General features: G+C 73.2%; 49 protein-coding genes and 1 tRNA gene (1 of these 50 cut by a window edge). 31 read left to right on the top strand and 19 right to left on the bottom strand.

What is annotated here, in order from left to right; translation table 11 throughout:
• The 4 genes from nadD to FJQ56_RS18055 form a co-directional block, all read left to right on the top strand.
• A protein-coding gene (gene nadD, locus FJQ56_RS18070; RefSeq protein ID WP_246084246.1) for a nicotinate-nucleotide adenylyltransferase crosses the window boundary here: on the top strand, nucleotides 1-398 show its 3' portion. The gene continues 193 nt to the left of window position 1, outside the view; only the last 398 of its 591 coding nucleotides appear in the window; its start codon lies beyond the left edge, outside the window; it ends in the stop codon at nucleotides 396-398.
• Nucleotides 395-772: a ribosome silencing factor gene (gene rsfS / locus FJQ56_RS18065; RefSeq protein ID WP_140010973.1), complete on the top strand. Its 378-nt coding sequence runs from the start codon at nucleotides 395-397 to the stop codon at nucleotides 770-772. The genes nadD and rsfS overlap by 4 nt, the downstream gene beginning before the upstream one ends.
• Entirely contained in the window at nucleotides 769-1386 is a 618-nt protein-coding gene (locus FJQ56_RS18060) for a histidine phosphatase family protein (RefSeq protein WP_170215459.1), read from the top strand. Before rsfS ends, FJQ56_RS18060 begins: the two co-directional genes overlap by 4 nt.
• A gap of 73 nt (nucleotides 1387-1459) precedes the next feature.
• Nucleotides 1460-1532, top strand: a tRNA-Ala gene (locus FJQ56_RS18055).
• A gap of 69 nt (nucleotides 1533-1601) precedes the next feature.
• On the opposite strand, the gene FJQ56_RS18050 is transcribed toward FJQ56_RS18055, so the two are convergent.
• Both FJQ56_RS18050 and FJQ56_RS18045 read right to left on the bottom strand, forming a co-directional pair.
• Nucleotides 1602-1934: an antibiotic biosynthesis monooxygenase family protein gene (locus tag FJQ56_RS18050; protein ID WP_140010972.1), complete on the bottom strand. Its 333-nt coding sequence runs from the start codon at nucleotides 1932-1934 to the stop codon at nucleotides 1602-1604.
• A gap of 189 nt (nucleotides 1935-2123) precedes the next feature.
• Nucleotides 2124-3587, bottom strand: coding sequence for a flavin-containing monooxygenase (locus tag FJQ56_RS18045; RefSeq protein WP_140010971.1), 1464 nt, complete (start codon nucleotides 3585-3587; stop codon nucleotides 2124-2126).
• 70 nt (nucleotides 3588-3657) lie between these two features.
• Here FJQ56_RS18045 and FJQ56_RS18040 point away from each other — a divergent pair, with 70 nt between their 5' ends.
• Nucleotides 3658-4584 carry an AraC family transcriptional regulator ligand-binding domain-containing protein gene (locus FJQ56_RS18040; RefSeq protein ID WP_170215458.1) on the top strand — a complete coding sequence of 309 codons (927 nt, stop codon included), beginning with the start codon at nucleotides 3658-3660 and terminating at the stop codon, nucleotides 4582-4584.
• Nucleotides 4585-4659: 75 nt separating this feature from the next.
• Here the strand turns inward: FJQ56_RS18040 and FJQ56_RS18035 are convergent, their stop codons facing one another.
• Nucleotides 4660-6336 (bottom strand): alkaline phosphatase, encoded by a 1677-nt coding sequence (locus tag FJQ56_RS18035; protein ID WP_211351152.1) that lies wholly within the window; start codon nucleotides 6334-6336, stop codon nucleotides 4660-4662.
• 223 nt (nucleotides 6337-6559) lie between these two features.
• Here FJQ56_RS18035 and FJQ56_RS18030 point away from each other — a divergent pair, with 223 nt between their 5' ends.
• On the top strand, nucleotides 6560-8701 hold the full coding sequence (locus tag FJQ56_RS18030; RefSeq protein ID WP_140010969.1) for a PhoX family protein: 2142 nt from the start codon (nucleotides 6560-6562) through the stop codon (nucleotides 8699-8701).
• Nucleotides 8702-8729: 28 nt separating this feature from the next.
• Here FJQ56_RS18030 and FJQ56_RS18025 read toward each other — a convergent pair whose 3' ends face one another.
• From FJQ56_RS18025 to FJQ56_RS18010, 4 genes are read right to left on the bottom strand one after another with little or no spacing between them, the layout of a single operon-like run.
• A complete protein-coding gene (locus tag FJQ56_RS18025) occupies nucleotides 8730-9503 on the bottom strand; it encodes an SDR family NAD(P)-dependent oxidoreductase (RefSeq protein WP_140010968.1) in 774 nt (257 codons plus the stop codon).
• A gap of 25 nt (nucleotides 9504-9528) precedes the next feature.
• On the bottom strand, nucleotides 9529-11058 hold the full coding sequence (locus FJQ56_RS18020) for an AMP-binding protein (RefSeq protein ID WP_140011096.1): 1530 nt from the start codon (nucleotides 11056-11058) through the stop codon (nucleotides 9529-9531).
• Between the two features lie 13 nt (nucleotides 11059-11071).
• Nucleotides 11072-12214 (bottom strand): DUF5938 domain-containing protein, encoded by a 1143-nt coding sequence (locus tag FJQ56_RS18015; protein WP_140010967.1) that lies wholly within the window; start codon nucleotides 12212-12214, stop codon nucleotides 11072-11074.
• A 2-nt stretch (nucleotides 12215-12216) separates the two neighbouring features.
• A complete protein-coding gene (locus FJQ56_RS18010) occupies nucleotides 12217-13011 on the bottom strand; it encodes an SDR family NAD(P)-dependent oxidoreductase (protein ID WP_140010966.1) in 795 nt (264 codons plus the stop codon).
• Between the two features lie 143 nt (nucleotides 13012-13154).
• On the opposite strand from FJQ56_RS18010, the gene FJQ56_RS18005 reads away from it, so the two are divergent.
• Complete coding sequence (locus tag FJQ56_RS18005; protein WP_140010965.1) at nucleotides 13155-13784, top strand: TetR/AcrR family transcriptional regulator; 630 nt, start codon at nucleotides 13155-13157, stop codon at nucleotides 13782-13784.
• A gap of 29 nt (nucleotides 13785-13813) precedes the next feature.
• On the opposite strand, the gene FJQ56_RS18000 is transcribed toward FJQ56_RS18005, so the two are convergent.
• Entirely contained in the window at nucleotides 13814-14287 is a 474-nt protein-coding gene (locus FJQ56_RS18000; protein ID WP_140010964.1) for a VOC family protein, read from the bottom strand.
• Nucleotides 14288-14454: 167 nt separating this feature from the next.
• Here FJQ56_RS18000 and leuS point away from each other — a divergent pair, with 167 nt between their 5' ends.
• The 5 genes from leuS (at nucleotide 14455) to holA (ending at nucleotide 22390) form a co-directional block, all read left to right on the top strand.
• Nucleotides 14455-16941 (top strand): leucine--tRNA ligase, encoded by a 2487-nt coding sequence (gene leuS, locus FJQ56_RS17995; RefSeq protein WP_140010963.1) that lies wholly within the window; start codon nucleotides 14455-14457, stop codon nucleotides 16939-16941.
• A 37-nt stretch (nucleotides 16942-16978) separates the two neighbouring features.
• Nucleotides 16979-17836 (top strand): DegV family protein, encoded by an 858-nt coding sequence (locus FJQ56_RS17990; protein WP_140010962.1) that lies wholly within the window; start codon nucleotides 16979-16981, stop codon nucleotides 17834-17836.
• 127 nt (nucleotides 17837-17963) lie between these two features.
• Nucleotides 17964-19007: a ComEA family DNA-binding protein gene (locus FJQ56_RS17985; RefSeq protein ID WP_140010961.1), complete on the top strand. Its 1044-nt coding sequence runs from the start codon at nucleotides 17964-17966 to the stop codon at nucleotides 19005-19007.
• A 10-nt stretch (nucleotides 19008-19017) separates the two neighbouring features.
• Complete coding sequence (locus FJQ56_RS17980; RefSeq protein ID WP_246084233.1) at nucleotides 19018-21387, top strand: ComEC/Rec2 family competence protein; 2370 nt, start codon at nucleotides 19018-19020, stop codon at nucleotides 21385-21387.
• A 34-nt stretch (nucleotides 21388-21421) separates the two neighbouring features.
• Nucleotides 21422-22390 carry a DNA polymerase III subunit delta gene (gene holA / locus FJQ56_RS17975; RefSeq protein ID WP_140010960.1) on the top strand — a complete coding sequence of 323 codons (969 nt, stop codon included), beginning with the start codon at nucleotides 21422-21424 and terminating at the stop codon, nucleotides 22388-22390.
• Between the two features lie 134 nt (nucleotides 22391-22524).
• Here holA and rpsT read toward each other — a convergent pair whose 3' ends face one another.
• The 3 genes from rpsT to FJQ56_RS17960 form a co-directional block, all read right to left on the bottom strand.
• Nucleotides 22525-22785 carry a 30S ribosomal protein S20 gene (gene rpsT / locus FJQ56_RS17970; RefSeq protein WP_140010959.1) on the bottom strand — a complete coding sequence of 87 codons (261 nt, stop codon included), beginning with the start codon at nucleotides 22783-22785 and terminating at the stop codon, nucleotides 22525-22527.
• Nucleotides 22786-22890: 105 nt separating this feature from the next.
• Nucleotides 22891-23889: a phosphotransferase gene (locus FJQ56_RS17965; protein WP_140010958.1), complete on the bottom strand. Its 999-nt coding sequence runs from the start codon at nucleotides 23887-23889 to the stop codon at nucleotides 22891-22893.
• Nucleotides 23886-24851: a phosphotransferase family protein gene (locus tag FJQ56_RS17960; RefSeq protein ID WP_246084232.1), complete on the bottom strand. Its 966-nt coding sequence runs from the start codon at nucleotides 24849-24851 to the stop codon at nucleotides 23886-23888. Before FJQ56_RS17960 ends, FJQ56_RS17965 begins: the two co-directional genes overlap by 4 nt.
• Nucleotides 24852-24889: 38 nt before the next feature.
• Between FJQ56_RS17960 and FJQ56_RS17955 the strand changes: the two genes are divergently transcribed.
• The 3 genes from FJQ56_RS17955 to FJQ56_RS17945 all read left to right on the top strand — a co-directional run bounded on the left by FJQ56_RS17955 (nucleotide 24890) and on the right by FJQ56_RS17945 (nucleotide 29368).
• A complete protein-coding gene (locus tag FJQ56_RS17955) occupies nucleotides 24890-26470 on the top strand; it encodes an FMN-binding glutamate synthase family protein (protein WP_140010956.1) in 1581 nt (526 codons plus the stop codon).
• Nucleotides 26471-26590: 120 nt separating this feature from the next.
• A complete protein-coding gene (gene lepA / locus FJQ56_RS17950) occupies nucleotides 26591-28477 on the top strand; it encodes a translation elongation factor 4 (RefSeq protein ID WP_140010955.1) in 1887 nt (628 codons plus the stop codon).
• A gap of 3 nt (nucleotides 28478-28480) precedes the next feature.
• A complete protein-coding gene (locus tag FJQ56_RS17945; protein WP_140010954.1) occupies nucleotides 28481-29368 on the top strand; it encodes an aminoglycoside phosphotransferase family protein in 888 nt (295 codons plus the stop codon).
• A gap of 41 nt (nucleotides 29369-29409) precedes the next feature.
• Here FJQ56_RS17945 and FJQ56_RS17940 read toward each other — a convergent pair whose 3' ends face one another.
• Complete coding sequence (locus tag FJQ56_RS17940) at nucleotides 29410-30279, bottom strand: hypothetical protein (RefSeq protein WP_140010953.1); 870 nt, start codon at nucleotides 30277-30279, stop codon at nucleotides 29410-29412.
• A 38-nt stretch (nucleotides 30280-30317) separates the two neighbouring features.
• On the opposite strand from FJQ56_RS17940, the gene FJQ56_RS17935 reads away from it, so the two are divergent.
• The 4 genes from FJQ56_RS17935 (at nucleotide 30318) to FJQ56_RS17920 (ending at nucleotide 34745) form a co-directional block, all read left to right on the top strand.
• Nucleotides 30318-30905 (top strand): MOSC domain-containing protein, encoded by a 588-nt coding sequence (locus tag FJQ56_RS17935; RefSeq protein WP_211351150.1) that lies wholly within the window; start codon nucleotides 30318-30320, stop codon nucleotides 30903-30905.
• Nucleotides 30906-31040: 135 nt separating this feature from the next.
• A complete protein-coding gene (locus tag FJQ56_RS17930) occupies nucleotides 31041-32864 on the top strand; it encodes an AMP-dependent synthetase/ligase (protein WP_140010952.1) in 1824 nt (607 codons plus the stop codon).
• Nucleotides 32865-32929: 65 nt separating this feature from the next.
• Nucleotides 32930-33820, top strand: coding sequence for a dioxygenase family protein (locus FJQ56_RS17925; RefSeq protein WP_140010951.1), 891 nt, complete (start codon nucleotides 32930-32932; stop codon nucleotides 33818-33820).
• A 70-nt stretch (nucleotides 33821-33890) separates the two neighbouring features.
• On the top strand, nucleotides 33891-34745 hold the full coding sequence (locus FJQ56_RS17920; protein ID WP_170215456.1) for a cupin domain-containing protein: 855 nt from the start codon (nucleotides 33891-33893) through the stop codon (nucleotides 34743-34745).
• A 1-nt stretch (nucleotide 34746) separates the two neighbouring features.
• Here FJQ56_RS17920 and FJQ56_RS17915 read toward each other — a convergent pair whose 3' ends face one another.
• Nucleotides 34747-35781: a GNAT family N-acetyltransferase gene (locus tag FJQ56_RS17915; RefSeq protein ID WP_140010949.1), complete on the bottom strand. Its 1035-nt coding sequence runs from the start codon at nucleotides 35779-35781 to the stop codon at nucleotides 34747-34749.
• Nucleotides 35782-35931: 150 nt separating this feature from the next.
• Between FJQ56_RS17915 and FJQ56_RS17910 the strand changes: the two genes are divergently transcribed.
• Nucleotides 35932-36966 (top strand): ATP synthase subunit B family protein, encoded by a 1035-nt coding sequence (locus FJQ56_RS17910; RefSeq protein ID WP_140010948.1) that lies wholly within the window; start codon nucleotides 35932-35934, stop codon nucleotides 36964-36966.
• Between the two features lie 45 nt (nucleotides 36967-37011).
• On the opposite strand, the gene FJQ56_RS17905 is transcribed toward FJQ56_RS17910, so the two are convergent.
• A complete protein-coding gene (locus tag FJQ56_RS17905; RefSeq protein ID WP_140010947.1) occupies nucleotides 37012-37821 on the bottom strand; it encodes a hypothetical protein in 810 nt (269 codons plus the stop codon).
• 289 nt (nucleotides 37822-38110) lie between these two features.
• Here FJQ56_RS17905 and FJQ56_RS17900 point away from each other — a divergent pair, with 289 nt between their 5' ends.
• From FJQ56_RS17900 to FJQ56_RS17870, 7 genes are all read left to right on the top strand, one after another.
• Nucleotides 38111-40861 carry an oligosaccharide flippase family protein gene (locus FJQ56_RS17900; RefSeq protein WP_170215455.1) on the top strand — a complete coding sequence of 917 codons (2751 nt, stop codon included), beginning with the start codon at nucleotides 38111-38113 and terminating at the stop codon, nucleotides 40859-40861.
• The gene (locus tag FJQ56_RS17895; protein ID WP_140010945.1) at nucleotides 40858-41694 is read left to right on the top strand and encodes a polysaccharide deacetylase family protein; all 837 of its coding nucleotides are present in this window, start codon (nucleotides 40858-40860) and stop codon (nucleotides 41692-41694) included. The genes FJQ56_RS17900 and FJQ56_RS17895 overlap by 4 nt, the downstream gene beginning before the upstream one ends.
• Nucleotides 41691-43073: an O-antigen ligase family protein gene (locus FJQ56_RS17890; RefSeq protein ID WP_140010944.1), complete on the top strand. Its 1383-nt coding sequence runs from the start codon at nucleotides 41691-41693 to the stop codon at nucleotides 43071-43073. Before FJQ56_RS17895 ends, FJQ56_RS17890 begins: the two co-directional genes overlap by 4 nt.
• A 9-nt stretch (nucleotides 43074-43082) precedes the next feature.
• Nucleotides 43083-44189, top strand: a complete 1107-nt coding sequence (locus FJQ56_RS17885; protein WP_140010943.1) for a glycosyltransferase family 4 protein — start codon at nucleotides 43083-43085, stop codon at nucleotides 44187-44189.
• Nucleotides 44176-45345: a glycosyltransferase gene (locus FJQ56_RS22495; RefSeq protein ID WP_211351148.1), complete on the top strand. Its 1170-nt coding sequence runs from the start codon at nucleotides 44176-44178 to the stop codon at nucleotides 45343-45345. The genes FJQ56_RS17885 and FJQ56_RS22495 overlap by 14 nt, the downstream gene beginning before the upstream one ends.
• Nucleotides 45346-45458: 113 nt before the next feature.
• Entirely contained in the window at nucleotides 45459-46721 is a 1263-nt protein-coding gene (locus tag FJQ56_RS17875) for a Wzz/FepE/Etk N-terminal domain-containing protein (protein WP_170215454.1), read from the top strand.
• Between the two features lie 98 nt (nucleotides 46722-46819).
• The gene (locus FJQ56_RS17870; RefSeq protein WP_140010941.1) at nucleotides 46820-47950 is read left to right on the top strand and encodes a glycosyltransferase; all 1131 of its coding nucleotides are present in this window, start codon (nucleotides 46820-46822) and stop codon (nucleotides 47948-47950) included.
• Here FJQ56_RS17870 and FJQ56_RS17865 read toward each other — a convergent pair.
• Complete coding sequence (locus FJQ56_RS17865) at nucleotides 47880-49238, bottom strand: exopolysaccharide biosynthesis polyprenyl glycosylphosphotransferase (RefSeq protein ID WP_246084245.1); 1359 nt, start codon at nucleotides 49236-49238, stop codon at nucleotides 47880-47882. The two genes, FJQ56_RS17870 and FJQ56_RS17865, sit on opposite strands and share 71 nt — an antisense overlap.
• Nucleotides 49239-49636: 398 nt before the next feature.
• On the opposite strand from FJQ56_RS17865, the gene hemW reads away from it, so the two are divergent.
• Nucleotides 49637-50833 carry a radical SAM family heme chaperone HemW gene (hemW, locus tag FJQ56_RS17860; RefSeq protein WP_140010939.1) on the top strand — a complete coding sequence of 399 codons (1197 nt, stop codon included), beginning with the start codon at nucleotides 49637-49639 and terminating at the stop codon, nucleotides 50831-50833.
• Between the two features lie 72 nt (nucleotides 50834-50905).
• Here the strand turns inward: hemW and FJQ56_RS17855 are convergent, their stop codons facing one another.
• The 4 genes from FJQ56_RS17855 to FJQ56_RS17840 all read right to left on the bottom strand — a co-directional run bounded on the left by FJQ56_RS17855 (nucleotide 50906) and on the right by FJQ56_RS17840 (nucleotide 53676).
• Nucleotides 50906-51742 (bottom strand): DUF3097 domain-containing protein, encoded by an 837-nt coding sequence (locus FJQ56_RS17855; protein WP_140010938.1) that lies wholly within the window; start codon nucleotides 51740-51742, stop codon nucleotides 50906-50908.
• A 63-nt stretch (nucleotides 51743-51805) separates the two neighbouring features.
• Nucleotides 51806-51988 (bottom strand): hypothetical protein, encoded by a 183-nt coding sequence (locus FJQ56_RS17850; protein WP_140010937.1) that lies wholly within the window; start codon nucleotides 51986-51988, stop codon nucleotides 51806-51808.
• 46 nt (nucleotides 51989-52034) lie between these two features.
• A complete protein-coding gene (locus FJQ56_RS17845) occupies nucleotides 52035-52892 on the bottom strand; it encodes an MBL fold metallo-hydrolase (RefSeq protein WP_140010936.1) in 858 nt (285 codons plus the stop codon).
• Between the two features lie 31 nt (nucleotides 52893-52923).
• Nucleotides 52924-53676: a hypothetical protein gene (locus FJQ56_RS17840; protein ID WP_140010935.1), complete on the bottom strand. Its 753-nt coding sequence runs from the start codon at nucleotides 53674-53676 to the stop codon at nucleotides 52924-52926.
• A 168-nt stretch (nucleotides 53677-53844) separates the two neighbouring features.
• Between FJQ56_RS17840 and hrcA the strand changes: the two genes are divergently transcribed.
• The 3 genes from hrcA to FJQ56_RS17825 are packed head-to-tail and all read left to right on the top strand — an operon-like array spanning nucleotide 53845 to nucleotide 56881.
• Entirely contained in the window at nucleotides 53845-54891 is a 1047-nt protein-coding gene (gene hrcA, locus FJQ56_RS17835) for a heat-inducible transcriptional repressor HrcA (protein WP_140010934.1), read from the top strand.
• A 59-nt stretch (nucleotides 54892-54950) separates the two neighbouring features.
• Nucleotides 54951-56108 (top strand): molecular chaperone DnaJ, encoded by a 1158-nt coding sequence (gene dnaJ, locus FJQ56_RS17830; protein ID WP_140010933.1) that lies wholly within the window; start codon nucleotides 54951-54953, stop codon nucleotides 56106-56108.
• Between the two features lie 32 nt (nucleotides 56109-56140).
• Nucleotides 56141-56881 (top strand): 16S rRNA (uracil(1498)-N(3))-methyltransferase, encoded by a 741-nt coding sequence (locus tag FJQ56_RS17825; RefSeq protein WP_140010932.1) that lies wholly within the window; start codon nucleotides 56141-56143, stop codon nucleotides 56879-56881.
• Nucleotides 56882-56893: the final 12 nt, after the last annotated feature.

The following is a 56893-nucleotide window of genomic DNA, read 5'->3' as shown; positions in this document are numbered from 1 at the left end:
CCCGCTTCCAGGTCTCGCGCGTCGACATCGACCGCGAGGGGCCGACGTACACGATCGACACGCTGCAGGACCTCGCGGCGCAGCACCCCGACGCCGACCTGTTCTTCATCACCGGCGCCGACGCCCTCGCCGAGATCTTCAGCTGGCGCGACGCCGGCCGGCTCTTCGAGCTCGCCCACTTCGTCGGCTGCACCCGCCCGGGGGCCGACCTGCCCGCGACGACCGTCGAGGCCATCCCGCACGACCGGGTCACCCTCCTCGAGGTGCCGGCCCTGGCCATCAGCTCGACCGACTGCCGCGAGCGGCAGCGCACCGGACGTCCCGTCTGGTACCTCGTCCCCGACGGTGTGGTCCAGTACATCCACAAGCACCGCCTCTACACGGAAGCCCCCTCATGACAGCCACCGACCACGCCATCGAGCTCGTCCACGCCGCCGCCCGCGCGGCCAGCGACAAGCTCGCCACGCAGATCATCGCCTTCGACGTCAGCGAGCAGCTCGCCATCACCGATGCCTTCGTGCTGGCCTCGGCCAGCAACGACCGCCAGGTGAAGGCGATCGTCGACGAGGTCGAGGACAAGCTGCGCGAGATCGGCTCCAAGCCCATCCGCCGCGAGGGCGAGCGCGACGGCCGCTGGGTGCTCATCGACTACGGCGAGATCGTCGTCCACGTGCAGCACGAGGAGGAGCGCCAGTTCTACGCCCTCGAGCGGCTCTGGCGCGACTGCCCCGCCATCGCGCTGCCCGCCGACGTCACCTCCGACGAGCGGTGAGCGAGGGCCGCACCCTCGTCCTGCTGCGCCACGGTCGCACCCCCTGGAACCACTCCGGTCGGATCCAGGGCCACGCGGACGTCGAGCTCGACGACCACGGCGTCGCGCAGGCCGCCCGTACGGCGCCCGTCCTCGCCGCCCTGCAGCCGGCGCTGATCTGGTCCTCCGACCTGCTGCGGGCCCGGCTGACCGCCGCCCCGCTCGCCGAGGCGTGCGGCCTGCCGGTGACCACCGACGCCCGGCTGCGCGAGTTCGGCTTCGGCCCCTACGAGGGGCTGACCCACGCCGCACTCGGGGCCAGCGACCCCGCCAGCCACGCCGCGATGCGCCGCGGCGACTACGACCAGGTCACCCACGCCGAGCCGACCGACGTCGTCCGCGCCCGGATGCTCGCCGTGCTCACCGACCTGCGCGACGCGCTGTCGCCGGGGGAGACCGGGATCGCCGTCAGCCACGGTGCCGCCGTACGGCTGGCGACGGCCGCGGTCCTCGGCTGGCCCGACGAGCAGTTCCGCACCCTGCGCGGCCTCGACAACTGCGGCTGGGTGGTCCTGCACGAGCACCCGGCCGACGGCGTGCTCCGGCTCGCGGCCTACAACCGCACCGTCTCCTGAGGAGCCGGTGGCATCGGGTGGGGACCCGATTTCACATCGCCGGGAGGCGTTGGCTAAAGTACGACGAGTTCGCGGGGGTGTGGCGCAGCTGGTAGCGCACCTGCATGGCATGCAGGGGGTCAGGGGTTCGAGTCCCCTCACCTCCACCCGAACGCGAGGCCCGGTCCGAGAGGACCGGGCCTTCGTCGTTGGTGGGGTTGCTGGGCCGGGGCCGGTCAGGCGCCGGGCGTCGAGCCGCCGGCGATCTCGTAGTTCCACACCTCGCTGTGGGTCGAGACCGGGCGCGGCGCGTCGCCACCGGCACGCTCGGCGGCCGAGCGGTGCCCCTCGGCGAAGCCGGGGGAGCTCACCCAGGCCTGGAACGACGCCTCGTCGCGCCAGCGAGTGATCACCAGCCACTGCTCGCGGTCGTCGGTGGGCTTGAGCAGCTCGAAGCCCTCGAAGCCGTCGGCGCCGTCGACGGCGCCCGCGCGGGCGGCGAAGCGGTGGGCGAGCTCGTCGCCGGAGCCGGCAGGGACGGTGATGGCGTTGATCTTGATCGTGGTCACGGGCCCAGCCTGCCAGGCCGGGGCGAGACCGGGGATGGTCGACCGACTCGTTCAATTGAACGGGTTGGGTCGGTGGGAGGGGTCCTGGTGGTCTCCGACTCGTTCAATTGAACGGGTTGGGTCGGTGGGACGGGCCGTGTGGCCCCCAACTCGTTCGATTGCGCCGGTCGATCCACGCAACCGGGCGCGTTACCGCGCCGCCAGCTCGTCCCAGTCGACGTTGGCGGTGCGCCGCTGGTACTCCGAGACCCGGCCCGGCCAGTTGGTGGTGATGCGGGAGCCGTCGACGTACCAGCTGTCGCAGCCGTTCCAGGCCGAGGCCCGCAGCCGGGTCTGCATCTCGCGGTCGTAGGCCTCGGCCACCTCGGGCAGCACCTCGATGGTGCGCGTGCCGTCGCCGAGCTGCGAGACCGCCTCGGCGACGTAGCCCGCCTGGGCCTCCATCATGGAGATGATCGAGCTGCCGCCGAGGTTGGTGTTGGGGCCGTAGATGCAGAAGAAGTTGGGAAAGCCCGGCACGGTCACACCGAGGTGGGCGTGGGCGCCGTCGGCCCAGTGCTGGTGCAGGTCGGCGCCGTCGACGCCGGTCACGGCGACGCCGGCGAGGAAACCGGTCGCGGCGAAGCCGGTGCCCCAGACGATCACGTCGGCCTCGTGCAGCGTGCCGTCCTCGGTGCGTACGCCGGAGGGCTCGACGCCGGTCACCGCGCCGGTCACGACGTCGACGTGCTCGCGGGACAGGGCGGGGTACCAGTCGTTGGAGAACAGGATCCGCTTGCAGCCGATCTCGTAGTCGGGCACGAGCCTGGCGCGCAGGGCGGCGTCGGGCACCTGGCGCCGCAGGTGCAGCCTCCACGCCACGCGGATCGTCGCCAGGAACGCCTTCGACCAGCGGACCTGGCCGCCGAGGGCGGCGTTGAGCTTCTCGCTGGCCCAGAAGACGGTCCGGCGCTCGGCCTGCAGCAGGGCCGGCCAGCGGGCGAAGGCCCGGTGGTGGTGGGGCTTGTACTGCTGGTCGGGCTTCGGGACGACGTACGGCGCGGAGCGCTGGAACACCGTCAGCGCCCCCACCCGGTCGACGATGCCGGGCACGAGCTGGATCGCGCTGGCGCCGGTGCCGATGACCGCCACCCGCCGGCCGGTGAGGTCGACGTCGTGGCGCCACTGCGCGGAGTGGAACGCCGGGCCCGCGAAGTCGTCGATGCCGGGGATGCGCGGGACGACCGGGTTGGAGAGCTGGCCGAGCGCCGAGACGACCACCTCCGCGTCGTACGTCGTCTCGTCGGCGCACCCGACGTGCCAGACCGCGGCGTCGTCGTCCCAGGTGCACGAGACGACCTCGGCGCCGGTGACGACGAGGCCGGTGAGTCCCTCGCGCTCGGCCGCGTCGCGCAGGTAGGCCAGGATCTCGGGCTGCTTGGCGTAGCGGCGGTCCCACCTCGGGTTGACCGCCCACGACCACGAGTAGAGCGGTGAGGGCACGTCGCACGCCGCGTCGGGATAGGTGTTGTCGCGCCACACCCCGCCGATCGCGTCGGCCCGCTCGAGCACCGTGATGTCGGTGACGCCGCGCTCGCGCAGCGCCCGCGCCGCGCCGAGGCCGCCGAACCCGGCTCCGATGACGACGACCCGAGGGCTGTTGTTGTCTGCCATGGGCCGAACCTAGGCGCCGCGGCGCGGCCCGGGACAGGGTCATGGGATCGAGCGGATGATAATTCCGGACATGCGTCTCGAGCCGGCCGCCGCGGACTGGACGTTCACGCGCACCGTCGCGGGGGTCGCCGTGCTGTGCCGGTACGCCGCCGCGCACGGTCTCGACGCACGACGGTGCCTCAGCGGCACCGGCCTGGACCCCGAGCAGCTGGCCGACCCCGACCGCGAGGTGACCGCCGCCCAGGAGCTGCGGGTGGTCCGCACCCTGCGCCGCGAGCTGGGCGAGGTCGGGCTCGCGGTGGGGGCGACGTACTCGGCGAGCACCTTCGGTGCCTTCGGGTACGCCGTGCAGTCCTCGCGCACGGTGCTCGACGCGATGGCGACCGCGGCGCACTTCATCGACCTGTCGTTCGCCTTCGCGCTCCCGCGGGCCGAGGTCGCGGGGGAGCGGGTGGTGGTCGAGCACGACGGTACGGGCCTGCCCCGCGACGTACGCCGGTTCCTGCTGGAGCGCGACGCCGAGGCCGTGCGTCGGGTGCTGGACGGCCTGGTGCCCGGCGGGGTGGGCGCGGTCCTGGAGGTCTCGGGTGACCGGGCGTCGGTCGTCTTCGAGGCCGACCAGCTCGACCGTCCGCTGCCCGACCGGAGCGCCGAGGGACTGCGTACCGCCGAGGCGGTGTGCCGCGACGTGGTCGACCGTCGCCGGGCCCGCACCGGGTTGGCTGCCGACGTCCGGGTCCTGGTGACGCAACGGCTGCGCGACGGCGCCCCGATGCCCGACGTCGCGGCCGCGCTCGGCTGGACCGAGCGGACCCTGCGCCGTCGCCTGGCCCAGGAAGGCGTCGGCTACCGCGAGCTCGTCGACGAGGTGCGCTCCTCGATGGCGGCCGCGCTCACCGCCCGGCGGGCCACGCTGCCCGTGGCCGACCTGGCGGCCCGGCTCGGCTACGCGAGTGCGCCGGCCTACCTGCACGCGCGCGCGAGGTGGGACCGGTGACGACAGACGCAGACCGGGCCGGCGACCACGCGAGGTGCGTGGGCGCCGGCCCGGCCGGAGGGGTGAGTCAGAGCGTCAGCTCGTGGTGCGCACGTTCCGCGTGTCGGTCGCCGAGCCGCCGTCGCCGGTGGCGACGACCTTGACGACCAGCGTGCCGCTGACCTTCTGGGCCGTCTTCAGCAGGGCGTCGCCGCCGTTGCTGTAGAGCGCCCGGGTGACCAGGACCCGGCCGTGGTTGGACAGCGTGACCGTGACCTTCTTGGCGCCCGAGGCCGCCACGGAGACCGCGAGGCCGTTGCGCAGCGAGGACGCCTTGACCGACGTCGCCGCGGCGACCTGGACGGCCGGCTTGAGCGGCGTCGAGGGGGCGGGCTCACCGGGCGGCAGCTCGCTCGGCGTACGGCCGAGCAGGGTGGCGAACAGGTCGGTCTGGTCGATGACGCCGGTGACGTTGGCGCCCTGCGGGCCGGACGCGGCCACGCGGACCTGGGTGCCGGTGTGGCTCTGCGACTGACCGGCCTCGGCGGTCGAGTAGCCGACCGTCATCGGGTCGCCGTCGGCCGTCATCAGCGTCGTGCTCAGCTTGGCGTTGGCCGCGGCGGGGATGATCTGCGTCGAGTGGCCGTGGTCGGCGGTGACGAGGATGAGGGTGTCCGGGTTGTCGGCCTGGAAGTTCAGGGCCTCCTGGACGGCCTCGTCGAGCTCGACGACGTCACCGATCGCGCCGCAGATGTCGGCGGAGTGCTCCTGCTTGTCGACCATGGCGCTCTCGGCCTGCAGGAAGAAGCCCTTGTCGTTGTCGAGCAGCTCGATCGCCTTGCGGGTCATCCGCGAGAAGTCGGGCTGGTCGCCGCGGTCGGCGTTGGCGCACGACGCGTAGGGGCCGCCCGCACCGGTGGCCGTGGCCACCATCGGAGCGAAGCGCGTGGTCATGTTGGCGGGTGCGAAGAGACCGAGCACCGGTCCGCCCTCGAGCGAGGTGACGGCGTTCATCTGGCTGGAGTCCTCGACCAGGCGGTAGCCCTTGGTCGCGGCGCTGTCGAGCACGGTCGGCCCGGCGTCGGTCGCCTGCACGAAGCGGTTCTTGCCGCCGCCCATGAGGACGTCGATCTTGTGGTCGACGAGCTGCTCGGCGATGGAGCCGAGGCCCGCGGGCGTGGCCGACTTCTTCTCCACGGCGCAGGCCGTCATGTCGGTCGGGCCCTGGCACGCGCGCTGGCTGATGTGCGAGGCGGCTGCTGCCGGCGTCGCGTCGGTGATCTCCGCGGTCGAGATGTTGCCGACGAGCTTGCCCTGCGTCTGGTACTTCTCGAGGACCGTCTCGTAGTTCTCGCCGGGGATGTTGGACGCGGCGCTGGGACCCTGCGACAGCCGGCTGTCGACGGTCTTCTTGCCGGTCGACCAGCCGCTGGCGGTGGGGGCCGAGTCGGAGACGTAGGCGATCGGGTAGTCGGGTCCGGCGCCGACCTTGAGGCCGTACGTCGTCATCGCCCCCGTGAAGGGAAGCGAGTCGAGGGCCGGGAAGCGGCCGCCCGCGCCGTAGGTGTAGTTGCGCGCCGCGGTGATGATCGAGTCGTCCATCCCGTCGCCGATGATGAGGATGACGTTCTTCGGCTTGGCCGGGTCGATGGCCTTGGCGAGGTCGGCGGAGCGGTCCTCGGTGAAGCCGCTGTCGGCCCGGAGTGCCGGGCCGCCGGTGCCGGCGGTCGCCGCGGTCACGCCGAGGGTGGCGGTGGCGGCAAGCGCGGCCACGATGGTGATGGTACGTGTGCGTCGCACAGGTGGTTCCTCTCGTTGGATGTCCCACCGCGCAACCTCTCGGTAGCGGCGGGCGCAAGGGCGTCCGTCGGGGGTGTCCCGCATGGCCATCCGGTGGCCGCTCGGCGTCGTCGTACGCGGTGCGGTCGGCCGATGGTCGCCGGGCGTTCACCTCGCGGTGGAGGAGTGGGCGCCTGCCTCATCTACCTTGCCGATCATGACTCTCAGTACCGGCCCCTCGGTAGGCCGCCGACTGCTCCCGATCACCCCCCGCCACGACGCCGTCGGGGCTCACAGCCGCTCCTCACGTGACCCGATGACCTGCCTGTTCCGCTGCGGCAACGCCTGCGACCACCCCGAGCCCAACCGCAGCGACCACGGCCACGTCCAGGACGAGATCGCCAAGGTCGTGGGTCGTCGCGGGCTGCTGCAGAGTGCGCTGCTCGGTGGTGGCGCCCTGGTGATCGGCGGGTCCGTCGCCGGGGCCGGGCGCGCGGCGGCGGCCACGTCCGCCGTCGCGCCGAGCGGGACCGCGACCGCGGGTGCCGCCCGGGCCGCGGCGAAGGGGGGCGACCTGACCCGGTCGTTCACCGCCGTACGCCCCAACAAGCGCGACGCCGTCACGACGGCGGCCGGTCACACCAGCTCCGTGGTCGTGCGGTGGGGCGACCCGGTGGTGCCGGGGGCCGTGGCCTTCGACGCCGCGGCGCAGACCCCGGCCGCCGCGCGCACCCAGTTCGGCTACAACTGCGACTACGTCGGCGTGCTGCCGCTCGTGCCCGGCAAGCCTCTCGGCGACGACGCCCTGCTGGTGGTGAACCACGAGTACACCGACGAGAACCTGATGTTCCCGGCCGAGACCTACACCGACGACGAGATCAAGGCCGTCGCGATCGCCAACCACGGCATGTCGGTCCTGCAGATCCGCCGTGGTGCCGCCCCGGGGTCGTGGAAGCGCATCACCCCGTCGAGCAAGACGCCCAAGAACCGTCGCATCCACGCCGGCACCGGGTTCCGCCTCGACGGGCCGGCCGCCGGCGACGAGCGCCTACGGACCGCCGCGGACCCCACCGGCACCCTGGTGCGCGGCACCTTCGGCAACTGCGCCGGCGGGATGACGCCGTGGGGGACCGTGCTGTCGGGGGAGGAGAACTTCAACGGCTACTTCGACAAGTCCGGTGAGCTCGACCCGCGCTACACCGCCGAGTACGCGCGCTACGGCATCGCCGGGAGCGGCAAGGGCTGGCGCTCGGTCGACCCGCGCTTCGACCTGACCGTCGAGCCGCACGAGCCCCACCGCTTCGGCTGGATCGTCGAGGTCGATCCGCACGCGCCCAAGATGGGGCCGCGCAAGCACACGATGCTGGGTCGCTTCAAGCACGAGGGCGCCAACGTGATCGTCTCGGCCAACGGCCACGCGGTCGTCTACATGGGCGACGACGAGCGCGGCGACTACCTCTACAAGTTCGTCTCGGCCGCCAAGGTCGACAAGCGCACCAACCTCGCCGGTCGCAACGCCAACAAGGAGCTGCTCACCGCCGGCACGCTGTACGTCGCCAAGCTGACCGGTGACGGCTCCGACGACGGGCAGTACGACGGCACCGGCCGCTGGCTCAAGCTGTGCACCGACACGACCTCCTTCGTCCCCGGTATGTCGGTCGCCGACGTCCTCATCTTCACCCGGCTCGCCGCGGACAAGCTCGCGCCGACCAAGATGGACCGCCCCGAGGACGTCGAGCCCAACCCGGTCAACGGCCGCATCTACGCCGCGCTCACCAACAACTCCGACCGCGGCAAGTCCACGATGCCGGTCGACGAGGCCAACCCGCTGGCCTCCTCGATGGTGCGCACCGCACCGGGCGCCCCCCTGACCTCCGCCTCGGGCAACCGCAACGGCTACGTCCTGGAGATCGCCGAGACCGGCCGGCTCGGTCATGCGGACCGCTACTTCGCCTGGAACCTGATGCTCGTCTGCGGCGACCCGGCCGCCGCCGAGACCTGGTTCGGCGGGTTCGACAAGTCCCAGGTCAGCCCGATCAGCTGCCCGGACAACGTCAGCTTCGACAGCGCCGGCAACCTGTGGATCTCCACCGACGGCAACGTCCTGGGCTCCAACGACGGCATCTTCCGGGTGCCGGTCGAGGGGGCGCGGCGCGGTCAGGTCCTGCAGTTCCTCACCGTGCCGCTCGGTGCCGAGGCGTGCGGTCCGCTGGTCACCGACTCCGACCGCTCGCTGTTCTTCGCCGTGCAGCACCCCGGCGAGATCACCGGCGCCACCTTCGAGAAGCAGTCGAGCACCTGGCCGCACACCGACGACTTCCCGCGGCCCTCGGTCTGCGTGGCCTACGTCGACCGCTGACCCGCACCGTGCGGCGGCCGACCGCGCCTCAGGTGATCGTCATGCCCCCGTCGACCGCCAGGGTCTGCCCGGTCACGTAGCCGCCCGCGGCCGAGGCCAGGAACACCACGGTCGCGGCCAGCTCGGCCGGGTCGCCCTTGCGGCCGGCGGGGATGCGCGGCATCTGCGAGTCGAGGTAGCCCTCGGGGTACTGGTCGGTCATCTCGGAGACGAAGAACCCCGGCGCGATCGCGTTGACGCGGATGCCCTTGCGTCCGGTCCACTGCTGGGCGAGGTCACGGGTCAGGCCGATGAGCCCGGCCTTCGACGCGGCGTACGCCGCCTGGGGGAGCCCGGCGGTGGTGAGGCCCAGGACCGAGGAGATGTTGATGATGCTCGACCCGGGCTGCATCACCCGCCCGCAGGCCTGCGCCATCCAGTAGCAGCCGTTGAGGTTGACGTCGATGACGGCGCGGAACTCGTCGGGCCGCTCGCGGGTCGCGGGGGCGGCGGTGCCGATGCCGGCGTTGTTGACCAGGATGTCGACGCGGCCGAACTCCTCCATCGCCAGGGCGACGAGGTTGGTGCACGAGTCGGGGTCGGCGACGTCGGTCGCGACCGTGAGCGCGCGGCGGCCGGCACCCTCGACGAGGGCTGCGGTGTCGGCGAGGCGGTCGGCGCGGCGCGCACCGAGCGCGAGGTCGGCACCTGCCTCGGCCAGGCCCTGGGCGAAGGCGACGCCGAGGCCGCTGGAGGCGCCGGTGACGACGGCGACCTTGCCGTCGAGTCGGAACATGTCGGGGACGGTCTGGGTGACGGACATGGTCGGATCGTAGGCGGCGGACGGCTCAGCTCGCGCCGAGCTGCGCCTTGATGTCGGTCTTGAGCACCTTGCCGACCTTGGAGCGCGGCAGGTCGTCCCAGACCTCGACCTGCTTGGGGGTCTTCACGCTGCCGAGCCGGTCCTTGACGAAGGCCTTGACCTGCGCCGGGTCGATCACGGCGCCGGCCCGGGCCTGGACGACCGCCACCACACGCTCGCCCCACGTGTCGTCGGGGAGCCCGACGACCGCACAGTCCTGCACGTCGGGATGGGACATCACGGCCTGCTCGACCTCGGTGGAGTAGACGTTGAAACCGCCGGTGATCACCATGTCCTTGGCGCGGTCGACGATGAACAGGAACCCCTCGTCGTCCAGGAGCCCGATGTCGCCGGTGTGGTGCCACCCGTGGGCCGAGGCCGCCGCGGTGGCGGCGGCGTCGTGGAGGTAGCCGGCCATGACCAGCGACGAGCGGACGACGATCTCGCCCGTCTCGCCGGTGGGCAGCAGGGTGCCGTGCTCGTCCATGATGGAGACCGTCACCAACGGAGCCGGACGCCCCGCTGATGACAGCCGTTCGAGGGCGATGCTCCCGTCGGGACGGAAGTGCTCGCGGGGCGACAGCGTCGAGATCATCATGGGTGCCTCGGTCTGGCCGAAGAGCTGTGCCATCACCGGGCCGATGCGGGTCAGTGCCTCCTCGAGGCGGACCGCGGACATCGGCGCCGCGCCGTACCAGAAGCACTGCAGGCTGGAGAGATCAGTGCTCTCGAGTCGCTCGTGGGCCAGGACCATGTAGATCAGCGTCGGCGGCAGGAACGTGTGGGTCACCCGGTGGCGCTCGACGTGGTCGAGGAAGCCGCCGACGTCGGGGGAGCGCATCACGACGACCTCGCCGCCCCGGGCCAGCACCGGGAAGCACAGCACCCCGGCAGCGTGGGTGAGCGGCGCCAGGGCCAGGTAGACGGGCCGTCCCTCCCACGGATAGCTCATCAGCGTGATGGCGCTCATCGTCTCGAGGTTGTGATGGGTGAGCAGCACGCCCTTGGGTCGACCGGTCGTGCCGCCGGTGCCGACGACCATGGCCACGTCGTCGATCGGCGTCGGGTCCGGGCCGGGCGCTCCGCCGTCGAGGAACTCGTGCCAGCCGAGCGCGAAGTCGACCTCGGCGTCGAGGCACACCAAGGTCGCTAGGGCCGGGAGGTCGCCGCGGACCTGGTCGACCAGCGGGGCGAACGACGCCTGGAAGACGAGAGCGGTGCACTCGAACAGGGCGAGCAGGTCACGGTTCTCGGCGGCCTCGTTGCGTGGGTTGATCGGGCACCACACGGCGCCGGCCCGGCTGATCCCGAACACGGTCGTGAACGCCACCGGGTCGTTGGCCGACAGGATCGCCACCTTGTCGCCCGGCCGCACGCCGCGGGCCGCCAGCGCCGCCGAGATGCGGAGGCTGAGCTCCCGCACCTCGGCGTACGAGCTGGTCGCGCCGTCGGTGGTCAGGCAGGGTGCGTCCGGCCCGATCGACCAGCCCTTGTCGAGGTAGTCGACGAGCCGCATGCCCACGGTGCGCTCAGCCCTCGACCGTCAGCACGGGCTCGGAGACGAGACCGAAGGAGCGCAGGACGCCGAGCAGCTCGCGGTGGCCGAACGCCTGGCACCCCGAGGCGAAGCCGACGCGACGTGGGGGCTGCTGGAGCAGCGCGTAGGCGGCGTACGCCTGGAGCAGCCCGGTCTGCTTGTAGTTCTGGTTGCCGTGGATGACGCAGTGGGCCCGACCGAGCGGACCCGAGGCGTGCACCGAGTCGAGCGTCTTGTTGAGGCGGGGGTTCTCGCGTGGCGGCATCTCGCTCATCACCTGCGCTGCGGTCGCGGCCAGGGCGACGTACTTGTCGTCGGAGCTCATCCCCTCCGTGGCCGCAACGGCCCCGGCGACGATCTGGGGGACCGCGAGCATCAGCCCACGGTTGAAGACGCCACCGAGCGCCTTGACGTTGGCGACCCGGGGGTCGGTCCGGTACCAGACCGGGTGGGACGTGCCGCCCCACGGCAGCGCGAGGGCGACCTCGTGCTGGCCGGGGATGGAGAGGTGGGCGTGACCGCCGTCGGGGTCGAACGGGACGTAGGCGTTCTGCTCGAGGTAGTGCGCCCCGGACAGGGCCGCGTTGAACAGGATCGTCTGGGTCGAGGCGATGGTCGGGCTGCCGCCCCAGAACACCGCGATGTCGAGGGTGTCGAGGCCGGGGCGCTCGAGTGCGACCTCGGCCGCGATCTCGCCGGTCGTGTACATCTGGGCGATGCCGGGGGCGAGCAGCAGCCCGGCGGCGGCGAAGTCGGCTCCCCACCTCTCGTCGCAGGTGATCAGCCAGTCCTGCTCACCGGTGGTGTCGGTGTAGTGGGCGCCGGTCGCCAGGCACGCCTCGACGACCTCCGGACCCCACTTGCTGAACGGGCCGACGGTGTTGAGCACCACGCTCGCGCCGGTGAAGAGCTCGGTCAGCGAGGCGAGGTCGTGGGTGACCTCGACGACCTCGTAGTCGGCAGTCTCGATGCCGGCGACGTTGCGGTCCATCGAGGCCTGCAGCTTGGCGCCGTCGCGGCCCGCGGCCACGAACGGGACGCCGTACTCGCGCAGGTACTCGCAGATGAGCCGGCCGGTGTAGCCGGACGCGCCGTAGACGACGACGCGCTTGGGGGTGTCGGTGTGGTCGCTCATGGTCACATCCCCATCCCGCCGTCGACCGACAGGCCGGTGCCGGTGACGAAGCGGGCGGCGTCGGAGGCCAGGAACACGACCGCGTCGGCCATGTCGCCGACCTCGCCGAGGCGACCCAGCGGGGTCTGCTCGATGACGGCGCCGACGGCGGCGTCGGGGGACTCGAAGAGCCCGAGCGTGGCCATGTCGACGGCGAGGCCGGTGCCCATGGCGGTGGGGACGAGCCCGGGGTAGATGCAGTTGACGCGGACGCCGTAGCCGAGCTTGCCGGCCTCCATGGCTGCGACGCGGGTGAGGCGGTCGACGGCCGACTTGGTGGCCGAGTAGATCGGGATGCCGGGGAAGGCGATGGTCGCGGCGACCGAGGAGATGTTGATGATGCTGCCGCCCTGACCGGCGGCGCCGCCGGGACGCATGGTGCGCAGGCCGTGCTTGATCCCGAGCGCGGTGCCAAGCACGTTGACGTCGAGCATGGTGCGGATGTCGGCCGGGTCGACGTCGGCGATCAGGCTGCTGATCTCGACGCCGGCGTTGTTGACGAGGATGTCGAGACGTCCGGTGCGCTCGACCGCGGCAGCAGCGGCGGCCTCCCAGGACGGCTCGTCGGTGACGTCGAGGTGGACGGCGGAGTGGGCGCCGCCCAGCGACTCGGCGACCTGGGCGGCCAGCTCGTCCTGCAGGTCGGCGACCACGACGGTGGCTCCGGCGGCGGCGAGGGCATGGGCCATGCCCTCGCCGAGGCCTTGGGCTGCGCCGGTCACCAGGGCGGTGCGTCCGGTCAGGTCGAACACGGTCATGAAGGCTCCTCGAGCGTCGTCGGTCTGGGGCTGGTGCTGCCTGCTGTGGGGACCGTCACAACGTAGCCCCATTCTCTGGACGACTGTCAAGAGAAATCTTGACGGACGTCCAGAAAATGCTGGACATGTGTCAGGATGACGCCATGACCTCGACCCGGGAGGCCCGTCGCGCCCCTGCCGACAAGCACGACGCGCGCCGCAACGAGCTGGCCGAGTCGGCGCTGCGCACGCTGGGCGAGATCGGCTACGCCAAGGCCAGCCTGCGCGAGATCGCCCACAACTCCGAGTTCAGCCACGGCGTCGTGCACTACTACTTCCACGACAAGCTCGAGCTCATCGTCTACTGCGTGCGCTACTACAAGGCCCAGTGCGTGACGCGCTACGACGCGGTCGTCGAGGACGCCACGACTCCCGACGGGCTGCTCGACGCGTTCGCCGCCAAGCTCGTCGAGACCCTGCGCGACGAGGCGCCGATGCACCGCCTCTGGTACGACCTGCGCACCCAGAGCATGTTCGAGGAGGGGCTGCGCGAGGCGGTCACGCTCATCGACTCCACGCTCGAGCAGATGATCTGGCGCGTCGTCGCCCGCTACGCCGAGCTGGCGGGACGTGCGCCGGCGCTCGTCCCGGCAGCGGCCTACGGCGTGCTCGACGGGCTGTTCCAGCAGGCCCTGCTCGGCCACCAGACCGGCGACCCGGTGGCGGCCCAGCGGGTGCTCGACGACCTGGTCGCCCAGGTGCACACGCTGATGCCGCTGATGCTCGCCCCCTGACGGGCGCCTCCTGCTGCCGTCTGCTGCTGTCAGGGGCGTCGTGCCCGCAGCTCGGCGTCGAGCGAGGCGTCGTACGCCGCCACCGCACCGGCCGTGGCCGGGTCGGTGAGTCGCCGCAGCAGCTCGTCGACCTCGACCGTCTCGACCTGCTGCTCGAGCCACCACAGGTGGCCCCACGGGTCGACGAGCCTCGCCCCGGCCGCACCTTGCGGCAGCAGCGTGCGGGGAGTGACGACGCGGGCCCCTGCCGCCTCGGCCGCGGCCAGCACGCCGTCGATGTCGTCGACGCGCAGCCGGAACAGCGCCGGGCGGGGCACCCAGTCGGGGTCGGCGTCGACCACGACGAACGTCGTGTCGCCCAGGACCGTCTCGGCGTGGCCGACCCGGCCGTCAGGCCCGGGCACGCGACCGATCTCGCGGGCGCCGTACACGTCGGCGAGGAAGGCGAGCAGACCGTCGGCGTCGGCCGTCACGATCCAGGGGGACACGGTGACGGCAACCATGTACCGACCCTAGGGCGGTGCGCGGTAAGGTGCTCGCGTGAGCACCCACACCCTGCTTCTCGGACAGCCGCGCTGATCGTTCGATCTGCGTGGCCACCCCTCCATGCGAGGGGTTTTTTCATGTCCGGACCAGGTGAGCACCAGCAGCAGACGAGCAGGAGCAGAGCATGAGCGAGCAGAGCAGCCCCGAGGCAGCGACGTACGACGTCGCGTCGACCGAGCAGAAGTGGCAGCGGGTGTGGGCCGAGACCGAGCCCTTCCGCGCCGACGACGACTCGGCCAAGGAGAAGCACTACGCGCTCACGATGTTCCCCTACCCGAGCGGTGACCTGCACATGGGCCACGCCGAGGTGTTCGCCCTGCACGACGTGATCGCGCGCTACTGGCGCTTCCGTGGCTACGAGGTGCTCAACCCGATGGGTTGGGACTCCTTCGGCCTGCCGGCCGAGAACGCCGCGATCAGGAACGACGAGCACCCGGCGACCTACACCTACGCCAACATCGAGACGCAGGCCGCGTCGATGAAGAACTACGGCCTGGCGTTCGACTGGTCACGCCGGCTGCACACCTCCGACCCCGAGTACTACCAGTGGACCCAGTGGCTGTTCCTGAAGTTCCGCGAGCGCGGGCTGGCCTACCGCAAGAACAGCCCGGTCAACTGGTGCCCCCAGGACCAGACGGTGCTGGCCAACGAGCAGGTGCTGGCCGACGGCACGTGCGACCGGTGCGGCGCTGTGGTCACCAAGCGCGACCTGACGCAGTGGTACTTCAAGATCACCGACTACGCCCAGGAGCTGCTGGACGACCTGGAGACGCTGGCGCCGACCTGGCCCGACCGCGTCATTACCGCCCAGCGCAACTGGATCGGTCGCTCCGAGGGCGCCCACGTCGACTTCGTGGTCGAGGGTCGCGAGGAGCCCCTGACCGTCTACACGACGCGTCCCGACACCCTGTTCGGCGCGACGTTCATGGTGGTCGCGGCCGACGCGGCGCTGGCGGCCGAGCTGGTCACCGACGCCCAGCGCCCGGCCTACGAGGCCTACCTGGAGTCGGTGCGCACCGCCTCCGACATCGACCGGCTGGCCAGCGACCGTCCCAAGACCGGCGTCGACCTGGGCGTCACCGCGGTCAACCCCGTCACCGGGGCCTCGATCCCGGTCTACGCCGCCGACTACGTGCTGGCCGACTACGGCACCGGCGCGATCATGGCCGTCCCCGGGCAGGACCAGCGCGACTGGGACTTCGCGAAGGTCTTCGGCCTGCCGGTGGTGCGCACCGTCCAGCCGACCGACGGCTTCGAGGCCGACGGCGGCGAGGCCTTCACCGGCGCCGGGCCGGCGATCAACTCCACCAACGACGAGATCTCGGTCGACGGGATGGAGATCCCGGAGGCCAAGTCGACGGTCATCACCTGGCTGGAGGCCAAGGGCGTCGGTCGCGGCACCGTCAACTACCGGCTGCGCGACTGGCTGCTGAGCCGGCAGCGCTACTGGGGCGTGCCGATCCCGGTGATCCACTGCCCGAGCTGCGGCGAGGTCGACGTCCCCCTGGACCAGCTGCCCGTCGAGCTGCCCGAGCTGCGCGGCGCCGACCTGAAGCCCAAGGGCACCTCGCCGCTGGCGGCGGCGTCCGACTGGGTCAACGTCACCTGCCCGAGCTGCGGCGGTCCGGCCAAGCGCGACAGCGACACGATGGACACCTTCGTCGACTCGTCCTGGTACTTCCTGCGCTTCACCTCGCCCGGCTACACCGACGGTCCGTTCGACCCCGCCAAGGCCGACGCGTGGATGCCGACCGACATCTACATCGGCGGCGTCGAGCACGCGGTCCTGCACCTGCTCTACGCCCGGTTCTTCACCAAGGTGCTGGCCGACATGGGGCTGCTGCAGACGCGCGAGCCGTTCGCCGCGCAGCTCAACCAGGGCTTCGTCATCAACCAGGGCAAGAAGATGAGCAAGTCCCTGGGCAACGGCGTGAGCCTGGGCGCCCAGCTGGCCGAGTTCGGCGTCGACGCCGTCCGGCTGACGCTGATCTTCGCCGGACCGCCCGAGGACGACATCGACTGGGCCGAGATGAGCCCCGCCGGGTCCCTGAGGTTCCTGCAGCGCGCCTGGCGGCTGGGCAACGACGTCACCTCGGCCCCCGGCGTCGACCCCGCGACGGGCGACGTGGCCCTGCGCCGGGTCACGCACCGCGTCGTCGCCGACGCCGAGACCCTGGTCGAGAGCCACCGGTTCAACGTGATGGTCGCGCGCACCATGGAGCTGGTCAACGCGACCCGCAAGGCCATCGACACCGGGGTGGGCGGGGCTGACCCGGCCGTGCGCGAGGCCGTCGAGGCCGTGGCCATGCTGCTGTCGATGGTGGCGCCGTACGTCGCCGAGGAGCTGTGGGAGACCCTGGGCCACGCGCCGTCGGTCGCCAACGCGGCCTGGCCCGTCGTCGACCCCGCGCTGCTGGTCGAGGAGTCCGTCACCGCCGTCGTGCAGATTCAGGGCAAGGTCCGCGCGCGGCTGGAGGTCGACCCCGGCATCAGCGCGGCCGACCTGGAGGCGCTGGCGCTGGCCGACCCGGCCGTCGTCGCCGCGATCGACGGGCGTGAGGTGCGCAAGGTGATCGTGCGCGAGCCCAAGCTGGTCAACGTCGTCGTCTGACCTCGGACGGCGCGCGGCGGTCCACTAGCATCCGGCCATGCCATCGGTCGTCGTCGTCACCGACTCGACGGCGAGCCTGCCTCCCGAGGTCGCCGAGGCGCGCGGCATCGTCGTGGTGCCCCTGCAGGTCGTGATCGGCGCCGACTCCTACGACGAGGACTCCGAGGAGGCCTCGCCCGAGCGCGTCGCCGCGGCGCTCAAGGAGTTCCGGCCGGTCAGCACGTCGCGCCCTGCCCCCGAGGTGTTCCGCGAGGTCTACGCCCGCCTCGCCGCCGAGGGGGCCGACGCGATCGTGTCGGTCCACATCTCCGGCGACATGAGCGGCACCTTCGAGTCCGCGCAGGTCGCTGCGCGCGGTGGTCCGGTGCCGGTGACGTGCGTCGACAGCCGCCAGGTCGGCGTCGCCACCGGGTACGCCGCCCTCGCGGCCGCGCAGGCCGCCGCGGCCGGGGCCACCGCCGCTGAGGCGGCCGCGGCCGCGCGTGAGCGGGCAGCCGCGTGCTCGTCGTACTTCTACGTCGACACGCTCGAGTACCTGCGCCGTGGCGGTCGGATCGGGGCCGCGGCCGCGCTGCTCGGCGGGGCCCTCGCGGTGAAGCCGCTGCTGACCATCGAGGGCGGCGTCGTCTCCTCCCTCGAGCGGGTGCGCACCTCTGCGCGCGCGCTCGCGCGGCTCGGCGAGCTGGCCGTCGCCGCGGCCGGCGACGAGCAGGTCGACGTGTGCGTCGCGCACCTCGCCAACCCCGATCGCGCCGCGGCGCTCGCGGACACGCTGGGCGAGCGGCTGGCCGACCAGCTCGGCGGACGCGAGGTCTGGTGCGCCGAGATCGGCGCCGTGCTGGGCGCGCACGTCGGCCCGGGGATGATCGCCGTCTGCGTGGCCCCGGCCGGGTAGGCAAAGCCGGTCGGGCCGGCTGTGGGAACAGCCCGGAGTCGTCCACAGGCCGCCGTCGGACGCGTCCGTCCACAGCCCCTGGCCGCGGGCCCCGCCCCCGTCGCCGTCCCCGCCTACGGTCCTCGGCATGCGCAGCCGTCGACCCAGCCCCGAGCACCAGGAAGCCGTCTCCCGGCGGCTCGCCCTGCTCTCCGAGCAGCTGGCGAGCACCCGGCAGGAGGCGCCGGCCGTCGGTGACGAGTGGTGGGGCGAGCACACCCGGGTCGCCCCGCTGCGCCCGGCACTCCACGTCGTGTCCCCTCCATTGGAGGAGGCGGTACGGGAGGAGCCGGTGCGGGAGGAGCCGGTGCGGGAGGAGCCGGCGACGCCGTGGGGCGAGCTCGTGCCCGACCGGCACCACGATCCCGCCCCCGTGATGGTGCCGGTGCCGGGTCGACATGCCGACCGACGACGGTTGACCTGGTCGGCGGTGCTGCCCGAGACGCTGCGCGGCCGGGTGGCCCTCGGGCCCGGGCCGGTCGCCGTCGTCGCGGTGCTGGTCGCCGTGGGGCTGGGCTGGACCTGCTGGCAGGTGGTCCGCGACGACCCCGGGCCGTCGTCCCCGGTCCCCGTCGCGAGTGCCGCGAGTCCCGCCGGCGACCTCGTCCCGGTCGGCGCCGCGCCCGCGTCGTCGGCCCCGGCCGAGGGGAGCACCAGCGCGGGTGCGGCCGGGGGTGCCGCTGCGGCCACGGTCACCGTCGACGTGGCCGGCCGTGTGCGTCGGCCCGGCATCGTCGTCCTCGATGCCGGCTCGCGGGTGGTCGACGCGCTGAAGAAGGCCGGGGGAGCCCGTGGCTCGGTCGACCTGACCACGCTCAACCTGGCCCGGCCCCTGGTCGACGGGGAGCAGATCCTCGTCGGGGTCGAGGGGGCTGCCGCGCCGCCATCCCCGGTCGCCACCAGCGGCGCGGGCGGTGGTGGTGGTGGTGGAGCGCCCGCCGCGCTGGTCGACCTCAACCTCGCCGACCAGGCCCAGCTCGAGGGCCTGCCCGAGATCGGGCCGGTGACCGCAGCCGCCATCGTGCGGTGGCGCGACGAGCACGGAGGGTTCAGCGCGGTCACCGAGCTGCTCGAGGTCGACGGCATCGGCGACGCCACGTTGGCGACGCTGACACCGCTGGTGACGGTGTGAGGCCGCGCGGGTGCCGAGCATCGCCGACGAGTCCCCGGCCGACCACGAGGAGGCCCGCGCGCCCGATGCCGAGCGGCTCCGGGCCGACCTGCGGATGCCGTTGCTGGCCGCGGCGGCCTGGGCTGGCGGCCTGGCGGCTCTCCACCTGCCGAGGGCCGGCGCCTGCCTCGCCGTCCTGGTCGCCGGCCTCGGGCTCCTGGCCGTCGCCCGGGTGCGGGGCCGGCCCGGTGAGGTCGCGACGGTCCTCGCCGCCCTGCTCCTCGCCGCGGGCGTCCTGGCCTCCGCCGTGGTGCGGGCCGAGGCGGTCGGGCAGAGCCCGGTCGCCGACCTCGCGCGGGAGGGTGCGGTGGTGGAGTTCCTCGGGGTCCTCACCTCCGACCCCCGCCCGGTCAGGAGCCCCTACGGCGACCAGGTCGCCGTCCGTCTCGAGGTGCACGAGGTCGTCGGTCGCGGCCGGGTGCACCGGGTGGCGGTCCCGGTGCTGGTGCTCGGTGACCCCGCCTGGGCCGGGGAGCCACTGGGCGCCACCGTGCGAACCGGTGGGCGGCTCGCCGTCCCCGACGGTGGCGAGAGTGACCTCGCCGGGCTGCTGACGGGTGCCTCGGCCCCGACGCAGGTGCGTGCTCCCGACCTCTGGTGGCGTGCGGCCGGCGCCGTACGCGCCTCGATCCGTGCGTCGGTGGCCCACCGTCCCGCCGACCAGCGCGCGCTCGTGCCCGCCCTGGTCGACGGCGACGACACCGCCCTCGACCCCGATCTCGAGGCCGACTTCCGTACGACGGGACTGACCCACCTGACGGCCGTCAGCGGCACCAACCTGACCCTCGTCGTGGGCTTCCTGCTCGTCCTGGCGCGCTGGTGCCGGGTCCGCGGGCGCTGGCTGGTGCTCGTCGCCGTCCTCGGCATCCTCGGGTTCGTACTCCTCGCCCGCACCGAGCCCAGCGTGCTGCGAGCCGCAGCGATGGGCACGGTCGGGCTGGTCGCCATGGGCTCCAACGGACGTCGCCGGGCGACCCGCGGTCTCGCGGTGGCCGTCGTCGTCCTGCTGCTGGTGCAGCCCACGTTGGCCGGGTCGGCGGGCTTCGTGCTGTCCACGCTGGCGACCGCCGGGATCGTGCTGCTCGCCCCGGGGTGGCGCGACGCGATGGCGCAGTGGCTGCCGCGCTGGCTCGCCGAGGCCCTCGCCGTACCGGGGGCCGCCCAGGTGGCGTGCACCCCCGTCGTGGCCGCGCTCTCGGGTCAGGTCAGCCTGGTGGCGGTCCTGACCAACCTGCTGGTCTCCCCGGTCGTGGGCCCTGCGACCGTGCTCGGGCTCGCCGGGGGACTCGTCGGGCTGGTGTCCGCCCCGCTCGGACGCCTGCTCGGCACCGGCGCGGGGTGGTGCGTCGGCTGGATCGCCGAGGTGGCCCGCACCGGGGCCGACCTCCCGCTCGCCGCGCTCGACTGGGGTACCGACGCCTGGTCGTTGGCGGTGCTCACGGCGTGCTGCGTCGCCCTCACGCTGCTGGCTCCGGTCGTGCTGCGCTCGGCCCGGCTCACCGTCCCCCTCGCTGTGGTGGCCGTCGTGGTGACGACCGTCCCGCTGCCGACGCCGGGATGGCCGGCGGCGGGCTGGGTGCTGGCGATGTGCGACGTGGGCCAGGGTGACGCGTTGGTGCTCAACGCGGGACCCGGTGCCGGGGTGGTGGTCGACGCCGGACCCGACCCCGCGCTGGTCGACGGGTGCCTCGACCGCCTCGACGTCGAGCGTGTGCCGCTGCTGGTGTTGACCCACTTCCATGCCGACCACGTCGACGGGTTGGCCGGGGTCCTCGACGGCCGCGAGACAGGGGCGGTGTGGACCACGTCGCTGCTCGACCCGCCCGCCGCGGTCGACGACGTCGTGGCCCAGAGCGCTGCGGCGGGGGTGGTGCCGACCCTGCCGGCCCGGGGCGCGAGCCGGTTCGGCGCCGTGGTCGTCCAGGCGGTCTGGCCGCGTCCGGGCCCGCCGGTGGCCGGTCCGGGCGACGGGAGCACCGCCAACGACGCGAGCGTCGTGCTGGTGGCCGAGGTCGGCGGGGTCCGGGTGCTGCTCACCGGCGACGTGGAGCCGCCCGGGCAGGCGGCGCTCGCCCGGGCCCTCCCGGGGCTCGACGTCGACGTCCTCAAGGTGCCCCACCACGGCTCGCGCTACCAGGACCTGCCGTGGCTGCTCTCCGTGCGCGCCGAGGTGGCGCTGGTCTCGGTGGGTGCCGACAACGACTACGGGCACCCCTCGCGCGACGTCGTCGACGCGCTGACCGACGCCGGCACCGACGTGTTCCGCACCGACGAGGGCGGCGACCTGCTCGTCGTACCCACGGGTGGGGGCGGGGTCCGGGTGCGCTCGCGCGGGGGGTGAGAGCACTGTCGGCGGCGTGTGCCAGGGTGGCGCCATGCGAGCCAGCGACGTGCTGGGCCGGGTCATCCTGGTCACCGGCAAGGAGGAGTTCCTCAACGCGCGCACGGTCCAGACGGCGCGCGAGGTCGTCCTGGCCCACGATGCCCAGGCCGAGGTGGCCGACAGCCTCGCCGCCGACCTGAGCTCGGCGACCCTCGGCGAGCTCACGGCGCCGTCGTTGTTCTCCTCGACCCGGTTCGTGGTGGTCCGCGCCCTCGAGCACCTCACCGAGGACGCCGCGCCCGGCCTGCTGGACTACGCCGCCGCGCCGGTCGACGACGTGGCCCTGGTGCTGGTCCACGGCGGGGGCGCCAAGGGGTCAGGCCACCTCGCCAAGCTGCGCAAGCTCAAGACGGTCACCGAGCACAAGTCCGAGGAGCCAAAGGCCTCGGAGTTCCCCGGCTTCGTCACCTCCGAGGTACGCCGTCACGGCGCGAGCATCGACAACGACGCCGCCCGCACCCTCGTCGACTCCGTGGGCCAGGACCTGCGCTCCCTCGCGGCCGCGGCCCACCAGCTGACCAACGACTTCCCCGGCGAGAAGCTCACCGCCGACAAGGTCGCGCGCTACTTCGGCGGTCGCGCCGAGGCCAAGTCGTTCGTGGTCGCCGACCACGCGTTCTCCGGACGTCGCGAGCAGGCCCTCGAGGAGCTGCGCTGGGCCCTCGACAACGGCACCGCCGCGGTGCTCATCACCTCCGCCTTCGCCGGCAGCGCCCGCGGGCTGGCCCGCTACAAGGGCGCGCCACGGGGCCTGCGCGAGGCCGACCTGGCCCGCGACGTCGGCGTCCCGCCCTGGAAGCTCAAGACGATCCGCGGCCAGGCCCAGTCGTGGTCCGAGTCCGGTCTGGCACGCGCGATCCGTGCCGTCGCCCAGGCCGACGCCGACGTCAAGGGCGCGTCCAGCGACGCGGCGTACGCCCTGGAGCGGCTGGTCTTGACCGTCGCCGCCCTGCGCGACTGATCACCGACCCGTCGCCCACGGGCGACGGGTCAGTGCTGATTCACGATCGACCCGTCGCCCACGGGCGACGGGTCAGCGCGAAAACGGCGACGACCCGCCACCGGAGGTGACGGGTCGTGCGTGAAGCGAGGGGGTCAGAGCGACGCCGACTGCTTGGAGATGGCCGACTTGCGGTTGGCGGCCTGGTTCTTGTGGATGACGCCCTTGGAGGCGGCCTTGTCGAGCTGACGGTTGGCCTCGCGGCCGAGCGTGAGGGCCTGGTCCTTGTCGCCGGACTCGGCGGCCTCGCGGAACTTGCGGATCACGGTCTTGAGGCCGGACTTGACGGCCTTGTTGCGCTCGTGACGCTTCTCGTTCTGCTTGTTGCGCTTGATCTGGCTCTTGATGTTCGCCACGGTGTGCCTTCGCCTCGATGGAACGTGCTGGACTGTGCTGAGTTCGGGAGCGTGGGCACGCCGGAGCGGCCTGACACGCGACGGACAAAGTTACCAGTGGGCCGATCAGGAACCCAATTCGACGCCGATCCCCAGGCGCCGGGCAGCGGCGCCGAGGAACCGTGCCGACTCCTGACGGCGGAAGGTGCCCAGGGCGGGCAGCCCGACGTCGACCGCCGTGTGGGCGCGCAGGGCGAGGTGGGACCCCATGCCGACCAGCACCGAGGTGACCTGCTCCTGCGCGTCGGCGAGGGCGGGCGAATGCGCCAGGGAGTGGTCGAACCACGGCCGGTCCACCCGCTCCAACCGCGCCAGCATCGGGTCGAGCCAGGCCGGTCCGACGCCGCACGCGCCCCAGTCGAGGACGACGATCTCACCGCTGGGGCGCCGCAGCAGGTTGTCGTTGCGGATGTCGTAGTGCACCAGCCGGTCCATCGGTACGTCGCCCAGCGCGACGACCCCGGGCCGCAGGGTCTCGGCGTGCTCGACGACCCAGCGAGGCATCAGGTCGGGCGGCACCTCCGCGGCGCGGTCGAGCCCGCTCACCCACGACGCGAACACGGCGCGCAGATTGACCAGTCCGGGTGCGTAGAGCGGGTGGCCGTCACCCGGGTCGCCCGCCAGGCCGGCGGGATCCGGCACCCGCTGCCGCATCACCCGTCCCAGCTCGTCGGTCGCCTCCACCAGCTGCGCCATCTCGGCGTCGTCGCCGAGGTCGGGGTGGCGGCCCTCGACGTCCTCGAGCAGCAGCGCCACCCACGCCCCGTCGTCGTACGACGCCAGGAGGTCGGCCCACAGGGGGTGCGAGCCGAGCAGCCCCAGGGCCTGCACCTCGCGCCGGTAGAGGGTGGGGGAGTCGGGGTTGAGCTCGGACCCCACGGCCTTGACGAACGCCCGCGTGCCGTCGGCGCAGACCAGCCGGGTCACGCAGCCCGGCGACATCCCACCCGACTGCTCGAGCGTCGAGACCACCGGCGAGCCGAGGGTGGACTCGACCCACGCCCGCACCGGCGCCGGGACGGCGGCGTACGGCAGGTGCGTGCCTGCAGCGCGGGGAGCGCTCACTCCCCGGTCTCCCACCCGCGCCGCTCGCACAGCCAGTCCCAGAGCACGTCGCCCTGCCAGCGCTGGTGGTCGCGGAGGTGCGGCGACGTCGGGGGGACGGGGTCGTCGGAGGCCTTGAGGAAGTAGCCGATCACCAGCGCGAGCACGATGTCGACCGACTCCGCCGAGACCTCGGCGAACGTCGGGTGCTCGGCGAGCACCCGCTCGACGTCGAGCCCGTCGCCCCGCGGGCCGACGAGCAGGAGCAGGGAGTCGAGCCAGGCGGCTCCCACGACGGGCCAGTTCCAGTCGCACAGCACCGCGGTCCCGTCGGGGCGGACCAGGATGTTGTCGTCGCGGACGTCGGTGTGGACCACCGTGTCGCCCCCGACGACCTCGGCGAAGCGCGCCGCCAGCGCCGCGGCTTCGTCGCCGTGGGGGAGCACGAACGTCGAGCGCGCGTAGTCCCAGTGGGCCGGCCACGCGGCGAGCTCGGCCGCGAAGGTGTCGAGCGCGAGCCCGCCCGGCGGCGGGGTCGTCCGGGCCGCGGTCGTCGCGAGCATGTCCAGCGAGACCGCCAGGTCGGCGTCGGTCCAGGGGCGCACGGGCGCCCGGCCCTCGACGTGCTCGATGCCGAGGACGACCCAGTCGTCCGGCCCGCCGGGGTCGTGCAGCCACCGCAGTCGCGGAGCCGGTACGCCGAGGGGCAGGCCGGCCAGCTTGCGCGCCTCCTCGCGGTAGGACTCGGCGAACACCCGCTGTGCCTTCAGCGACGCCGCCTTCACGAAGTGGGTCGTCCCGTCCTGGCCCACCAGCACCGACGCGAACCCCGGTGTGAACCCCGAGGTCTGCGAGACCGCCCGCGCGACCGGGGTGCCGAGGTGACCCTCGATCACCGCGCGCAGGGCCGGCGGCAGGTGCGGCCACTCGAGACGCTGCGCCGTACGGCCGACGGGCGCGGGGTAGGGACGACGCACGCTCACGGGCCCATCCTGATCCATGCGCTGGTAGAACAGCGCACGTGCTGAGGTTCTACGTGCTGGGTGTCCTGGTGTTCCTCGGCGCGATCGCGACCCTGGCGGCGACCCTCGGCGGTCCCGGGTGGTTCCTGGTGCTGGCCGTCGCGGTCGCCCTGCTCCTGGTCGGCGTCCACGACCTGGTGCAGCGGCAGCACGCGATCCTGCGCAACTACCCGGTGATCGGGCACATGCGGTTCCTCATGGAGGGGATCCGGCCCGAGCTGCAGCAGTACTTCATCGAGCGCAACTTCGACGGCCGCCCCTACGACCGCAACACCCGCTCCTCGATCTACCAGCGCGCCAAGGGCGAGCAAGAGGCGCAGCCGTTCGGCACCGAGCGCGACCTGTACGCCGTCGGCTACGAGTACCTCGTCCACTCCAGCCGTCCCGTCGACCCGATGCCGGAGCCGCCGCGGGTGCGCATCGGCGGCCCCGACTGCACCCGGCCCTACGACATGGCGCTGCTCAACGTCAGCGCGATGAGCTTCGGCTCGCTGAGCGGCCACGCGATCCAGGCGCTCAACCAGGGCGCCGCGGCCGGTGGGTTCGCCCACGACACCGGCGAGGGCGCCATCAGCCCCCACCACCGCCACGGCGGCGACCTGGTCTGGGAGATCGGCTCGGGCTACTTCGGCTGCCGTACGCCGGACGGCGGCTTCGACGCGGCCACGTTCGCCGCCAAGGCGGCCGACCCCCAGGTCAAGATGATCAACCTCAAGCTCAGCCAGGGGGCCAAGCCCGGCCTGGGCGGGGTCCTGCCGGGCGCGAAGGTCGACGCCGAGATCGCCGAGACCCGCGGCGTGCCGATCGGGCGGACCGTCGTCTCCCCGGCCTACCACCGGGAGTTCTCGACCCCGCGCGAGCTGGTGCGCTTCGTGGCCCGGCTCCGCGAGCTCGCCGACGGCAAGCCGGTCGGCTTCAAGCTCTGCCTCGGCTCGCGGGTCGACCTGCTCGCGATCTGCAAGGCGATGGTCGAGGAGCGGATCACCCCCGACTTCATCGTGGTCGACGGTGCCGAGGGCGGCACCGGCGCGGCCCCGATGGAGTACTCCGACCACGTCGGGATGCCGCTCACGGAGGCCCTGATGACGGTGCACAACGCGCTGGTCGGCGCGGGGCTGCGCGACCGGGTCAAGGTCGGGGCCTCCGGCAAGGTCGCCACCGGCGTCGACGTCGTCAAGCGGATCATCCAGGGCGCCGACTTCACCAACGCCGCGCGCTCGATGATGATGGCGATCGGCTGCATCCAGGCCCAGACCTGCCACACCAACACCTGTCCCGTCGGTGTCGCGACCCAGGACCCCAAGCGCGTGCGCGCCCTCGACGTACCGACCAAGTCGCAGCGGGTGACCAGCTACCAGCGCGAGGTGGTCGCCGCTGCCACCGAGCTGGTCGCCTCGATGGGGCTGCGGTCCTTCGACGACCTCGAGCCGCGGATGCTCCGCCGCCGGATCGACCACGGCACCATCGCGTCGTACGCCGAGCTCTTCGACTACCTCGCGCCCGGGCAGCTGCTCACCGACGCGCCGGAGGCCTGGCGCGCCGACTGGGACCTCGCCGACCCCGACCGGTTCACCCCCTGAACGCTGACCCGTCGCCCATGGGCGACGGGTCAGCGCTGATATCGGATCGACCCGTCGCCCACGGGCGACGGGTCAGCGAATATGTCGGCTCGCGCGAAGCCTGGAAGAATGGGGGGCATCATGCCTTCGCCTGCCGCCGCCGCACCGCAGCCCGGTCACACCGACCCGGCGATCATCCGCAACTTCTGCATCATCGCCCACATCGACCACGGCAAGTCGACGCTGGCCGACCGGATGCTGCAGCTGACCGGCGTCGTCGACGCCCGGGCGGCGCGCGCGCAGTACCTCGACCGGATGGACATCGAGCGCGAGCGCGGCATCACGATCAAGAGCCAGGCCGTGCGGATGCCGTGGACGGTGCCGGCCGACAACCACGAGAGCGCCGAGCCCGGCACCTACGTGCTCAACATGATCGACACCCCGGGCCACGTCGACTTCACCTACGAGGTGTCGCGCTCGCTCGAGGCGTGCGAGGCCGCCGTGCTGCTGGTCGACGCCGCGCAGGGCATCGAGGCCCAGACGCTGGCCAACCTCTACCTCGCGATGGGCGCCGACCTCCACATCATCCCGGTGCTCAACAAGATCGACCTGCCGAGCGCCAACCCCGACAAGTTCGCCGCCGAGATCGCCGGCCTCGTGGGCTGCGACCCCGACGACGTGCTGCGCGTGAGCGCCAAGACGGGCCTGGGCGTCGCCGAGCTGCTCAACCACATCGTGGCCGAGACGCCGCCGCCGGTCGGCGACCCCGACAAGCCGGCCCGCGCCCTGATCTTCGACTCCGTCTACGACACCTACCGCGGCGTGGTCACCTACGTCCGCGTCGTCGACGGCAAGCTCAGCCACCGCGACCGGATCAAGATGATGTCCAACGGCGTCGTGCACGAGATGCTCGAGGTCGGCGTGATCAGCCCCGAGCCGGTGAAGTCCACCGACCTGGGCGTCGGCGAGGTCGGCTACCTCATCACCGGCGTCAAGGACGTCCGTCAGTCGCGGGTCGGTGACACGGTCACCACCCAGCACCACGGTGCGACCGAGGCGCTCGGCGGCTACAAGCACCCCAACCCGATGGTCTACGCCGGGCTCTACCCCATCGACGGCGACCAGTACGGCGACCTGCGCGAGGCCCTCGAGAAGCTGCAGCTCAACGACGCGGCGCTGGTCTACGAGCCGGAGACCTCCGGCGCCCTCGGGTTCGGCTTCCGGGTCGGCTTCCTGGGCCTGCTCCACATGGAGATCACCCGCGAGCGGCTCGAGCGCGAGTTCGACCTCGACCTGATCTCGACCGCGCCCAACGTGGTCTACGAGGTGATCCTCGAGGACGGCACCTCGGTCGAGGTGACCAACCCCAGCGAGTTCCCCGAGATGAAGATCGACGAGGTCCGCGAGCCCGTCGTCAAGGCCACGATCCTCAGCCCGAGCGACTACATCGGCACGATCATGGAGCTCTGCCAGACCAAGCGGGGCATCCTCGGCGGGATGGACTACCTGTCCGAGGACCGGGTCGAGATGCGCTACACGCTGCCGATGGGCGAGATCGTCTTCGACTTCTTCGACCAGCTCAAGTCGCGCACCAAGGGCTACGCCTCGCTCGACTACGAGCGGTCCGGCGAGCAGGCCGCCGACCTGGTCAAGGTCGACATCCTCCTCCAGGGCGAGCCCGTCGACGCGTTCAGCGCGATCGTCCACAAGGACGCCGCCTACGGCTACGGCGTGATGATGGCCAGCAAGCTCAAGGACCTCATCCCGCGCCAGCAGTTCGAGGTGCCGATCCAGGCCGCCATCGGCGCCCGCATCATCGCCCGGGAGAACATCCGCGCGATCCGCAAGGACGTGCTCGCCAAGTGCTACGGCGGCGACATCACCCGCAAGCGCAAGCTGCTGGAGAAGCAGAAGGAGGGCAAGAAGCGGATGAAGATGGTCGGTCGCGTCGAGGTCCCCCAGGAGGCCTTCGTCGCGGCGCTCTCCAACGACGGCGCGGGGTCGGCGTCCGAGAAGGGCAAGAAGTAGCGGGTGCACGTCCCACCCGGCTGGACGACGTACGACGACCCGCGCGGGCGCTGGCAGCCCTGGGTGGCGGCCCTGCCCCGGCTGGCGCGCGACGTCCTCGAGGAGTGGGAGCTCGTCGAGGACGGCGAGCAGCGGCACGGCGTCGCGGCGGTCGTGCTGATGGTCCGCACCGTCGAGGGCACGCCGGCGGCCCTCAAGATCGGGTTCCCCCACGAGGAGGCCGAGCACGAGCACGTGGCGCTCCAGTACTGGCACGGACGCGGCGCGGTCACGCTGCTGCGGGCCGATCCGCGCCGGTCGCTGATGCTGCTCGAGCGGCTGAGCACCACCGACCTTACCGACGCCTGGGACGTCGAGGCGTGCGAGACGGTCGCCGGTCTGTACCGCCGCCTCCACGTGCCCGCGCCGCCCCAGCTGCGCCGCCTGTCGTCGTACGTCGGGGAGTGGGTCGACCGCCTCGCCGGCCTGCCCCGTGACGCGCCGGTGCCGCACCGCCTGGTCGAGCAGGCGGTGTCCCTCGGCCGCGCGCTCGCCTCCGACGAGGCCACCGACGGCACGATGATCCACACCGACCTGCACTACGCGAACGTCCTGGCCGCCGACCGCGAGCCGTGGCTGGCCATCGACCCCAAGCCGCTCAGCGGCGACCCCCACTACGAGGTCGCGCCGCTGCTGTGGAACCGCTGGGACGAGCTCGAGGGGGACTACCGCGACGGGGTGCGGCGGCGCTTCCACGCCGTCGTCGATGCCGCGGGTCTCGACGAGGACCGGGCCCGCGACTGGGTCGTCGTACGGATGCTGACCAACGTGCTGTGGTCCTTGGAGGAGCGCGAGCCCGACGCCGACTGGATCACCCGCTGCGTCACGCTCGCCAAGGCCGTCCAGGACTGAGCCGGCTCGGCCCGAGCGGGCCCCGGGGTGACATGCCCCGGCTAGGCCTGCCGCTCGTACGCCGCGACCAGCCCGGTCATCAGCACCGCCGCGAGACCGGCGCCGACCGCGGGGTGCACCTCGCGGGCCACGAACCACGCCGCCACCGCGCAGCCGACCACCGCGACGGCGTACGCCGAGGCGGGCGCGAGCGTCGGGGGAGTGCGCGCCGGGGCGCGAAGGGTGGCGAAGAAGGCGACGAGCAGCAGCAGCAGGACCGCCGCGGCGGACACGCGGACCCGCTCGGCGTCGAGGGTGGTGACCACGACGAAGGCCGCCGCCCAGACCCCGACCAGGGGTGGGTACCACGCGGGCGCGCCGCTGTGGGGTGACCGGGGCACGCGTGCCGGGCGGGGTCCGCTCGTCGACGGCGACGGCGACGGCGACGGCACGCCCCGCCCGAAGAACGGGTCGGGTACGGCGGGTACGGCGGTGGCGGGGTCAGGCTCGCGCGGAGCGACGGGCGGGCGCGGGCCGGGGGTCCGGCGGGCCCGGACCTGGCCGGGGTCGAACGGCCTCCCCGGGTCGAGGTCGGGGCGCGGACCGGGGTGCTCGCCAGCCTCCCGCCGCGGGGTGGGTGCCTGCCCGGCGCGGGTCGGGGGGCGCTGAGCCGGATCGGGCTGCGTGGGCCGTGTGGGCTGGGTGGGGTGGGTGGGCTGAGCGGGCTGCGTCGGTTGCGTGGGCTGCGACCCGACGGGCGGCGCCGCGTCAGGCTCGGGCTCCGCGTCAGGCTCGGGCTCGACCTCCGGCTCGGGCTCCGGCTCGAACGTCTCCTTGCGGGCCTGGTCGGCCAGCTCGCGCGCCTCCTCGCGGCGGGCCTTGGCCGCGGCGCGGGCTGCGGCCAGCGCCTCGCTGCCCCGGCCCGAGTCCACAGGCGTCACACTAGTCATCTCGAGGGGAGGCTGGTGCCGTGTCGGTGGTCGTGTCGGTCAACGTGGGTCGCCCCCGCCCGGCGACGTGGACCGCGATCGGTCGTACCTCGATCGACAAGACCGCGGTGGCGGGGCCGGTCGCGCTCGGCCCGCTGGGCCTCGACGGCGACGAGGTCTCCAACCACCGGCACCACGGCGGGCCCGCCAAGGCGGCCTACGCCTTCGCCCGCGAGGACCTCGACCGCTGGGCCGAGGCGTTCGGGCTGCCCGTCCCCGACGGCATGTTCGGCGAGAACCTCACGACCGAGGGCCTCGACGTCAACGGCGCCGAGATCGGGGAGCGGTGGCGGATCGGCGACCCCGTCGGCGACCACGCCGTCGTCGAGGTGACGATGTTCCGCACCCCGTGCCAGACCTTCAAGGCCTGGCTCGCGCGCAACGGGTACGACGACCGCGCGTGGGTCCGACGGTTCGCCCAGGACCTCCGCCCGGGCGCCTACCTGCGGGTCGTCGTGCCCGGCACGGTGCGCGTGGGCGACCCGATCGAGGTGGTGCACCGCCCGGGCACCGACGTGACGGTGGCGTCGTGGTTCGGCGAGGTGTTCGCGCCACCCACCCGGGGTTGACCTGTCAGGACGCGCCCACGAGGTTGCGGCCGCGGGCTGGCGGGGCGCTGGCCCCGTGCTGGCCCCCTGCTGGCGGAGTGATCTAGGTTACTCACCAGAAACCCCACCCGTCTCGGCCGTCACCCGGAGTTAGACATGCCCGTCAACCACGATTCCTCGTTCGTCGACCACCTCGCGCCGAACGTCGCGGTCCAGTTCCTGGACCGCGTCCGGGCCTCACCCGGAGCCGAGGCGTTCCGCTTCCCGCGGGGGGAGTCGTGGGAGTCCGTCACCTGGCAGCAGGCAGGCGACCTGGTGTCGCGCCTGGCAGCGGGCCTGCTGTCGCTGGGCCTCGAGTCCGAGCAGCGGGTCGGCATCGCGTCCGGGACCCGCTACGAGTGGATCCTCGCCGACCTGGCGGTGATGTGCGCCGGTGGCGCCACCACCACGGTCTACCCCAGCACCAACGCCGACGACACGGGCTACATCCTGAGCGACTCCGAGTCGCGGTTCGTCTTCGCCGAGGACGACAGCCAGCTCGCCAAGCTGCGTGAGCAGGAGTCCGAGCTGGGTGGGCTGGTCAAGGTGATCACGTTCGACGGCGCGGCCGACGGTGACCGGGTGATCACCCTCGACGCGCTCGCCGAGCTCGGCGACGCCTACCTCGCCGAGCACCCCGGCGTGATCGAGCAGACCGCGGAGAAGATCCCGGCCGACCAGCTCGCGACCCTCATCTACACCTCCGGCACGACCGGGCGTCCCAAGGGCGTGCGCCTGACCCACCGCGCCTGGGTCTACGAGGGCGCCGCGATCAAGGCCCAGCACATCCTCGACGAGAGCGACCTGCAGTTCCTCTGGCTGCCCATGGCCCACTCGTTCGGCAAGGTGCTGCTCTCCACCCAGCTGGCGTGCGGCTTCGCCACCGCCATCGACGGCCGGGTCGACAAGATCGTCGACAACCTCGGCATCGTGAAGCCCACCTTCATGGGCGCAGCACCGCGCATCTTCGAGAAGGCCTACGGCCGCATCGTCACCATGACGGCGAGCGAGGGCGGCCTGAAGGAGAAGATCTTCAACCGGGCCTTCGCCGTCGGCGCCAAGGTCGACGAGCTGAAGCGCACCGGCGCCTCGGTGCCGCTCCCGCTCAAGGTCCAGCACGCCCTGTTCGACCGGCTGGTCTTCAGCAAGGTGCGTGACCGGTTCGGCGGTCGGGTCCGGTTCTTCATCTCGGGCTCGGCGGCGCTCAACGCCGAGATCGCCCAGTGGTTCCACGCCGCCGGCATCCTCATCCTCGAGGGCTACGGCATGACCGAGAACGCCGCCGGCGCCACGGTCAACCACCCCGACGCCTACAAGATGGGCACCGTCGGCCAGGCCCTGCCCGGCAGCGAGGTGCGCATCGGCGACGGCGACGAGGTGCTCCTGCGCGGCCCGCACATCATGGCCGGCTACCACAACAACGCCGAGGAGACCGCCAAGGCGCTCGACCAGGACGGCTGGCTCCACACCGGCGACAAGGGCTCCCTCGACAGTGAGGGCTTCCTGACCATCACCGGCCGGATCAAGGACCTGTTCAAGACCTCGGGCGGCAAGTACATCGCCCCCTCGGCCATCGAGGCCAAGTTCAAGACGATCTGCCCCTACGCCAGCCAGTTCATGGTCTTCGGCAACGACCGCAACTTCGTGGTCGCCCTGGTCACCCTCGACCCCGACGCCATGGCCGGCTGGGCCGACGAGAACGGCATGGCCGGCAAGTCCTACAACGAGGTCGTGGCCTCCGAGCCGGTCAAGGCCCTCGTCGCCGACTACATCGAGCAGCTCAACGCCAAGCTCAACCGCTGGGAGACCATCAAGCGGTGGGAGATCCTCGGCGACGACCTGTCCATCGAGTCCGGTGAGCTGACCCCCTCGCTCAAGGTCAAGCGCAACGTGGTCGAGGCCAACAACAAGCAGCTCATCGAGAGCTTCTACGGCAGCTGACGTCGTACGGCGTCCGCACCGGTCGCGCACAGCGGGCACCCAGGTCGGGCGCCGATGCTGGCCTCATGAGCAACCAGCACCGATCCGACGACGTCGAGGAGCACGACCTCGGCCTGACCCACGACCTGGCCCGGCTGGCCGAGCAGCGGCGCTCCTTCGGGCGCCGGGGCCTCCTGGGCCTCGTCGGCGGCCTCGGTGCCGTCGCGATCGTCGGGTGCTCCACCGACGACGCCGGCACGGCCAGCGACCCGACGTCGTCCGCCGGGCCCTCGGGCGGTCCGGGCGGGGCCCCGCCCGACGGCACGGGCAGCGGGGTCGAGGTCGCCGCGGGCGAGATCCCCGAGGAGACCGCCGGCCCCTACCCGGGCGACGGCTCCAACGGCCCCGACGTGCTGGGCGAGTCCGGCGTCGTGCGCAGCGACCTGACCAGCAGCTTCGGCACCGGTCGTGGTGTCGCCGAGGGCGTCCCCGTCACGGTGCGGATGAAGGTCTACGACCTCCAGGGTGACGACGCCACCGTCCTCAGCGGGGCGGCGGTCTACCTGTGGCACTGCGACCGCGACGGCCACTACTCGATGTACGACGACGAGGTCGTCGCCGAGAACTACCTGCGCGGCGTCCAGGTCAGCGACGGCTCGGGGGTCGTCGAGTTCACCACCGTCTTCCCGGGCTGCTACGCCGGCCGCTGGCCGCACATGCACTTCGAGGTCTACCCGAGCCTGGACGTCGCGACCGCCGCGGAGAACAAGCTGCGTACCTCGCAGCTCGCGATCCCGGAGGCCACGTGCCGCGAGGTCTACGGCGTGGCCGACGGCTACGACGCCAGCGCCGCCACGTTCGCCGGCGTGAGCCTCGGCACCGACAACGTGTTCTCCGACGGGTACTCCCTGCAGCTCCCCACGGTGACGGGCTCGGCGACCGACGGATATTCGTTCCACCTGAATGTTCCGGTCTGATCCGGATACGCTTGACGTACCGGGGGGTGGTCTGGACGCGCCTCGGTCCCCGATCACAGAGGAGCAGGACATGGCGACCACTTGGCCGCAGATGGCCCCCGACTTCGCCACCCGGCTGGGTCGGCGTGAGCCGCAGGCGTTCCGGCACGGCCTGGCAGACCATCCTCTGCTCTCCCTGGAGGCCATCGCCGAGCTGGCGACCCGGCTGCCGGACGACTCGGTGACCGCCGAGCTCGCGGCCAAGCCGCTGGTGCACAGCCAGACCGACAGCACCCGGCGGCTGGACCGCAAGGTCGTCGCCGAGCAGATCCGCGACCTGGAGAGCAACGACGCCTGGTTTAACCTGCTCAACATCGAGCAGCTGCCCGACTACAGCGAGCTCGTCGACACCGTCGTGCGCGAGGTCGCCCTCTCCGGCGGCATCGACCCCGAGAGCATCACCCGGCGCGCTGGCTTCCTGTTCGCCAGCTCGCCCGGTGCCGTCACCTCGGCACACTTCGACATCGAGCAGAGCCTGTGCATGCAGCTGCGCGGCACCCGCACCCTCGGTCTGGGGCGCTTCGACGACGACGCTCACCGCGAGGTCGAGGTCAAGCGCTACTGGGAGGGCGTCTACGGCCGGCTCGACACGATGCCCGAGCAGACGCGCGCCGAGGAGCTCTCCTCGGGCGTGGGCGTCTACATCCCGCCGTTCACCCCCCACTGGATCACCAACCACGGGGCGCCCTCGCTGTCGATGACCGTCGCCTTCTTCACCCGCGACAACAGCGACGAGGCCGCGGTGCAGGTGCTCAACCACCACCTGCGCCGGCTGCGCCTCGCCCCGCCGCCCTACGGCACCCGCCCTCGCGCCGACCGGGCCAAGGCCGCCGTGATGCGCGGGGCCACCGCCGCACGCGCACGCGTCCGCCGTACCCCCGCCTGACCTACCCGAGACGGGCCCGTAGCCGGCGTCGGCTCCGGGCGGCGACCTCGACCGCCGCGACGGCGGCGCGCCCCGACCGGCCCCGACCGGCTCGGATCCGGTGCACCTCGTGTGCCGAGGCGACGAACGACGACTTGTAGTCCTCGCCGCCGCGCAGCAGGTCGGCACTGCCGACACCAGCGTCGGCCGCCGCCGCGATGACGTGTGCGAGCAGGGCGGTCCCGGCGCCGTCGTGGTCGGGGTCGGTCGAGCGCGCGACCTGGTAGAGCGAGATGCGGTCGCCGAGCACGAAGGCGATGCTGACGGCGACCGTCACGTCGTCGTCGCCCAACCGGTGCACCCAGACCTCGTCGTGCTGCAGGCCGGCGTGCAGGGCGGCCCGCAACGTGCCCATCTCGGCCAGCAGGTCCTGGCGCCCGGGACGGGTGGCGTGCAGCGCCTCGAAGTCGTCGAGCGCGCGAGCGACACCGTCGGGGCCGACCCGCTCGGCCCGGAGCCCGGTCTCGGCCAGGGCCTTCGTCGAGCGTCGTACGGAGCGACGGAACGACGACGACCGCTCGGCCATCCACTGCTGACCCGAGCCCGGGAGCACGCCGTACGGCGCCGTCTCGGTGCGCCGGGACTCCACCCCCACGGCCCGCGACACCAGCGACGCGGGCACCAGGCCGTCGAGGTCGAGGACGCACGGCCCCAGTCGCTGCAGCCAGGACGCGAACGCGTCGGCCACGGCGCCCTCGTGACCGGGGCGCGCGAGCAGGTCGAGGTGGTCGGGACACAGGACCCCCTGGCCGGCGAAGCGGACCCGCCGTATCCCCCCGACCCGGTCGACGTCGAGCGCGGCCCCGCCGACGAGCTGCGAGCCCCGGGTGACCAGCAGGTAGCGCCGCCGCGGGGAGGCGCTGGCATCGAGCCACCACCGCCGCAGGAAGGGGATGGGCCGCTCGGCCGATCCCACCAGGGAGTCCCAGTCGGGCCCGTGGACCCCCCACGACGTCAGCTCTCGCCAGGTGGCGTCGTTCGGTGGGGGACTCGTCACGCGTGCAGAGTACGGCGCGCCGAGGGGCCGTCGAAGAAGCCTCCTCGCGCGGGGATTGCGGCCGGGTCCTGCCGGGTACGGTTGACCGGATACGACGACGAGGCCAGCTCGGAGCCCGCGGCCACCAGTTCCGCTCTAGCTAGAGGTGTCATGCCCGACAAGCCGATGATCAGCAAGTCAGCCCTGCGCGCGGGGGAGGTGGGAGCCGACGTCCTGCACGAGGCCCTCGCCATGCGGCAGGAGGCCGAGCGTGCGCTGGCCGAGGCCGGCGAGCGGCGCTCGATCGCACTCTCCGAGGCGACGCAGGTGCTCGACCAGGCGCGCGCCGCCGCGGCGACCCTGGCCGAGGAGGCCGCGTCCGAGGCCCAGCAGATCGTGCAGCAGGCCCGTGAGCAGGCCCTCGGGATCGTGGCGCGCGCGCGTGAGGACGCCGAGCAGGTGCTCGCCGATGCTCACGCCGACGCCGCCGAGTTCGACGCCTGGGCCCGTCGCGATGCGCAGGACAGCATCCGCGGTGAGGTCACGGCCGCGCGCGAGGCACTCGAGACCCGCCGCGCGGAGGTCGACATCCGGCTCGCCGCCCTGCGCGCCGCCCTGGACGATGCGGTGGACGCCCTCGAGGAGACCACCCGGTTGCCGTCGTTGTTCGTCGAGACCACGGGCGACCCGGTCGACACCGGTCGCCCCGTCCACGATCTCGGCGCCCGTGGGGACGCGGCTGCGCCCTCGACGCCCCCGGCGCGGATGACGCTGGTCACGACCCCGCCTCTCGACGCCGAGGACGACGCCGATCACGGCTCCGCGGCGCCGGACGACGATGACCGGACCGACGCGGCCGAGTCGTCCGCCCCCGGTGACGGCCGGGTCGACGCGGACGGCCGGGACCGCGCCGCTGACGCCGACGCCGACGCCGATGCCGCCGCCGACGACACCGACTCCCGCGACGACCTGGACGCCTTCGACCACGCCGCCTCCTTCGCGGCGTCCTCCTCGCTGGGTGCCACGCTCGTCCGGGCCCGCACCGACGCCACCGCGCAGTCGACGGACGACGACGCGGCCACGACGGTCGACGGGGCCGGTGACGCCGACACCATCACGATCGACCGCGAGCGCGACGAGGACCAGAGGCCCTACGACGACGCCGCGCGACCGCTCGGGTGGCTGTTCCGGTCACCGCCGATGTAGGTCGCCAGCGCGTCGGATGCCCCCGGGCGCCCACGTCGGCCGGTCCTACGAGCTGGCGTCCGGCTCGGCGGCCCGACCGGAGTCATCGCCCTGGGGGTCGCACGACCCCTGAAGGTTGGCACGGCCAGCGCTCTCGGCGGCCGCGTCCTTGTCCGGCAGCGGGAACGCCGTCACCGACCTCACGGTGCTTCCGCGAGGCACCTTCGTGTAGAGCTGCATCTTGATCCGGTCGGGCACCGCGCCCGGCGCGAAGCAGAACCACGTCCCGGAGATGACCGCGAGGAACTTGCCGTCGGGACCATCGATCAGGGCCTGGACGACGGCGGCGTCGATCGGGTCTCCCTTGGTGGTGACGTCGGCCACCAGCAACGTGCCGGCCGCGTTGTCCTGCAGCCGCAGCGGGGCGATGCTGGTCTGGCTGGACCGGGTCCGACCGGCTGCGGCCCACAGGACGTTCTTGTAGGTCACGTCGACCTGCCCGACCGAGGCGGCGTCGTCGAGGTAGAAGTAGAACCCGAACGAGGCGCCCGGGGCGACCTCGATCGCGGTGCAGCAGCGGCCCTCGATGGTGCTCGCGGCGGTGGAGCCGAGCGCGGTGCCGTCCCTGCCCTTGACGCTGATGACGGCGTCGGCGTGACGCAGCACCCGGTCGGTGGTGTTGCGGACCAGGACCGACAGCAGCCCGTTGACCTGACCCCACTCGACGGTCTCGAGCACGTGGGTGTCGACCGAGGCGGAGGACCCCGCGCCGTCCTGCTCGGCGCCGTCCATCTGGGCGCCCAGCTGGGCACATCCGGACGTCAGCAGCAGCAGGGCGAGCGCGAGCAGCCCCCAGCGCAGCCTGGTGATCCCCATGGTCGAGCCCCCCATCAGCAGCGCGACCCGGGCGGTGACAGAGGGTGCCTGCCTCAGGGCGCGCAGGGCCTGATCCTACCGTCCGCCCCGCGTCGGTCCCGCGTTCCGCGACGAACGACGACGACGAGGCAGGCGACAGGGCAGGTGGTGGGGCAGCCGCGCCGGTCGTCGCGCTCGTGTCTTGCTGGCATGATCGACGATCATGGGGGGCCTGGGTCCGACGTCGTCGGCCGCGACATCTCCTCCTGCGTCCGTGCACCACTGGACCTCGGGGGACCGTTACGGGGTCGTGCGCGCCCTGCTGCCGGCCGACCCCGGGCGTTGTTGGGTGGGTGCCGACCCGGCCACCGAGGCGGTCCTGTCCGCCATGCTCGCAGCTGCGCGGGTCGCCGAGGTCGGGTGGCCCGCTGACGGCACCGCCGACCTGGTGGTCGTCGACGAGCGACGGCACGACGTCGAGGTCGCCGCCCGGGCGCTCGCACCCGGCGGCACGCTCGCGGTCCTGGGGTCGCGCGGTCCCTGGTCGGTCTATCCCGACACCGATCGACCCGAGCTGCTGTGGCGCGCAGGGTGGCCGGTGCACCCGGCCACCGACCTCGTCGGCTGGGCGCGCCGGCGGGCCGGCCTGTCGCGACCCCGCGGAGCCCCCCACCTCGAGATCCGCACCGGGCTGTCGGGGCCGCCCCCGCGCTCGTTGGCCGACCGGGTGGTGGCCGACCTCGCCGCGGCGACCGGACGGCCGGGACGGCTGGTCGGGGTGATCGCCGCGGGGCAGACCGTGCTGCGGGTCCGTCACGACGACGGCGGGGGCGACATCGCCGTCCGGATCCGGCTGCGGGCCCTCGACCACCCCCCGGACCTGGCGGCGGTCGTGGCCGGCGAGGTGCCGGGTCTGCTGTCGGTGCTGCCGCAGGTCGTGGCACGGGGCCACACCGCGGGCCATGCCTGGACCGCCAGCCGGTGGGTGGGTGCGGACCGTCCCTCGCTCGTCGGCCGCCGCGACGTCGAGACACGCCGTCGTCTCGCCGCGGACACCATCGAGATCCTCCAGGCCCACCCGACCGGCACCACCGCACCGGGGTGGGCGAGGTCGTGGGCCGACACCGCCGACCAGCTGTCGGCTGACCTGCGCGCCGAGTGGGCGGGCGTGATGCAGGCGGCCGAGAACGCGGTGGTCACCGCGTGGTGCCACGGCGACCTGTGGCCCGGCAACGTCGCCGTGGACGGTGACACCGGGGTCACGCTCGACTGGGACAACGCCTCGCCCGACGCCCCGGCCGGCCTGGACCGCCTGCTCGTGGGCCCCCTGGCCGCCGGGGGCGAGGCCCACCGCTGGGTCCACGAGGTCCTGCGCCACGTCGACGAGCCCGAGCTGCTCGACGCGAGCCCGGTCGGGGGCCGCGCCTGGAGCGCCTGGGACCGTCCCCACCGGCTGGCGCTGGCCGTGGCCGCCGTCGTCCTGCAGCTGCGCAACCGGTCGGCCCTGGGCGACGGTGGCGCCCTGGTCGCCGAGGCCGCCCGAGCCGTGGCCGACGTCCGGCATCCGCCCGCCGTCGTCACCGCCGCCGCCGCCGAGGAGCCCGACCCCGGCGGGTCGACCGGCACCATGGCCGGCCGCACCGCTCGCGGCGCGCTCTGGCTGGCGGTCAACGGCATCGTGGTCAAGTCGTCCCAGACGGTGGTCCTGCTCATCCTGGCCGCGGTCCTGGCTCCGCAGGCCCTCGGGCTCGTGGCGCTCGGCACCCTGGTCGCCAACGTCTCCGTCGTCCTGTCCAGCCTCGGTACGGCGAGCGCGCTGGTGTTCTGGCGCGGTGACGTCCAGCGGGCGGCACGGACCGCGGTCACCCTCGCGATCGTGACCGGGGTCGCGCTCGGGTCCCTGATCTGGGCGACGGCGCCCTGGCTCGCCGACGCGATGGGGGCCGAGGACGGCGGTGCGCGGGTGATCCGCGGGCTGGTGCTGACCCTGCCCTTCGTCACCGTGTCGGCCGTGACCAACGAGCTCCTGCGCCGTCGCCTGGCCTTCTTGCGGCGGATCATCCCCGACACGACCGCCTCGGTCCTCGGTGCGGTGGTGGCGATCGGCCTGGCGCTCGGTGGCAGCGGCGTGATGGCCCTGGTCGTGGGTCAGGTCGTGCAGGCCGTCGCGACCCTGCTGCTGTCCTGGTGCGTCCACCCGCCCGTGCGTCCGGGGTGGAGCACCGCCGACGCCAAGGGACTGCTGTCCTACGGGGGGCCGCTGGCCGGGGCCAACCTGCTGCAGCTCGTGCAGCTCAACGTCGACTACATCGTCGTGTCGGTCGTGCTGGGCGCGGCGGCCCTGGGGCAGTACTCGCTGGCGTTCCGACTGGCGTTCATGCCCTACCTGATGATCGCGGTGGTGATCGGCGGCGCCGCGTTCCCCTACCTGTGCCGGCTGACCGGTGCCCGGTTGGCCGAGGCCTCCGCGACGGTGATGGCGGCGACCGTGACGATCGTGACCCCCGTGTGCCTGGGGATCGCGATGCTCGCCGACCACCTGGTGCTGCTGGGCCGGAAGTGGTCCGACGGCGTCCCGGTCGTCGCGCTGCTGGCGGGCTACGCGTGGATGCTGGTGTTCGGCACCCTGGCCCAGACCTCGCTGAGCGCCGCCGGCCGGACCGGGGTGGCGATGGGGCTTCGGCTGGCCCACCTCGTCTTCCTCGTCGTCGGCCTGGCGCTGGTGAGCCGGCAGGGGATCGTCGCGGTCGGGGCCAGCCAGCTGGTCGCCGCCACGCTGGCGGCGCTGCTCGCCCTGTGGCTGCTGCGCCGCGTCGTGACCGGGTTCTCGGCGTACGCCGTGGCGCGCCAGCTCGGCCCGGTCGCGGTCGCCGCCGCCGTGATGGCGCTGGCGATGCTGGGGCTGCGAATCCTGCTGAACTCCCGGCACGTCGACGTGTCCGCTGCGACACTCGTGCTCGGCGCGGTCGTCGGGATCGTCGCCTACGCGCTGCCCCTCGCGGCGCTCGACCGCGACCGCGTGGTCGGACTCGGCCAGCTCCTGAAGGGGGGGACCCGATGAGGAGCACCACCCGGTCCCTCGCCCGTCGTACCCGCCCCGTGGCCCGCACCGTGCGCTGGCTGCGCGACCGGGACGGGTCGCGATCGCTGACCCTGATCGGGTGGCACCGGGTCGACGGCGAGACCTCCGACGGGCTGTCCACCGGCGTCCCCGACTTCGTCGCGCACCTCGACGTCCTCGCCGCGAGGGGGTGCCGCGTGCTCTCGCTCGAGGACGGCCTGGCGGGCCTGCGGGCCGGATCGCTCCCGCCGGACGCCGTCGCGCTCACCTTCGACGACGGCTACGCCAGCGTCGTCGAGACGGCCTGGCCGCTGCTGCAGGACCGGGGCTGGACCGCGACGCTGTTCGTGGTCACCGACAGCCTCGACCGTGAGCTCCGCTTCGCCTGGGACGACCACGCCGCCGACGACCCCGCCGGTCGGCTGCGCCTCAGCAGCGCCGACGAGCTGGCCAAGGCGGCCGCCGACGGCCTCGACCTCGGCTCGCACACCTGCACCCACCCGTTGCTCACGCAGCTCGACCAGGACGCGCTCGAGCGCGAGCTGGTCTCCTCCCGCCACGTCCTCGGCGACCTGCTCGGCCGTCAGGTGAGCTCCATCGCCTACCCGGCCGGGGCGTGGGACCGGCGGGTCCGTGCCGCAGCCGGCCGGGCCGGCTACACCGTCGGCATCACCGTCGACCGGGGGGTCGCGACCCCGCGGAGCCCCCTGCTGTCGCTGCCTCGTGCCTTCGTGCCCCACGACCCGATCGACCTCGACCTCGTGCTCGACGGCGCCTACACCTTCCTGCGTCCGCTGGACGCGGTACGGGCGAGGCGGGGGAGGCGTTCGTGAGCTCCGCCGGCACCAGCACGACCACCTCGGTCCTCCACGGCTCCGAGGCGCCGCGGCGCCTCGAGCACGCGCCCCTGCCGCCGACCCTGCCGCGAGCCCGGGGATCGGCCCTGCTGGCCCTGGCCACGGCCGGTGCCGCCGGGCTGGGCTTCGGCTACGACGCCCGGTTGGCCGCGCTGGCCTTCGCCGCACTGGTCGTGGCGGCGGTCATGCTGCTGCGCCTGGAGTGGGCGGCGCTGCTGGTGGTGACCACCGCGGTCTTCGAGGACTACCTGTCCGTGGTGACCCCCTGGGCGACCAAGGGGGTGGCCGTGGTCCTCATCGGCTCCTGGGTCGTCCGTCGTGGCTGGCGACCCCTGCACCGCGGCGAGCGGAGTCCGGTGCTGGTGGTCGCCGGCGGGTTCACCCTGGTCCTGCTGGCCTCGGCGGTGCTGCACAACAACGGTGCTGCCGGCGCTGACGTGGTCCTGCGCTACGCGGGCTTCCTGGCCGTTCTCGCCGTCCTGGTCGACACGATGCGGGCAGGTCTCCCGCCCCAGGTCGTCGCCCGCGCCTACGTCGCCTCCTGCGCCCTGGCGTCGTGCTTCGCGGTCGCGGAGTTCTGGACCGGGGACGACCGGCGGGCCGGCGGCCCGATCGGCGATCCCAACGACTTCGCGTTCTTCCTCCTGGCCGCCATCCCGCTGGCGCTCGTCCTGCGTGGCTCGGCCCGGCGACGGTGGGTCTACGACGTGGCGGCCGGCCTGCTCGTGGTGACCACGGCGCTCACGCTGTCCCGGGGTGCCCTGGTCGGTGCGGTGGCGATGGTGGTCGTCGGTGCGGTGCTGCGGCTGATCCCGCTGCGGACGATCGCGGTGGGCCTGGTGGCCGCCGGAACCCTCGCCGCCGTCGTCGCGGGGACCGTCCCCGACCTGGTCAGCACGAGCCTGGAGCGCAAGTCCGTGGTCGCCGAGCAGAACGTCGACGAGCGCCTCGACCTCTGGCAGGCCGCCACGTCCATGACGCGGGAGAACCCCGTCCTCGGCATGGGCCCCGGCTCGTTCTCGCTCTACCACCAGGACTACATGGACCGTCTGCCCCGCGACATCTCGCACGACCTCGACGTCGCCCACAACACCTACCTCGAGGTGTCCTCGGAGCTGGGGTTCGTCGGCCTCGCGACCTGGTTCGTCCTGCTGGCCACCGGGGCGCTGTCGGCGTGGGTGGGCGCCAAGCGGCGTGGTGACGCGCTCGCCGGCGCGGTCCTCCTGGCCCTGGTCGGGCTGGCGGTGGCATCCGCCTTCGTGACCGAGCAGTACGTCCTGCCGATCTGGCTGGTCCTGGCCCTCGCGGCCACGCTCCAGCGACCGCCCCCCTCGACCGCCACCGTCCTGCGGTAGGTCGCGACCGTGCGGATCGTGCAGGTGCTGACCCAGACGACCGGCGGGCCGGCCGACCACGTCGTCGACGTCGCGGCCGCGCTGGCCGCCCGCGGTCACGACAGCCACGTCGTGGGACCCGCGTCCGAACGGCGTACCGAGCTGGCGGCGGCCGGGGTCACCTGGCACACCGCGTCGATGGGCCACAAGCTCGACGGCCGCGGCGCCGCCGCCATCGTGTCGCAGCTGCGGCGGCTGTGCCCCGACGTGGTCCACGGCCAGGACCGGCGTGCGGGATGGATCGTGCGCGGGCTCGGGCCCGTGCTGCGGGCCCGCTGCGTCTACACGCTGCACGGGGTGCCCGACGGGCTCGCCGACCTCGTCGAGGGCAACGTCCGCGCCGCGCCGCGACGTCGCCGCGACCGGCTCTACTACCTGTGGGGTGAGCGGCTCGTGACCCGGTGGTCCGGTGGCGTCGTGGTGGTGCCCAGCGAGGCCGTGGCCCGCTATGCCGTCGCCCACGTCGGGCTCCCGGACCGGCTGGTGCACGTGGTGCACAACGGGGTCGACCCCGCTGCGTGGGTGCCGGCCGAGGCCGACCGGGTCGGCGCCGACGGCTCGCTGGTGGTGGCCTGGGTGGGACTCCTCGGGACCGTCAAGCGGGTCGACGTCCTGCTCCGGGCCGTCGAGCAGGTCCCGGGTATCTCGGTGCTCCTGGCAGGCGACGGGCCGTTGCGTGACGAGGTGGAGCGTGAGGTCCACCGACGAGGGCTCGACGGGCGGGTACGGATGCTGGGGATGGTCGCGGACGTGCGGCCGGTCCTCGGTGCCGCCGACCTGTTCGTCCTGACCTCGGCCGCCGAGAACCTGCCGATGGCGCTGCTGCAGGCGATGTCGAGCGGCTTGCCGTCGGTGGTCTCCGCCGTCGGTGGGGTTCCCGAGCTGGTCCGTCACGACGTCGAGGGCTGGCTGGTGCCCGCCGGGGACGTCGCGGCCACGGCCGCCGCACTGGCCCATGCGCTGGTCCACCGGAGCGAGCTGGCCGCCATGGGCGCCCGAGCCCGGGCCCGCGTGATCGACGGGTGGACCCTCGACCAGTGCGTCGACCGGCTGGTGGACGTCTATGCCGACCGCTGAGGCCGCCGCCGGGAACGACGGCGGCACCACCGACGGCACCACCGAAGGGCGAGCGCTGCGTCAGCTCGTCGTGATCGCCGAGCTCGGGTCCGGGGGTGCCGAGAGCGTCGTGGTCCAGCTCGCCACGCGGGCTCGGGCCCGCGGGGAGGGCGTCGTGGTCGCCTCGGCCGGCGGATGGCGCGAGCAGGCCCTGGCCGACGTCGGCGTCGAGCTCGTCTCGGTCCCACTGCGTCGAGCAGCCCTCCGCGACACCCTGACGTCGGTCCGCGACCTTCGCCGTCGCCTCGGGTCGGCCCCGGTCGACGTGGTCCACGCCCACAACGTCCGGGCCGCGCTCGTCGCGCGCCTGGCGGCGGTCGGACGGCGTCCGCGACCCCCGCTCCTGGTGTCGGTGCACGGTCTCCCGGCCCGGCGCTACCGCCTGGCCGCGCGGGTCCTCGGAGCCGCCGCCGACCTGGTCGTCGCCGTGTCCTGCGACGTCGCCGACCGGCTGGTCGCCGGTGGCCTGCCGGCCGCGCGGGTCCGGGTGGTCGACAACGCTCCCGACCACCCGGCCGAGCTCGACCGGGACACGGCGCGCACCGACCTCGGGCTGTCCCGGACCGGTCCGGTGGTCCTGTGCCTGGCCCGCCTCGCCCCTCCCAAGAGGCCGGACCTCGTCGTACGCGCGATCGCGCAGGTCCCCGGGGTCCGGCTGCTGGTCGCCGGCGACGGCGTGCTTCGCGCCGAGGTCGAGGGGCTCGTCCGCGAGCTCGACCTCGGCGGTCGGGTCGAGGTCCTCGGCGATCGCCGCGACGTCGCCCGCCTGCTCGCGGCGGCCGATCTCGTCGTGCTCTCGTCCGACAGCGAGGGGCTGCCGATCACCGTCCTGGAGGCCATGGCCGCGGGCGTCCCGGTCGTGGCGTCGAGGGTGGGGGGCCTGATCGACCTCGACCCGGACGCCGTACGGCTGGTGGAGCCCGACGACGTGGACGCCCTCGGCGCAGCCGTGTCCGAGCTGCTGTCCGATCCGGCGCTGGCCCTCGCCCAGGCGGTCCGGGCCCGTGAGCTGGTGGCTCAGAGGTTCTCGACCTCCGCGATGGACCGGGGCTATCGCGCGGTCGTGCGAGAGCTGGTGGGGCGTCCCGCGCCGCCAGCGGATGCCTCGTCCATCTGACCGGTATGTCGAACTTCGAGACATGTCAGGGAGTCGATGTAGTCTGACCGATGGGGGATACACAGTTGAACGTCCGGACTTCGGCGCGCTCCCCTCTACTTGGGGACAACGACATGGAGCCGCAGGACCTGTTGGGAGCACTCTGGCGTCAGCGCCTGCTCGTGCTCGGAGTGTTCGTCGTGGTCGGCCTGGCCACGGTGATCGGCGTGTCGATCGCGCCCAAGTCCTACACGGCGTCGGCCACCATCTCAGCCGCCCAGAACCCGGACAGCCCGCCTGCGACCGACGACCTCGACGCGCTGCGCGGCACGATCGGCGAGCTGGCCAATTCCCGGGCGGTCGTCGACGCCGTACGCGCCGACCTCGACGTCGATCGCTCGGCCGACGAGCTGCGCCGCTCGATCGACGGGTCGTGGGTCGAGGGCACGGTGCTCATCGAGATCGTGGTGCACGACGGCGACCCCGAGGTGGCGGCCAAGATCGCCAACCTCGTCGCCAGCGAGCTGCCGCGCAACAGCCCCGTCAACGGGACGTTCGTGTTCACCACCACGACGCCGGCCCGGCCTCCGGTCACCTACTCCAGCCCCAACCTCGTCCTCGCCGGTGCCGCGGGCCTTGTGGCCGGCGCGGTCCTCGCGTGCCTGTTCGCCGTGGCCCGCGACCGGCGGCGCCTGACCGTCGACCACGGCCGGATCGCCGAGGAGGCCGCCGACGCGCCGCTGCTGGCCCACGTGGCGCCCCCGCACGACCTGACCGCCCTCCCGGCTCTCTACCCGGGCACCGCCGCTGCCGACGTCTTCCGGCACCTGCGGCTCTCCTTGGAGGCCGAGGGCAGCAGGGACCCGGTCGACCTCGTCGTGGTGGCCGGTGTCGGACCCGGTGAGGTCAACATCTGGCTCGGCGCCAACCTGGCCATCTCGCTGGCCAGCGTCGGACGACGGGTGCTGCTCGTGGACGGCCGGCTGGACGCCCGTTCTGGTCACCAGCCGTCCCCGCACCGCGACGGCCTCTTCGGGGTCCTCGACGGCCTCCCGCTCGAGGACGCGATGATGGACGGCCCCATCGAGGGCCTGTCGGTGCTCCCGTCGGGCGATGCTCAGGGACGCTCCGCCGAGGTCCTGATCGAGACCAAGTGGGGCGACGTCGTAGCCGCCGCCAGGCTCGCCTTCGACGTGATCGTGGTGCTCGCCCCGCCCATGGACATCTCCGACGACGCCCGGGTGATGGCCGCCAGCGGCTCGCTGCTGATGGCGGTCCCCGAGGGCACGGTCTCCGTGGCCGCCCTGCGGGCGCACAGCGACCGCGTCCGCTCGGTTGGCGGCCGGCTGCTGGGCCTGGTCCTGGTCGGTCACCGCGCCGAGCGGGTCCCGGTCTAGTGGTCGTCCTCGACGCCCGGTTCGTCGCTGTCCGCGTCACCCGCGCCGCGGACCACTAGGACCCCGTGCGACCCCGCGACCACGGCTGGGAGCCACGCATGAGTCCTCGTCTGCACGTCGTGCACGTGTCGCGACCGGTCTCCGAGGGCACCGCGGTGGTCGCGCTCTCCTACGTGCGCGACCAGCTCGAGCGCGGGTGGAACGTCACGCTGGTCTGCCCCAGCGACGGCTGGCTCGGCTACGCCGCCCGCGACCTGGGTGCCCGGGTGCGGTGGTGGCAGTCACGGCGCGAGCCGACCCGTGGGGTGCTCGGCGAGACCATGGCCCTGCGCTCGATCCTGGCCGAGTGCCCCTCCGACGTGGTGCACCTGCACGGCGCCAAGGCCGGTCTGGTCGGACGTCTGGCCGTGCACGGCCGGACCCCGACCTTCTACCAGCCCCACGGCTGGTCGTTCCTGGCCGTCGACGGCGCGAAGGCCGGCCTCGCGCTGCGGTGGGAGCGTCTCGCGGCGCGCTGGACCGACACCGTCGTCTGCGTCAGCGAGGACGAGCGGCGGCTGGCCACCGAGCGCGCCATCGACGCGCGCACCCTGGTGCTGCCCAACGGCATCGACCTCGCCGCCTGGCCCCGGGTCGCCGACGCGGAGCGGCAGGTCGCCCGCGACGAGCTCGGGCTCGACGGGGGACCGGTCGCGGTCTGCGTGGGGCGCCTGTCGCAGCAGAAGGGCCAGCACGACCTGCTCGACGCCTGGCCCGAGGTCCACCGCGCCGTTCCCGACGCCACGCTCGTCCTGGTCGGCGACGGCCCCGACCGGGCCGCCCTGGAGGCCAGGGCCGAGGGACTGGCCGGTCTGCGGATGGTCGGTGCCCGCACCGACGTACGCCGCTGGCTGGTCGCGGCCGACGTCGTGGTGGCGCCCTCGCGCTGGGAGGGGATGGCCCTGGTGCCCCTCGAGGCCATGGCCTGCGCGCGCAGCATCGTGGCGACCCGGGCGGTCGGGGTCGAGGAGACGGTCCCGGACGGAGCCGGTGCGGTGGTCGACCTCGGGGCCCGCGACGACCTCGCCGCCGCGCTGGCGCACCGGCTACGGCACCGCGACGAGGCCGACGCCGAGGGGCTGGTGGGGCGCGCCCACGTCGAGAGCGGCTACGACGCCGCTACCGCCTCAGCGGAGCTGTCGACGGTCTACCTGACCCGACTGGCCCAGCGGCGGCCAGCGCCGCGGTGACCACGTCCCGGCTCTGGGGCTGGGGCCGACGCAGCGTCGGCAGGGTCCGGGCGAGGATGGTGATGTCGCGCCACAGCGACCAGTTGTCGATGTAGCTGTTGTCGAAGCGGACCCGCTCGCTGATCGAGGTGTCGCCGCGCAGGTCGTGGACCTGGGCCCACCCCGTGATGCCGGTCCGCACCCGGTGCCGGTCCTCGTAGCGGTCGTGGCGGCGGGCGAACTCGGCCACGAAGTGCGGGCGCTCGGGGCGCGGGCCGACCAGGCTCATGTCGCCGCGCAGCACGTTGACCAGCTGCGGCAGCTCGTCGAGGCCCGTACGGCGCATGAACCGGCCTGCGGAGCCGAGGCGGGCGTCGTTGTCGATGTTCCACGTCACCGCGCCCTCGTCGTCGCTCACCGGCATCAGGGTCTGGAACTTGTAGAGCGAGAACCGGCGTCCGCGCAGACCGACCCGGGTCTGGCGGTGGATGGCCGCCCCGGTCTCGCGGCGGGCCAGCACGGCCAGCACGGTCATCGTGGGCGCCAGCAGGAGCAGCGCGATCGCGGCCAGCGTGACGTCGAGACCGCGTTTGAGGCCCTGGCCGATCGACCGGTCCGACAGCCGGACCAGTCGCGTGAGCGCGATGTCGTGGATGACCTCGGTGCGGTGCTGGTGGACGCGACCCATCGTCTCGAAGAAGCGCGGGACGACGAAGACCTGGTGGTTGCCCTCGACCGCGTGCCGCACCGCCTTGACCATCGCCGCGTCGGGCGGGCCCGAGAAGGCGAACACGATGTCGCGCACCCCGAGGTCGACGATCGCGCGCGGCAGGGTGGCGACCCCGCCGAGGTGCGGGCTGGGCAGCGGCCCCGTCTCCGAGGTCACCTCGCCCACCATCCCGACCGGCTGCAGCCCGTAGGCCCCGTCGGAGCGCAGCGCCTCGGTGATCCGGACGGCCACGACGTCGGTGCCGACGATGATCGCGGGGTGGGCGATCCGGCGAGCGCGTCGCCTCCGGTTGACCATGCCGTAGACGACGGCCCGGGTCGTCACCAGCAGGGTCAGGAAGAGCGCCGCAGCGGTCGCGGCGCGGGCCATGGTGGGCTCAGGTACGTTCGCGATCCTCGGCACGAGCGCGAGGTAGCCCACGACCACGGCGCCTGTCGTCAGCGTCATGCGGGGCAGGTCGTCGAGCACGCTGAGCACCAGCTTGGAGCGGTGCAGGTGGGCCAGGCTCGACGCCATCACGACCATCGCGGTGGTGACCGCCAGCAGCACCGGGCCGTCGACGCCCAGCAGGAGCAGCATCACCGCCGCGGCGCCGAGGTCGAGCGCGATCAGGATGGGCCCGAGGGCCAGGAGACCCGGTCGACCCGGCCGACCCGGTCCGTGCGGTCGGTATGGACGGTGTTGCGGACGTGCGAGCTTCCCCATGATGTTGCGCCCCCCCAGGCGATGGAGGCGTCCCGCCGGATCGCGGCCGGACACCCTCGACAGACCGTGTGAGTACCACCGGTCTCCTCCACCCTGCGCCACGAGTGGGAGCTTTAAAAGCCGGACGGGCCTGGGAGACTGACGAATAAATGACGTATTGGGGCACGACCGGTTGACACGATGTGCAGGTACTTGACACGTCCAGCAACCGTCAGGGGTGCTGGGTGGTCCGGGTGGTCGTCCGGGTGCCGCCTCGCTGGAAGGATGCTGCCATGCCGTCCGCCCTTCCCGCAGGAGAATCAGCCCCCGAGGACGGTTCGCTCCCGTCGGCGTCGCTCGAGCACCTCGCCGAGCGGTCGTTCTCCTTCTACGTGCACGTGCCCTACTGCTCGGTGCGGTGCGGCTACTGCGACTTCAACACCTACACCGCCGCCGAGCTGGGTCCCGGCGCCTCGCGGGCCACGTACGCCGCGCAGGCGGTCGAGGAGGTCCGGCTCGCTCGTCGGGTGCTCGGCCAGCGCGACCTCCCCGTCGAGACGGTCTTCCTCGGCGGCGGCACCCCGACCCTCCTGCCGCCGGCCGACCTGGCCTCGGTGCTCACGGCGATCGACACCGAGTTTGGGCTGGCACCGGGCGCCGAGGTCACCACCGAGTCCAACCCCGACTCGGTGACGCGCGCCGACCTCGACGCCCTGCGTGCGGCTGGGTTCACCCGGATCTCCTTCGGCGTGCAGTCGGCGGTGGGGCACGTGCTGCGGGTGCTCGACCGGACCCACGACCCCGAGCGTGTGCCGCGGGTGGTCCAGGACGCCCGCGCCGCCGGCTTCGAGCAGGTCAGCCTCGACCTGATCTACGGCACGCCGGGGGAGTCCCTGGCCGACTGGGAGGTCTCGCTCGCGGCGGCCCTGGCCTGCGAGCCCGACCACGTGTCGGCGTACGCGCTGATCGTCGAGGACGGCACCGCCCTGGCCCGTCAGGTCCGCCGCGGCATCGTGCCGATGCCGGACGACGACGACCTCGCGGACAAGTACCTCGTGGCCGACGAGCGGCTGGGTGCCGCGGGCCTCGGTTGGTACGAGGTCTCCAACTGGGGCGCGCCGTGTCGCCACAACCTCGCCTACTGGCGCGGGGGCGACTGGTGGGGCGTCGGGCCCGGGGCCCACTCCCACGTCGGTGGGACCCGCTGGTGGAACGTCAAGCACCCCACGGCGTACGCCGCCCGGATCGCCTCCGGCGCGAGCCCGGTGCACGCCCGCGAGGTGCTCGACGACCAGACCCGTCGGGTGGAGCGGGTGCTGCTCGAGGTGCGGCTGCGCGACGGGCTGCCGCTCGCCGTGCTCGACGCGGAGGGTCGTGACGCGGTCGGCCGGATCGTCGACGACGGCCTGGCCGTGCTCGACGGGGAGCGGATGGTGCTGACCCTGCGCGGCCGGCTGCTGGCCGACGCCGTCGTGCGCGACCTCCTCTGACCGCTGACCCGTCGCCCACGGGCGACGGGTCAGCGCGGGATCTCGATCGACCCGTCGCCCACGGGCGACGGGTCAGCCGTCGACGGTGACGAAGTCGATGAGCTCCTCGACCCGGCCGAGCAGGGCGGGGTCGCAGTCGGCGTAGGAGTCGACGCGCGACAGGATCTGCTTCCAGGCGCGGGCGATGTCGGCCTGCTCGGCGTGCGGCCAGCCGAGCGCGGCGCAGACGCCCTTCTTCCACTCCACGTCGCGGGGGATGTCGGGCCAGCGGGTCAGCCCGATCCGCTCGGGCTTCACCGCGGCCCAGATGTCGACGTAGGGGTGGCCCACGACCAGGACGTGGGGACCCTCGACCTGGCGCGCGATCCGCTGCTCCTTGGAGCCGGCGACGAGGTGGTCGACCAGGACGCCGACCTTGCGCTGCGGGCCGGGGCCGAACTCGGCCAGCACCTCGGCGAGGTGGTCGACGCCGTCGAGGAGCTCGACCACCACGCCCTCGAGGCGCAGGTCGTCGCCCCACACCTTCTCGACGAGCTCGGCGTCGTGGCGTCCCTCGACGAAGATCCGGCTGGCCCGGGCGACACGGGCGGACGCGCCGTGGACGGCGACGGAGCCGGAGGCGGTGCGGGTCGGCTTCGCCGGCGCCGTACGACGCACGGGCGGCACGAGCACGACCGGCCGGCCCTCGAGCAGGAAGCCGGGGCCGAGCGGGAAGGTCCGTCGCTTGGAGCGGCGGTCCTCCAGCGTGAGGGTGTCGAGGTCGCGATCCACGGCGACGATCTCGCCGACGAAGTCGGTCATGACCTCCTCGACGACGAGTCCCAGGTCGGCGCTGGTCTCGACCGCACGGCCGCGCTTGGGCGCGCGCCAGTCGCCGGAGAGCACGTCGGAGCCGTATCGATCTGCCACCCCCGTCACGCTAGGTGCCCGGGGCCACCACGGCGGTCAGGACGCGCCGTCGGCGGGCGTGACCTACTCGGACCCGCCCGACTCGTCAGACTCGTCGGACTGCTCGGCGTGCTTTCCGCCGCTGAGCAGGTCGTCGACGGTCTCGCCGGGCTCCAGGCCCTCGGCCAGCGGGTTGTCGTCGGGCCGCAGGTCCTCGGGGAGCTGCTCGTCGTCGATGGCCTCGGGGGTCGCGTCGCTCTCGGTCATGCCCCGAACCTACGTCAGGGCCGGGCCCGGGGGAGCCCGGCGGCGCTCAGAGGAGCGGCAGCCGCTTCTGCGAGCGGGGCAGCTGCTCGTAGCCCCGCCTCACCGCGTCGCCCAGGTACTTCTCGGGGAACGGCCAGTCGCCGGTGGCGAGGGCGTCGGCGACGGGGACGCCGCGACCGGCGAGGTCGCGCAGCGTCTCGGCGAGGACGCCGATGTCGTTGCGCTGCACCTCGAGGAACTCACGGTCGACGACCGCCCCGTGCCCGGGTACGACGACCGAGGACGTCGTCGTCAGGCCCAGGACGACGTCGAGGCTGAGCGGCCACTCCAGCGGCCAGCACTCGGGGCCGAACCCGGGCGTCGCGTCACGCTCCGCGGACTCCTCGATCAGGTCGCCGAGCAGCACCGCGTCGGCATCGGGCACACGCACGACCAGGTCGCCGGACGTGTGGCCGCGGCCGGGGTGGACCAGCTCGACGTAGCGGTCGCCCAGGTCGACCACGCGCGCCGAGGAGAAGGTGTGGTCGGCCGGGACCAGCGTGGTGGCCCGGATCTCGGCGCTGCGCGGGTCGGCGTCGTCGGGGTCGTAGCCGCCCTCCTGGCCGACGAACGCCCGCTGGGCCTCGGCGGCCGCCTCGTGGGCGTGGATCGGGACCTCGCCGTACGCCGTGCGGAAGGTGCCGTTGCCGAAGCAGTGGTCGTGGTGCTCGTGGGTGTTGACGATGCCGACGACCTCGCCGGCGCCGAGGGCACGGACCTCGTCGACCACCTGGGCGGCCGCGGCGGCGGAGGCGTGGGTGTCGACGACGAGCAGCCCGCGCTCACCCCCGATGACCGTCACGTTGACGTCGAACCACGCGTGGCGCGCGACCCAGACCCGGTCGGCGACCTCGGAGAACGACATGGCGCCGTTCTACCAGTGGGCGCGCAGGGGGTCAGCAGAGACCGGCGTGCAGCTCGCTGCGCAGCAGGTCGCCGAGGTCGTCGGTGCTCGTGGCCGTGCGGGGGAAGCGGAGCTGGCGGCTGTGGGATCCCTCGAGGTCGACCCACTGCACCTCGACCCCGTGGGCCGACAGGTCGGCGAGGGAGACCCCGACGACCTCGGCCAGCCGGGTGCCGGTGGTGGTGGAGACGGCGCGGCGCAGCTCGACCTGGTGGCACAGGTTGGCGTGCTCGGCGGAGCGCTGCAGGTAGCCGCGGTTGAGCACGTGGTCGGCGGAGCCGAAGGCGTCGACCGGGACGCGTACCTGCCCGTCGGCACGGGGGAGCGTGAGGACGACGACGTCGACCAGCAGGACGATGGTCTCGCGGACCTCGCGGCAGCACTCGCAGCTCTCGCGACCCTGGCTGGCCAGGCGACCGCCGAGGGTCAGCGTCGCGTCGCGGTCGTCGGAGGCCAGGCGGCCCAGACCGCTCTCGAGGGTCAGCAGGGCGCGACGACCGCGCTGGGCGGCGTCGACCAGGCGGGTGCCGACCGGGGCCGAGAACGTCGGCACGCCGCCGAGGTCCTGCATGCCGAGCTCACCGGCGCCGCCGGCGCCGGGGTCACCCAGGTCGCCGAGGACGTCGTCGACCCCGTCGACCACCAGGTTGACGCCGGCCGGGCAGGCCAGCACCGCACGGGCGACCGCGGCCAGGCGGACGGGGTCGCCGGTGGTGGCGGTGGTGTGGTGGTCGAGGCTGGTCATGCGGGGCTCCTCGCGCGCGGGGACGGACGGCGGACCGACCGAGTGACTAAGGCAAGCCTAACCTCATCGTCGTACGTCGTCCACTCCGGTTCGGGGGAGCGGTAGGCTTGGCACTCGGTGCCGACGAGTGCCAGACGAGTCCGGACTCATGCCAGGGGAGGTCAGCACATGCAGGAGGAGCGACGGATCGCCGTCCTGCGCGCGATCGTCCAGGACTACGTCGCCACCGAGGAGCCCGTCGGCTCCAAGGCGCTCGTGGAGCGGCACGGACTCAACGTCTCGCCGGCCACCGTGCGCAACGACATGGCCGCGCTCGAGGACGAGGGCTACCTCACCCAGCCCCACACGAGCGCCGGGCGGGTCCCGACCGACAAGGGCTACCGGCTCTTCGTCGACCGGCTCGGCTCGGTCAAGCCGCTCAGCGCCCCCGAGAAGCGTGCGATCGCCAGCTTCCTCGACGGGGCGGTCGACCTCGACGACGTCGTGTCGCGCAGCGTGCGGCTGCTGTCGCAGCTGACCCGCCAGGTCGCCGTCGTGCAGTACCCCACGCTCTCGCGCTCGACGGTGCGCCACCTCGAGCTGGTGGCGCTGGCCCCCGAGCGGCTGCTCGCGGTCGCCATCCTCAGCACCGGGCGGGTCGAGCAGCGCATCGTCGAGCTGACCGCACCGATCTCCGACGACGACCTCGCCCGCCTGCGCAGCCGGGTCAACCTCGCCGCCACCGGCGAGGTCATCGCCGACGCCGTCACCGCGCTCCGGTCGCTCGGCCCCGTCGATCCCGCGCGCGACCCCACACTCGGGGACGCACCCCTCGCCGACCACACCACCGCCGTCGCCCAGGTGCTCGCCGACGCGATGGGCAACCACCGCTCCGACGAGCGCGTCGCCGTCGGTGGCGCCGCCAACCTGGCGCGCTACGGCGACAGCTTCGAGTCCGCCGTACGCCCCGTCCTCGAGGCGCTCGAGGAGCACGTCGTGCTGCTCAAGCTCCTCGGCGAGGCCAGCCCGGCGGGCACGGTCACGGTGCGCATCGGCGCCGAGGGCCCGATCGAGGACTTCTCGGCCACCAGTGTCGTCGCCACGGGCTACGGCCCCCACGACGACGCGCTCGCCACCCTCGGCATCGTCGGTCCGACGCGGATGGACTACCCCGGCACCATGGCCGCGGTCCGCGCCGTCGCCCGCTACGTCTCGCGGATCCTCGACGAGGCCTGACGGCCCGTCGTACCCCCGCACACCAACCCACGCACGCACCCACGCACGAAGGAACGCAGTTGAGCCAGGACCCGTACGACCTCCTCGGAGTCGCCCGCGACGCGGACGCCGACACCATCAAGAAGGCCTACCGTCGTCTCGCCCGTCAGCTCCACCCCGACGTCAACCCCGACCCGGAGACGCAGGAGAAGTTCAAGGAGGTCACGGCGGCCTACGAGGTGCTGTCGGACCCCCAGAAGCGGGCGGCGTTCGACCGCGGCGGCGACGCGTTCGGCGGCGCCGGCTTCGGCGGCCAGGGCGCCGGCTTCTCGTTCACCGACATCATGGACGCGTTCTTCGGCGGCCAGGGCGGGGCCGGCGGCGGCGGACGTGGTCCGCGGTCCCGGATGCGTCGGGGTCAGGACGCGCTGATCCGCATCGAGATCGAACTGGCCGAGGCCGCGTTCGGGGTCACCCGCGAGCTCAAGGTCGACACCGCGGTGCTCTGCGAGACCTGCCACGGCGACGGTGCCGCGCCGGGCAGCCAGCCGGTCCCGTGCGAGACGTGCCGGGGCCAAGGCGAGGTGGCGGTCGTGCAGCGCTCGTTCCTCGGCGAGGTCCGGACCCTGCGCCCCTGCAGCGCCTGCCGCGGGTTCGGCACGATCATCCCCGACCCGTGCCGCGACTGCTCCGGCGACGGCCGCGTCCGCGCGGGCCGCACCCTGACCGTCAAGATCCCGGCCGGTGTCGACACCGGCACCCGGGTGCAGCTCGGTGAGCAGGGCGAGGTCGGGCCCGGCGGCGGTCCCGCCGGCGACCTCTACGTCGAGATCCACGTCGCGCCCCACGAGACCTTCGTGCGCCAGGGCAACGACCTGCACTGCACCGTCACCCTGCCCATGAGCGCGGCCGCGCTCGGCACCACCCTCACGCTCCCCACCCTCGAGGCCGACGTCGAGAACGGTGCGGGGTCCGGGGTCGAGACGTCGTTCGAGATCGACATCGACCCCGGCACCCAGTCGGGCACCGAGCAGGTGCTGCGCGGTCGCGGCGTGCCCGGCCTGCGCGGCGGACGGGGCGACCTCGTCGTCACGACCGTCGTCGAGACCCCCACCCGCCTCGACCCGCGCCAGGAGGAGCTGCTCCGCGAGCTCGCCGCGATCCGGGGCGAGGAGCAGCCGACCGGGCAGGTCAAGGCCCAGCAGAAGTCGGTCTTCGGGCGACTCTTCGGCCACTGATCCGACGCTGATCCGACGCTGATCCGACGCTGATGTCTCTCCCGGTCCACCTGGTTCCCTCGCTCGACGGCGTCCGGGTCGGCGACCCGGTGGTCGTCGAGGGCGACGAGGCCCACCACGCCGTCGCCGTACGCCGGCTGCGCGCGGGTGAGCGGGTCGTGCTCACCGACGGCCTGGGCGCCACCGTGGTCGGCACGATCACGACGACCGGCAAGCGGCTGCTCGAGGTCGTGGCCGACGAGGTCACCCGCGAGCCGGAGCCGACGCCGCAGGTGGTGGTGGTCCAGGCCCTGCCCAAGGGCGATCGCGGCGAGCTGGCCGTCGAGGTGCTCACCGAGGTCGGCGTCGGCGAGATCGTGCCCTGGGCCGCGGCCCGCTCGGTGGCGGTCTGGAAAGGGGAGCGCGCAGAGAAGTCCCTGGCCCGCTGGCGCTCGACGGCCCGCGAGGCCGCCAAGCAGGCGCGGCGCCCGTGGCACCCGACCGTGGCACCGCTGGCGTCCACCGACGACGTCGTCGCCCTGGTCGCCGCGGCCGACCTGGCCGTCGTGCTGCACGAGGACGCCGTGGCACCACTGGCCTCCCTCGACGTCCCGGCGTCCGGGCGGGTCGTCGTGGTCGTAGGCCCCGAGGGAGGCCTGACCGACGACGAGGTCGCGGCCTTCGTCGCGGCCGGCGCCGTCAGCGTGCGGATGGGCGCCGAGGTGCTGCGAACCTCCACCGCAGGCGTGGCCGCGGTGGCGGCGCTGCTGTCGCGCACCGACCGGTGGGGTTGAGTCGACCGACTC

This window comes from Nocardioides plantarum, from assembly GCF_006346395.1.
Lineage (GTDB): Bacteria > Actinomycetota > Actinomycetes > Propionibacteriales > Nocardioidaceae > Nocardioides > Nocardioides plantarum.
This window is presented reverse-complemented; position numbering and strand designations above follow the sequence as displayed.

What these genes read in the sequence shown, in the direction of transcription:
- rsfS (WP_140010973.1), top strand. Translation starts at nt 395, where the DNA reads ATGACAGCCACCGACCACGCCATCGAGCTCGTCCACGCCGCCGCCCGC.
- FJQ56_RS18045 (WP_140010971.1), bottom strand. Translation starts at nt 3,587, where the DNA reads ATGGCAGACAACAACAGCCCTCGGGTCGTCGTCATCGGAGCCGGGTTC.
- FJQ56_RS18040 (WP_170215458.1), top strand. Translation starts at nt 3,658, where the DNA reads ATGCGTCTCGAGCCGGCCGCCGCGGACTGGACGTTCACGCGCACCGTC.
- FJQ56_RS18030 (WP_140010969.1), top strand. Translation starts at nt 6,560, where the DNA reads ATGACTCTCAGTACCGGCCCCTCGGTAGGCCGCCGACTGCTCCCGATC.
- FJQ56_RS18025 (WP_140010968.1), bottom strand. Translation starts at nt 9,503, where the DNA reads ATGTCCGTCACCCAGACCGTCCCCGACATGTTCCGACTCGACGGCAAG.
- FJQ56_RS18020 (WP_140011096.1), bottom strand. Translation starts at nt 11,058, where the DNA reads ATGCGGCTCGTCGACTACCTCGACAAGGGCTGGTCGATCGGGCCGGAC.
- FJQ56_RS18015 (WP_140010967.1), bottom strand. Translation starts at nt 12,214, where the DNA reads ATGAGCGACCACACCGACACCCCCAAGCGCGTCGTCGTCTACGGCGCG.
- FJQ56_RS18010 (WP_140010966.1), bottom strand. Translation starts at nt 13,011, where the DNA reads ATGACCGTGTTCGACCTGACCGGACGCACCGCCCTGGTGACCGGCGCA.
- FJQ56_RS18005 (WP_140010965.1), top strand. Translation starts at nt 13,155, where the DNA reads ATGACCTCGACCCGGGAGGCCCGTCGCGCCCCTGCCGACAAGCACGAC.
- FJQ56_RS18000 (WP_140010964.1), bottom strand. Translation starts at nt 14,287, where the DNA reads ATGGTTGCCGTCACCGTGTCCCCCTGGATCGTGACGGCCGACGCCGAC.
- leuS (WP_140010963.1), top strand. Translation starts at nt 14,455, where the DNA reads ATGAGCGAGCAGAGCAGCCCCGAGGCAGCGACGTACGACGTCGCGTCG.
- FJQ56_RS17990 (WP_140010962.1), top strand. Translation starts at nt 16,979, where the DNA reads ATGCCATCGGTCGTCGTCGTCACCGACTCGACGGCGAGCCTGCCTCCC.
- FJQ56_RS17985 (WP_140010961.1), top strand. Translation starts at nt 17,964, where the DNA reads ATGCGCAGCCGTCGACCCAGCCCCGAGCACCAGGAAGCCGTCTCCCGG.
- holA (WP_140010960.1), top strand. Translation starts at nt 21,422, where the DNA reads ATGCGAGCCAGCGACGTGCTGGGCCGGGTCATCCTGGTCACCGGCAAG.
- lepA (WP_140010955.1), top strand. Translation starts at nt 26,591, where the DNA reads ATGCCTTCGCCTGCCGCCGCCGCACCGCAGCCCGGTCACACCGACCCG.
- FJQ56_RS17930 (WP_140010952.1), top strand. Translation starts at nt 31,041, where the DNA reads ATGCCCGTCAACCACGATTCCTCGTTCGTCGACCACCTCGCGCCGAAC.
- FJQ56_RS17925 (WP_140010951.1), top strand. Translation starts at nt 32,930, where the DNA reads ATGAGCAACCAGCACCGATCCGACGACGTCGAGGAGCACGACCTCGGC.
- FJQ56_RS17920 (WP_170215456.1), top strand. Translation starts at nt 33,891, where the DNA reads ATGGCGACCACTTGGCCGCAGATGGCCCCCGACTTCGCCACCCGGCTG.
- FJQ56_RS17910 (WP_140010948.1), top strand. Translation starts at nt 35,932, where the DNA reads ATGCCCGACAAGCCGATGATCAGCAAGTCAGCCCTGCGCGCGGGGGAG.
- FJQ56_RS17905 (WP_140010947.1), bottom strand. Translation starts at nt 37,821, where the DNA reads ATGGGGATCACCAGGCTGCGCTGGGGGCTGCTCGCGCTCGCCCTGCTG.
- FJQ56_RS17895 (WP_140010945.1), top strand. Translation starts at nt 40,858, where the DNA reads ATGAGGAGCACCACCCGGTCCCTCGCCCGTCGTACCCGCCCCGTGGCC.
- FJQ56_RS22495 (WP_211351148.1), top strand. Translation starts at nt 44,176, where the DNA reads ATGCCGACCGCTGAGGCCGCCGCCGGGAACGACGGCGGCACCACCGAC.
- FJQ56_RS17875 (WP_170215454.1), top strand. Translation starts at nt 45,459, where the DNA reads ATGGAGCCGCAGGACCTGTTGGGAGCACTCTGGCGTCAGCGCCTGCTC.
- FJQ56_RS17870 (WP_140010941.1), top strand. Translation starts at nt 46,820, where the DNA reads ATGAGTCCTCGTCTGCACGTCGTGCACGTGTCGCGACCGGTCTCCGAG.
- FJQ56_RS17865 (WP_246084245.1), bottom strand. Translation starts at nt 49,238, where the DNA reads ATGCTGCTCCTGCTGGGCGTCGACGGCCCGGTGCTGCTGGCGGTCACC.
- hemW (WP_140010939.1), top strand. Translation starts at nt 49,637, where the DNA reads ATGCCGTCCGCCCTTCCCGCAGGAGAATCAGCCCCCGAGGACGGTTCG.
- FJQ56_RS17850 (WP_140010937.1), bottom strand. Translation starts at nt 51,988, where the DNA reads ATGACCGAGAGCGACGCGACCCCCGAGGCCATCGACGACGAGCAGCTC.
- FJQ56_RS17845 (WP_140010936.1), bottom strand. Translation starts at nt 52,892, where the DNA reads ATGTCGTTCTCCGAGGTCGCCGACCGGGTCTGGGTCGCGCGCCACGCG.
- FJQ56_RS17840 (WP_140010935.1), bottom strand. Translation starts at nt 53,676, where the DNA reads ATGACCAGCCTCGACCACCACACCACCGCCACCACCGGCGACCCCGTC.
- hrcA (WP_140010934.1), top strand. Translation starts at nt 53,845, where the DNA reads ATGCAGGAGGAGCGACGGATCGCCGTCCTGCGCGCGATCGTCCAGGAC.
- FJQ56_RS17825 (WP_140010932.1), top strand. Translation starts at nt 56,141, where the DNA reads ATGTCTCTCCCGGTCCACCTGGTTCCCTCGCTCGACGGCGTCCGGGTC.